This is a genomic window from Shewanella avicenniae (genome assembly GCF_017354945.1).
GTDB classification, from domain to species: domain Bacteria; phylum Pseudomonadota; class Gammaproteobacteria; order Enterobacterales; family Shewanellaceae; genus Shewanella; species Shewanella avicenniae.
Map to the genome: position 1 here is coordinate 576,714 of NZ_CP071503.1, position 57,671 is coordinate 634,384.

Sequence of the window (57,671 nt, forward strand, 5' to 3'; positions counted from 1 at the left end):
ATTAATTTTAAATTAATATTTATACTTTTGTTTTTCGCTGGAATATTATTTTTCTCGCTTAATTAGTTATTTTTAATAATGACGTAGAGCCAGGGTAACTACCGATTTTTAAAAAATCATCGCCAATATTGATTAAATAATGTGTGCTCTGGTTGATGGGGCAAGATTATGTTGAGCAGAAAGTTTCATTCTTTCATTCATCGTATTAATACAAAAAAGCCAGCTTAGCTGGCTTTTTTTATCTGGGGTGGTGCGTTTCAAATCACATTGAGTGGCTACCTAACCCGCTAGCTCACAATTTGCCTAGCTACCGAATGGCATGCGGCATGACGCTAGTTGTATTTCGCCAGTAGCTGCCGATTTTCATCGACCAGTTTTTTCTGCTGGGTTTGCAGCTCAATGTAATCTGAATTTGCGGGTTCAGCCAAGTGCATCTCCTCTAACTGATGGATACGCATTGCTAAGCTTTTAATGTGCTTGCTGTTGGCTTGGATTTTCATCTCAACGTCTGGAGGGATCATGATGGGCTCCATTATTTGCGGATTAATCGTCATATTAAGTTTAGTCAAAATGTGCCCGTTTGGAGCGCATTTCCGCATGAGGATTTTGGGCGGCGTGCGGTGTTTTACTGAGGCCAACTGGGCGGAATAACTTGCTTTTACTGCCAGCTTAACTTGCTGTTGTCACATGAATTGTTATCAGATTGATGATGGCCGCAGGATGCAATAAAGGCCATTTTTCGAATTAGCTGGGCTAATCGCAGTCATGGTGTTCGCGAAATGTGCTTTTGACAATAGACGCGTCGCGCATCACGCTTTGATTCTACGCTTGCAAGGTTGGTGCAAGGTTTATTCGTTATAAGACTGTTGTTCGAGCATGAAACAAAAATGAAACAACTGATTAAAAATTAGTAAAAAGCTTCGAATCAACAAATTTTATAAGAATGGTCGGGAGGAACACTTAGGTGAGCACCAACAAATTCAAATTGTCATTAGTGGCATTAGCGGTACTGGGGATCAATGCTCCAGCTGCCTTTGCTGCCGAAAAAGACGCCAACATTGAAGTTCAAGCGCCTCAAGCCCCTACAGCTGCGGCGGCGAATGATCAAAAGGCAAACGCGCCTAAGGTTAAACCCGATGAACATATCGTCGTGACTGGTTCACGCTTGCAATATGGTAACGTGGTTTCTAAGCCGACGATCATCACTGAACAAGATATTAAAGAGCGCGGTGTGAGCAGCGTTGAAGAGCTGATCCGCACACTGCCTCAAAACTTGGCCACCATTGGTGGTATGGCTAACAGCCGTGTTAGAGGTCCACTGGGTGTGGCTGATGGTAGCCCATCAAACATGTCATCGATTGGTGCGCTGGGTGTCTCTGCGGCGAACTTAGGTGGTATGGGCGCAGGCCGTACATTGATTCTGGTTAATGGTCGCCGTATGGCGGGTGCTGCCGGTATTCAAGATGGCTTCGTTAACCTGAACGGTATTCCATTGAGCGCGATCGAGCGCGTTGAAATCACTACTGACGGTGCATCTGCGGTATACGGTGCTGATGCAATGGGCGGCGTAATCAACTTCATTCTGAAGAGTGGCTACACCGGCACCACAGTGACCGTGCAACACGAAGATTCAAACAACGGCGCTGATAACTCTCGCTTTAGCGTTTACAGTGGCTATGGCTGGAACTCTGGTACCGTGTCTATGACGCTGGATTACAGCAAACGTAAGCCGGTTATCAACGCTAAAACTGGTTACGTGACTAACGACTACTCTGCTTACTACGATGGCGATGAGAACTTTGACCGTCGTTCGTTTAGCAATGGCGGGCAACCCGGCATCATCAATAACTCTACCAGTTATTATGACTGGGACTTAGACGCCTATATCAACACTATCAGTGCTTACACCATTCGCGATGGCTATGCTGGTGGCCGCCCAACTATGGACGACATGGTGGAAGTGGGTCGTGAAGCGATCCGTGACTTTGTGCCTCGCGTCGGTGGTCCAGACACTGAGTCTAAGAGCGTTACGCTGAACTTTGAACAAGAGTTGACTGATAAGCTGAAAGTCTACGGCACTGGTTTGTTCACTCGCAACGAATCCTCACAAGATGTGATTGAAAGCGATGGCATTTCACTCACTATGGCGCCAGGGCAATACTACAACCCATTCCCTGAATACTATTTCAGTTCATGGGATCCGGGCGTTACTGCTTACTACTACCCAGAAGACGAGTTAGCCTCAGGTCAAATGCCATACGGTCACAGTCAAAACCGCAGTGACACTTGGAGCTTGAATGCTGGGGTAAGTTATGAATTCAACAAAGATACTAAGTTGGAATTCATCTACACCACCTCACGTGCAACCACTAAAGGTGCAACCTACGACTACGATTCAATCGTATCGATGATTTCTGATTCGGCATCGCCAAATGGTTTCCGTTGCTATAACTTCCAACTGGATTATGGCCGTTACGCAGGAGCCGAGCAGGCGTTTTATCAAGACCTGTTTGATCGCCAATGTGCGGCATTAACCAGCAATGACCCTAACATCGCTTTCAACCCATGGAAGTCAACTGCAGATGGTTCTGGCAGCGGTTTAGATCCGTTCTACTATCGTCATAACAGTGAATCTCGTGGTTCACGCTTGGAAAACTATGAGCTGCGTTTGAATGGCGCACTGATGGAACTGCCAGCGGGTAAAGTGTATTACGCCGTTGGTGGTGAGTATAACGACGATGGCATTGATAGTAACGAAGTTAAAGTAATGACTGGTGAAGCGGTTCACCGCACCCGTAATGGTTTCTTTGCTGAAGCCAGCGTGCCGGTGTTTGGTCATAAGCTGAACTTCCCTGGGATGAACGCGTTAACCCTGAGCTTAGCGGCGCGCCGCGATAGCTACTCTACCGAAGGTGCCTTGGGCACTATTGATGGCGTACCTGTCGAGCAGGGTGGCGAGATCCTTTACGGTAAAAACACTTTCACCCGTTGGACTCCAAGCTATGGTTTCAAATGGGAACCGATCAGTGACGTGACTGTACGTGCCAAATGGACTGAAGGCTTTAAAGCGCCGCCATACACTGCGATGTTTAACGTGACGGGTACAAGTTCATATACCGCTTATCTGACCAACGATCCTTATTACGATTGCCGTGCAAACGCAGATTGTGACTTCGACTGGGGCAGTTCTTATGGCTACTACGCACCAAGAACCACTGCACCAAATGAGAAGCTGAAGCCACAAACCTCGAAGCAAGCCTCGTACACAGTGTCTTGGTTGCCAAGTGGCGTATTGTCTGGTTTGACGGTTGATGTCACCTACAACAACACCAAGATCGACAACGAATACGCTGATCTGGATGATCTGAACCATTACGCACCGTTTGAACAAACCGTTGCGCTGGAAGATTTTTATCCACGTGATGAAAACGGCAAGATTACCGCTGTACGTAACATGACCTTCAACATGTCAGGTTCAGAGTACTCGTCACTGCTGTATGAAGTAGGTTACTACCTGTACACCGACTTCGGTTCATTCAAGCCACACCTGACTTTCATCCGTAACCTGAAGTCAGAAACCAAGCTGTTTGCTGACAGTGATCCAATGTCTGACGTGGGTCACCTGGGTGGCGTTGATCGCTACAAGATGACCGGTTCATTGCAGTACACCTACAATAATTTCAGCGCTACACTGTGGGCTTACTATCTGCCGTCGTATATCAACGACTACGAAGTACAGCTGTCAGCGGGTCAAGAAATTAACCCAGAGAAGAACAAAGATGTCGGCTCGATGACGACGTTTGATTTGACTATGTCTTATCAACTTAGCAACAGCCTGCGCGTGAACTTCGCTGGTCGTAACATCTTTGATAGAGCGCCTTCATTTGTGGTTGTTGAACAACTACCGTACGATGTAGCACGCTATAATGTGGCTGGGCGTACGCTGTCACTGGAACTGCAATACGAGTTCTAAACTGACGGTAGTCTATGCGTAATAAAACGCCTCGAACATGGTTTCGGGGCGTTTCTATTGTGAGCCCTTACTTTCACACCAGGAGATTAATATGCGTTTGTTGCTCATAGAAGATGACATCAACATTGCTGAAACGCTGGTGGCCTACCTCGAAAAACAGGGATTTGTCGTAGATTTAGCGCCAACCTTGGCGATAGCCAAAACTGCCATTTTAGAAAACACCTTTGATTTAGTGCTGCTCGACCGTCTGCTGCCTGATGGCGAAGGAATGTCGATGCTGGCCTTTTTTAATGAACACAATCGACCGCAACGGGTCATTTTGCTGACAGCCTTAGGCGATGTGGATGATCGGGTGCGCGGCTTAGAAGCCGGCGCCCACGACTATATTGCCAAACCATTTGAGCCGCGTGAGTTGCTGGCGCGCATTCGCAACGCCTTGCGCCAACCGATGAAAGCACAACGCGACATCAAAACCTTTGGTTGCTTGCAGTATGACGTTGAAAGCCGTGCCTTTAGCATTGAAGGCGAAGCACTGAACTTGCGCCGCACTGAAGCCTTGGTATTAGAAGCGTTAATGGCGCGCCCCGGCAGTCTAGTCACTCGCGAAACACTGGAATCGCGGGTTTATGGCTTTGATAAATTTGTCACCTCCAACTCATTAGAGTCGCAAGTGAGTCGGCTGCGCAAGAACTTAGCGGAACACACTGACAGCATCAAAATTCAAACGGTGCGCGGTATGGGATACAGCTTGGTTAACGGTGATTAATCGAGTCAGGTTGCGGCAAGCAAAGCAGCGCATGATGAACACAATCTGACGTAACAGAATCTGACGTAACAGAATCGGAATATGCAAACCAATACTCTCGTCTCCGCCCAAACCGCAGCAGCGGAATTTAAACAAGTTTTTGAAGCGGTGCGTGCCGAAGTCGGCCGCATGATTGTCGGCCAACACGATGTGGTGGAAGGCGTGTTAACGGCGTTGATGGCCGGTGGGCATATTCTGTTAGAGGGCGTACCGGGGCTGGGTAAAACCATGCTGGTCAGTGCTCTCAGTAGGGCCGTGAATGTGGAATTTAGCCGCATTCAGTTTACCCCAGACATGATGCCCGCCGATATTGTCGGTACTTCCGTGCTGACAGAAAGCGCCAGCGGTGGTCATGAGCTCAGTTTTCAGCAGGGGCCGATTGTGTCTAACTTGGTGTTGGCGGATGAGATCAACCGCGCCACTCCAAAAACCCAGTCTGCACTGCTGGAAGTGATGCAGGAAAAACAACTGACCGTGGGGCGCATGACCTTAAAAATGCCCGAGCCATTTTGTGTGATGGCCACGCAAAACCCGGTCGATCAGGAAGGCACTTATCCACTGCCAGAAGCGCAGCTGGATCGATTCCTGTTTAAGCTAGTGGTAGGCTACCCAACCGAGCAGGATTACCACACCATTATCGACCGTACCACCAGTGGTGAGCAGATCCAGATTAACCCGGTCACCGACGGCGCCACTTTGTGCCGATTGCGTGCTATTGTACGCGAAGTGCCTGTGCCACATGCCGCTAAAAGCTATGCGATTCGTTTGGTGATGGCGACGCAGCCCCACAGCGACTATGCCACCGATAACGTCAACCGCTATGTCAGCCTTGGGGCTTCACCGCGGGGGATTCAAAGCTTGATGCTCGCCGCCAAAGTGCAAGCATTGTTGCATGGTCGGTTTGCGGTCAGCTGTGATGATATTCGCCGAGTTGCCTTGCCAGTATTGCGTCACCGCATCGTGACCAATTTTCAAGCGCAAGCAGCCAAGATTGATACGGCCAGTATCATTGCTGAGTTGTTAGCTTCTGTGTCACTGCCGAATGAGGCATAACTGTTGTTGCCGCACCGTCATCGATGCCAGTGTGGTCAGTACTTCACTCTTCAAGGATGAGCACCATTGAGTCATATGATGCGCTTTAAAACCCTGCTGAATTTGCACCGTTCTATCTTTGGGCAGATGTTGATTCTGTCGGTGTTGTTTATTCTCGGCAGTATCTACTACTTCGCTATTCAGCCGGTTGTGAACATAGATTTTTCCAAGAGCACACCGCAAGACTATACGGTTGAAAAAGTACGCCAGCAGTTACGGGGTTTTATTGATCAGCAGCTCAATGGCGGCAATGCCACAGAAATACAGTTCCCGGAAGAATTCAGCGTATTTTTTCAGCAAAATCCGCAGTTTCACTATTATTTGCGGGTTAACGGCCACAACTACAGCAACGGCGATTCGTTGTTCTATTACACGCTAAAATTGGATCAAGTCGATCAGGCCAACCAACCGTTAACCGACACGCCGTTGTGCAGTTACTACATGCAACAGCTCAATGAGCCAAGCGGTGCAGGCTTTATTCAATACAGCTTCTGCAACAAACAAAGTTTTTACCTCGAATTCACCGGCATTAATGTGCCGGTGTTTGAAGAGCAAACAACCGTGTGGGATTACTATCAGCGCATGGTGTGGAGCGGTAGCCGCAGCGTGTTGATTAACTCGCTAGGGGTGTTTGTCATCACCGCGCTGATCCTGTTTTTCAACTTCCGCTTAATGCGTAAATTGGCCAACGTTGCTTATTCGTTTGACCCGAAAAAACTCGACCAAAAGCTGCCAGAAAAAGGCATGCCCGCAGAAGTGTTACCGCTAGTGCAAGCGGTGAATGAGATGATTGCACGGGTCGATGCTACCCAGCAGCAACATAATTTCTTTCTCTCTACTGCCGCGCATGAGATGCGCACCCCGCTGACCGTGTTGCGTACTCGGCTAGAGTTGCTGGATGACGGCGAAATCAAAGACAAGCTCATTGATGATGTACGCCGTTTGATCAGCCTAGTGAACCAACTGCTGCGTTTAATGCGGATTGGCGGGCCGAAGTCGCTCGAACAAGAGATTGATGTGGTGCAATGCTGCCAGCGGGTGCTACGCGAACGGGGCAGCTACGCCCAAGAATCCGGCGTGACGTTAACCTTTAGCAGCGATTTAGATGCCTTGGTGCTGCTGGGAGATGAAGGTTTACTTGAAGTCGCCATCGCCAATCTGGTGGACAATGCGGTGTCATTTTCTGTGCCTGACAGCCAAGTGCTCTTGCACCTCAATAGTCAGGGTGAACTGACGGTGCGTGATTTTGGCCCCGGCATTCCCACAGACAAGCTAAAGGCACTGTTTGAGCCGTTTGCTAAATTTCCGCCAAACCGCAACGGTCATGGCTTAGGTTTGGCGATTGTGAAAGCCATTACCCAACTGCATCAGGCGGATGTCACTGCGAAAAATGCCGAGGGTGGCGGCGCCGAATTTACTATCCAGTTTCACGCGCCACGCACCTAAGCTACATACGAGTGACGCTAGTTGAGGCTGAGACCCTGTAAGGTTAGCGGCTTACACAACGGCGTTAGTGGCTTAAACAACCGCTTATAGCAGCGAGTGCGCCAACACTTCGTCGGGGTCTTCCTGTTTGCGCACTTGCGGTGCCAAGCCTTGCGACAGCGCCACCTTGTAGTTGGGCAGCATCCTCACTGCCATGGTTAAATCGGGGCGAATAACAATATCACCATCGCTGATATCAACCCCCGCCGCCTCACACCAGGCGATTAATTCCCTTTTTCGTCCTGCCAAAATCAGGGTAATATTTTTCTTTTTCAGCAGCTTATGTAGCTCGTCAATCATCGCCATTACGTTCAAATCAAAGTGGCTAAAGCAGCTCACCGCATCGACAATCACCGTTTCCACCGGCATGGTTTGCGTGGCAATTGCCGAGAGCAAGCGCCGCTTAAAATAGACTGCATTGAAGTAGGTTAGCGGCGAGTTGAAGCGGTAGATCAGAATGCCGTCAATCGGCTTCACCTTGTCGCTCTTGCCTAAACTGCGCAAAATCCCTTTTTGATTAATACCAAGGATTTGGTCGTCGGGGCGCATCACCACTTTTAAAAACTGGAACAGGCCCAGTAACACAGCCAACGTAATGCCGGGGATCACCCCAATAAACAGCACCGCAAACAGCGTGATGAGTGCCAGCGTAAAGGCGCCGTTGTCGCGTTTGCGCAGCCGCCATAGTGCTTTGATATCAATCAGCGATGCGGAAGCAATCACCAACACCACGCCCAATGCCGATGCCGGAATATAGGCCAGTGGTGCAGTAGCAAACAGAATGATGAGCAATATTACCAAGGCGCTGATCACCGACACTAACTGGGTTTTACCGCCGTTGGCATCGTTTACCGCAGTGCGGGAATCGGCACCACTGACGGCAAAGCCTTGCGATGCAGCGGCTGCTATATTGGCGAATCCCAGCGCGCGAAATTCGGCATCGGCATCAATGTCATAGCCATTTTTGGCGGCAAAGCTACGGGCCGTGAGCATCATGCTGATGAAACTCACCATCGCCAAGTTGAGCGCGGGCATCACCAACTCCCGCGTCAGCCCCAAATCAAACACGGGTGACTGAAACTCAGGCAGGCCACTGCTGACGCTGCCGACAACTGCCACGCCATCATCGCCCAAATCGAGCGCCCAACTGACATAAGTCGCCACCGTAATGGCAATCATCGCTGCAGGCCACTGCGGCCGCATCAGCTTGGTGAGAATAAAAAACATCAAGGTGAGGATGGCAATGGCAAGGGTTAACCAATGGGTTTGCGCCAGATATTGCGGCGTATGCAGTAAGCGCTCCAGCAGGTAAGGCTCTTGATAACGAAAGCCCAAAATTTTGGAAAACTGGCCGACGATAATGGTAATCGCCACCCCGTTTAGCAGCCCTAACAGAATTGGTTTTGATAAAAACTCCGCCAACACACCGATGCTAAAACGCGAGGCTAGCAAGCACCAGAGTCCGGTCATAAAGGTCATGGTCATGATCAATTGCCAGTGGCGTTGCGGATCGCCTGCTGCCAATGGCGTGACCACAGCGGCCAGCACCGCACAGGTGGCGGCGTCTGGGCCGACAATCAGTTGTCTAGAGGAGCCAAATAGGGCGTACACCAGCATCGGCAACACACAGGAATACAAGCCGACCACCGCACTGACGCCGGTGAGCTGGGCATAGGCTATGGCCACAGGGAGGGCGACTGCCGTGACCGATAAGGCGGCGCGCAGATCGTCTTTAAACCATTCCTTTTGATAATGCAGCAGTTGGCTTAACCCCGGCAGCCAGTCGCACAGGCGGATAAACAGCGAAGATTGAGCGATTGTCGCCAACATGCGGGGCATTCTCGGCAAAAAGGGGATAGTTAATTTATGGCATTATTTGCGCTAAAGTGCGAGTCAGATTTGGCTAAGCGCTTTATTTTTAGACGAAAAAAAAGCCTGAAGCAAAGCGCTTCAGGCTATAAAATCCACCGTCCATTGGCGGCAAGGAAGAAGAAAAATCACTCACCTCAACTGAGTTCAGGCTGGGAACCTGACCCCATGAGTTTGTTAACGCAGTTTGTTACCGTAAACGTCCCATACTTCCACTGGCCCCAGTTTCAGGGCGCGGATGTCGGTTTCAATCTTGCTCAAGTCACCCACAATCACCCAAGTGAGGGCGTCTGGTTTATAGCTGGCTTTTGCCAATTCGCGACTTTGTGCCAGTGTCACCTCAGTTAAACGCGCTGCTGCACCTTCAATACGTTGATATGGCAGGTGATACAGATCAGCGTTAATCATGGTTTTCATAAAGGCACCGTTGTTGGTAAAGCCTTGTGGAATAGAAAACACAGTTGCGGATTTATCACGTTCTAGTTCAGCTTCGGTTTGCGGCTTAGTGCTGATGTATTCGCTGATTTCGCGCTTAATTTCGCTCATCGCCGCGGCGGTTTTATCGGTTTGCACTGTGCCGCTGGCCGTAAACACGCGTTCGCCTTCAGGCTCGTTTTTAATGCTGGCGCCAAAGCCGTACGCCCAACCTTTGTCTTCACGCAGGTTCATGTTCAAACGGCTGTTAAAGCCTTGACCTAGCGCGGCATCCATCAACATCTGCGTCGCGGCTTGGTCTTTGTCAAACGCCGCCACGGTATGGCCGACTGAAATGCTGCTTTGAACGGCGCCCGGTGCATCCACCAGAATGATTTTGCCCACTTGGCCTTGCGCAGCGGTGATCGCTGGCAGTGGCGTCGGCTTAACTTTGTCCCAATCACCAAAGTATTTGTTCGCCAGCTTGGTAGCTTCGGCGAGGGTCACATCACCCACTAAATAAAGGGTGGCGTTGTTGGGGCCAATCTCGTTGTCGTGGAATTTCTTGATGGTGTCACGATTGATCTGCTTAGCTTGCTCGCGGCTGACAATCTGGCCAAAGGGATGCTCTGCGCCCCAAATCGCCTTGTTGTAAACTTCGGCTGCGGAACGCATCGGCTCCAGCTCATAGCTGTCATAAGAAGAGTCGATATTGTCGATCACTTTATTCAGTTCAGCTTGCGGATAGGTGGGGTGACGGATCACTTCCGCCGCCAGCGCAAAGGCATCATCAAGGGTCGATGACAAGCTATTCCAGCTTACACCACTGCCTTGATTGCCAGCGCCACCGACAATCCCTACGCCTAAGCTGTCGGCCTTTTTGGCCAACTCGCCCATGTCATATTCTTGGGTACCAGTGGTCAGCATGCCAAAGGCTTGCGCTGCAGTGCCCGGCGCATAGAACTGATCCACTAAAGAACCGGTATCAAACTGCATGCTGATATCCACCAAGGGCAGATTATGCCGCTCAGCAACGACCACTTTCATGCCGTTGGCTAACACCGCTTGGTGAATCGGCGGCATGGTGATTTTGCCGTTAAATTCGCCCACCGCTGGCATTTTGCTGCGGTCAACGCTGGCGGTCATGGCGCTGGTGCTTGGCTCCGGCAGCAGGCGCGCTTCGTAATATGGTTTATCGAGCCAACGCTTGGCGACCTTACGCACTTCGTCGCTATCGGCGCCACTGATCCATTTGCGTTGTTGATTCACAAACAACGGGTCGTTGTGATGTACCATGCCTTGGATCAGCTGAGAGCCAATCGCTTCATTGCTCTCCATAGAGCGCAGCAAGGAGATTTCGCCGCCTAAATTAATCGCCGCAAGCTGATCCTCTTCTGGGCCTTTTTTGAAGAAGGTCTGCAGGGTTTGGTCGATGATCTGTTCTACCTGCTCAGGATCGGCATTGGGCTTCAAGGTTACATCGAGCGAGAAGATACTGTTGACATCGTTGGCGCTGACATTGGCTGACACCGCCACCGCTAACTGCTTTTCATCTACCAGCACATCGTACAGCGGAGTGTTTTTACCGCCCGCTAACGTGCGGCTCACCAGCTCCATCAGGGTCGTATCTTTGGCGCTGCTGTTCGGCAGTGGCCAAACGCGGCTCAGGCTGATATTGGCGACTTTGTCGTAAATCACGTCGCGTTGAATATGATCTAAGCTCGGGATCCACTGGTCGATCTTGTCCATCGGTTTACCCGCTGGCACATCGCTGAAATAGTGGCTGACTTTCGCTTTGGCGCTTTCAACGTCGATATCACCGGACAGCACCAACACCGCATTGGTCGCGCCATAGGCGTCGTTAAACCATTGCTTTACGTCATCCAGTGAGGCGTTTTCCAGATCTTCCATTGAGCCAATGGTGGTGTGATCGTAGGGATGACCTTTAGGGTAGAAATTCTTCAAAAAGCGTTCGTAGATACCTGCACCTGGACTTAATTGGCCTTGGCGCTTTTCATTTTTGACGACTGCGCGTTGTTCATCCAATAAATCTTGGGTGATGCTGGGGCCGAGATAGCCCATGCGATCAGATTCCATCCACAGTGCCAAATCAATCGCGTTGCTTGGCACTGTTTGATAGTAGTTGGTACGATCTTGGTCGGTGGTGCCATTCATGCCCACCGCGCCCGCTTTATCAAATGGCAGGAAGTATTCAACGTCGCGATGAATCGTCTGTTGGAACATCAAATGTTCAAACAGGTGCGCAAAACCGGTTTTACCTTCAGGTTCATTTTTCGAGCCGACCTTGTACCAAACGCCTACGTAAATATTCGGCACACTGTGGTCAGTATGCACAATGGTGGTTAAGCCGTTGGGCAGGGTGAAGGTTTGGTAGTCAATGTTAATTTTGGCAAGGGCATGTTGTGGGATTTCACTTGCTGGCACAATAGCGCTCGGCAGCAGTAACATGCCGCTAAATAAGGCAGAAACAACAGTTTTATTAAAGTTTTTCAATGAGTTTCTCCAAGGTTGAGTATTTCATCGCCAATCTATTAAGTCATAGTTTCCTTACACCAGCCTTGCAGCCATTTTTTGTCTGTTGTGAAAAAGTTATTGGCACCCTATGGCTGCAAGGTTGGTGCAAGTTTTCTAGTGTCAAATGGAACATGGAAAGAGTTCACCACGGTAAAGCCGTGGGCAAAGTGAGAGCGGTGGAGTAATGACACAAGCAGGTCAACAGCAGATTAAACAGCAACTGGATGAGCTCGCTCAACGCGGCCAAGCCAGCCTGTTCGCCGTTGCAAGAGCCGCAGCACGGCACGAGGCGTTGCGCCGCAGTCTGTGGTGCTTTGCGCCCATCGTGGTTATCGCCTGTTTGTGGCAGTGGCTCGGCGCTACGCAACCTTTGATAAGCCGCCTGAGTTTTTGGGCTGTATTGCTGCTGTTGCCCACGTTGGTGTTTGTGGGGCTATATTGGCTGCAACTGCGCACCGTGAAACCTGCTCGCGCTACAGCATTAGCAATGTATGACAAGCTGCTGAACGATGATGACCGGCTGCAAACTGCCGATGAGTTCTGTCAGCATCAAGCGCCGGGGCCATTCCAATTGGCGGCGATTTTAGACAGCGCGAATGCCATCAATCAAGCGTTAACGTGTGATGCGCCTCAACCTGAGCACACGCTAACGCCATTTTCAGTGTTCACTCGCGCGCAACTGCCAGTGACCACTGTACTGTTGTTGCTGTTGTGGTGGCAACCTTTCGGTCACTCAACTGCAACTGTGGTGCTAGCCAATGCAAATGGCGCGACTCAGCAAACCGATATTGCCACAGCAACCGTATTGGCCACGGCGCCAGCCAAGCAAGGGACTGATGCTAACGCCGCCATACATACCAACGAACTAAATTCAGCTGCAGATGCGGCTAGCAACATGCCAGACAGCGCACTAGACAGCGCCGCCAAGCGTGCTAACAACGCCGATGCTGCAACCAACAATCCTGCGGCCGCTGCTGCAAGTAGCAAGACTCCAGCAACCGCCAGCACCCATAAAGTCGGTGCTAACCAAACCAGTAGCACCGAAGCGGCTAACTCTGCCAATCAAGCGGCTGCCACTGGCGCGGATGCGAAAACTGATAACAGCGCCAAAGCTGATCAAAGTAACAACCAAGCGATGGCGGCGCTAAACCCACCGCAAACAGCTGTGCCGTTGCAGGATAATAGCGAGCGTCAAAACGCCAATGCCCAAGAGGGCGCCATGAGCGACAGCACGCCCAACCAAGATCAACAAAACGGCAAGCCACAAAACGGCAACGCACAAGCGGGGCAGCAAGGGCAGCTGGCGGGTAAGAAACAAGCGCCAAAGAGCAAGAATAATCAAGGTCAGCAGCAATCCGGCGACCAAGCCAATCCAAACAGTCAAAACAGTGGTAATCACAGTGATGATGGTTTGAAAAAATCACGCGGAATTAACAGCTTAATGTTGTCAGTACCGATGGAAGATCAGTTTGTTGGCACCCCCGGTCCCGGCGCTGAAAAACGCACCATGAAACAAAAGCAGCCTGATGAACAGCCGAATAGCGCTATGCCCGCCGCCGAACGTGGCCGCGCCAATGGCGCGCAAGCAGCGCAACCCGCACGACTAATGCAGCCGTGGGAATTGCAACTGCTTGGCAAGTTTTATCAGCAACTGCACACCGAACAACAAAACAGCGACAAGGCCCAATGAAGGCAGGAGCAATGATGGATATTCGTCAAGCCGACACTCAGCAACAGATCCAGTTTTTCTGCGACAATTTTCGCGCTATTCATCATGAAGTGAGCCGCATGATGGTTGGCCAACAAGCGGTGATCGAAGGCGTGTTAACCGCGCTGTGTGCCGGTGGTCATGTGTTGTTAGAAGGCGTTCCCGGACTGGGCAAAACCATGTTGGTCAGTTCGATCAGCCGTGCGGTGAACTTGCCGTTTTCGCGGATTCAGTTCACCCCCGATATGATGCCCGCCGACATTCAAGGCACCTCAGTTCTAATGGAAACCGAAACCGGTGGCCATGAGCTGACGTTTCAGCCGGGGCCGATCATCTCCAACTTGGTGTTGGCGGATGAGATTAACCGCGCCACCCCCAAAACGCAGTCTGCCTTGCTGGAAGTGATGCAAGAGAAGCAAGTGACTGTAGGGCGTCGCACCATCAAATTAGATGAACCCTTCTGCGTGATGGCAACCCAAAACCCGGTGGATCAAGAGGGTACTTACCCGTTGCCGGAAGCACAATTAGACCGCTTTCTGTTTAAGCTGGTGGTGGGCTATCCGACTGAGCAGGACTACCACACCATTATCGATCGCACTACCAGTGGCGAGACCATAGAGTTAAAAGCGGTGGCCAGCGGCGACGTGTTGAATCAGATGCGCCAAATCGTGCGCAGTGTGCCCGTGACTGAAGCGGCAAAAACCTTTGCTATTCGCTTGGTGATGGGCACTCAGCCGATGAGCCAATATGCGCCTGCTGAAGTGAACGAGTGCGTGGCGCTTGGGTCATCACCGCGGGGGATTCAAAGCTTGATGTTGGCCGGTAAAGTACAGGCTTTGTTGGCCGGTCGCGGCGAAGTGATTGAACAAGATATTCGTGCAGTGGCGAGTGCGGTATTACGTCACCGTTTAGTGATGAACTTTAAGGCCCAAGCGAGCGGCATTGATGCTGACAGCTTGATTGCCAAAGTGCTGCAAGGGTTGAACTAATGGCAACGACCAAGGGAGCGCCCCTGTTCGACCCGAGCTTTGTGGAGCAGGTGCAACAATTCAGTTTGCGTGTGGCACAAGCGGGCAAGGGCGGTCGCTTGGCCGAGCAGAAAACCCCAGCGCGAGGCCAAGGGTTAGAGTTTGCTGACTTTAAACCTTATGTGGCCGGCGACGACCTGCGCGCGATCGACTGGAACATCTATCGCCGTTTAGGCCGCGTCTTCGTGCGAGTGTTTGAAGAGCAACAAGATCTGCCGGTCTATCTGCTGTTGGATCTGTCAGCTAGCATGTTCTTGGAGCAACCAGCGCGGATTACGGCCGCTAAGCAAGCGGCACTCGCCTTGGGCGCCATTGCCCTAAATCAACATGATGCGGTAACCCTGCTGCCCTTTTCTGAAAAATTGCAGATGCAGCACAAAGGGATGTCGGGCAAACATCAACTGCTGCGTTTGGCACAGTTGATTAGCGAAGGCGACCAGCAAAGCAAAACCTCGTTGGCCGATGTGCTGCAAGAGTTTGCCAGCTTTCCGCTGCGCCAAGGCTTGGTTGTTGTGATATCTGACTTTTTTGATAACCAAGGGATAGCGCCTGTGGTTGATGCTCTGGGGCAGCTGCGTCATAAGCTGTTACTGGTGCAATTAACCCAACCGTGGGACAGTGACCCCAGTTTACAGACGCAAATGAGCGGCGATGTGCGGCTGCAAGACTGCGAAACGGCAGAGTATGCCGATCTGCAGATCACCCCAGAACTGCTGGCCAACTATCAAGCTGCTTATCAAGCTTTTAATGACCAACTGACGCAACTGGCCGGAGGGCGCGGCGCGGGGTTATTACGCTTAGATGCCAGCAGCCCAGTATTGCCGCAACTGGCAACCCTGTTTGGTCAAGGAGGTTTGCTGCTATGAGTTTTAGCAACCTGCCATTTGTCGCAGTGATCGCTGGTGCGATGCTGCTCGCCATCGCCCTGTTTGCGCTGCAATTTTTACGACCACGTACCAAAGTCGTCACCGTAGCCACCGCGCAGTTTTGGCAGCAAGCGGCGCAGCAAGCGCCTGCGCGAGTATTGTGGCAAAAATTCCATTACTGGTTAGCGTTACTGCTCTCAATCGCCATCGCCTTGCTGTTGTGGGGTGCCTTGAGCGGCATGCATCGCAGCCAAACCCAGCAACCCGTATTGGCGCTCTATTTTATTGATAACTCAGTGGCGATGCAGGCCAACACCCGATTGCGCGATGCCAAAAAACAGCTGCTGCAAGATGTCGCCATTAGCCAAGCCGAGCAACGCCAAGTGTGGGTCGGTGATGCCAGCGCCATGTTGCTGCTGGATCAGCAAGACAACAACGCACTGCTCGGGCCAAAACTGGTGTCCGTTGCAGCTAGCGCCCATCAAAGCGTGTTCCAACAATGGCTCAGTTTGATGCTGCAACAGCATCCTACTGAAGCGATTAAACTCTACTATTACGGCGCGCCATTTTGGGGTAAGCAACTGGCTGAGCTGCCTAGCCAGGTCACCTTGCATCCGCGTTATCTGGCGCCAGCGTTAAGCCATAACTTAGCGATTGTGTCACTCGGCCAAGCGCCTGCGCAGTCGGGTTTATGGGGCAAAGTGGATGTCAGCTTTGGTTTGTATGCCTCAGATGAACGACCACTCAGCGCCAACATGGTGCAGTTCTCGCTCGACGGCTACTGGCTGCAACCGACCGATATTCGTGCCTTGGGCGATGGCAAATTTATGATCCGCGATCTGGATGTCGCCAGCGCGCCGCAGCAGTTACAACTGACCTTGGCCAGTGATGATGAATTTAGCGCAGACAATACCGCCACCTTGACCTTAGCGTCGATGCCGGTCATCAAGCTGCAATTAGCATCGAATACGCCGGCATGGCTGCACACTCTGGTTCGCCTCGACCGTGGCGTGACGCTGGTGGATGCCGATGCCGATGTTGCTGTGTGTCTCAGTGCTGACAACTGCCCAAGCGCTAAGGCGCAACTGCTGCTCGATGAAAGCGATAATCTGGCGCGCTTTGTTGTCGCTCGTGAACAAGATGAACAAGATAAGCAAGCCGAGCAATGGCAGGCAGCGTTGGCCGAGCAGTGGCAGCAAAACGGCTGGCAAACCTTGGCTGAACAGCAGCAGTTTCCGCCGTTGCGCAGTGGCCGTGTGACGATGAGCGTTGCACGCCAAGTGCATTTTAGCGCGGCTGGCCTTAATCAACTGCTGGAGCAGCAGAGTGCTGACTTGCCCAAACTGATCAGCCAAGCCTTACGATGGCTAGCCAACCAGCAGCAATTTACCCCGTATCTGTCGGTGGCAGAGCCGTGGCCGCAAACTACGGCAGCTGCAGCAAATGCGCTGAGTCCCACGCCATTAGTGGCCGGTATTCAGACCAATGCTAGCGGGAAAATTGCCTACGCCTCGATGCTTGCGCCCAGTTTATCTATGAGTGTTTCTGCGAGTGTTACTGAGCCCGTGGCAGCTGCGCAGGACAGTCTGGCGTCATCAGTGAGCGCTTTATCTATGTTGTCTTGGGGCATTTTGCTGGCAGCGGTTCTACTGCTGTTGGAATGGGCACTGTTGCAACGCGGCCGCTTGCCTTAAGGAGATACGGCGTGAGTTTAACGATATTGCATCCGTGGGGTGCGTTATTACTGTTGGCATTGCCGCTGATTTGGTGGCTGGGGCGCAGCGTGTCGCGCCAGCAACGACTGCTGCGTTGTGGTCTTTTTGCCTTGCTCGCCTTGGCTCTGATGCAGCCGGTACTCTTGCATCAAACCGCACAGCAAGTGCGGGTGGTGGTGATCGATCAATCCGCCAGTTTAACGGCGGCGGCCAAGCAACAAGCGCAGCAACTATTACAACAGCGACTGCAACAACAGCAGTCGTCTGCTGAGCAGTTAGCTGTGGTGCAGCTGGGCGGTGAGCCCTTGTCGCAACAGCTGTTGCAGCCACTGACACCACAAGCGCTAACCTATCTCGACAGCCAAAGTTCTTCACTGGGCAACGCAATTCACCATGCGCTGAGCTTAATTCCCGCTGGGCAAGCAGCGCGTATCGAACTGATCAGCGATGGCATGGCCACCGACAATCATTGGTCACAGCTGTTAGCCGAATTGGCGCTGCGGCAGGTGAGTTTAGATTGGATTGCCATCCCCGCAGCAACGGCCGCGCCGTTTATTGCCGAGGTGCAGGCCGCTGAAGTACGCATTGGCCAGATCCCAACCTTAACCGTGGCCATTGAAGGCCGCAGTGAGCAGTCACTGACGCTGCAAGCATGGGCAAATGGCGAACTGGTTACTGCGCAAACCGTGGCCGCAGCGCCGTTGAATGGCGCACAGCGCAGCAGTGTTAGCCTCAGTTTGCCTGCAGCCAGTCAAGCCTTTAGCCAATTGACGTTGAAACTAGTCAGCGCCCAAGCAGATTCAAATGCGCCAAGTAATACGCTCGATGAACGTGAGTGGTTACTTGCGGCACAGCCTGCTTATTCAGTGTTATACGCCAGCAGTGATGCATCTGCTGCGGCTAAGTTACAGCAACTGCTGGGTGATGCCTTTAATGTCGAAGCGGCTAATTTACCGCTGGCCAGCGACATCGATTTCAGCCGTTATCACACTGTGATGCTGGATAACTTAGCCAGCGAACAATTGCCAGAATTGACCCAAAAACGCCTGCAAGATGCGGTGCAGCAGGGCGTCGGTTTAGTGTACAGCGGCGCCGATAATGCCTTTGCCAGTCCAGAGTTTGCCAAGCAACCCATCGCCGAGTTACTGCCGGTAGAGTTACAACAGCAAGAGCAACAACGCGAACCGAGTGTGGCGTTAGCAATTGTGATCGACAGCTCCGGTTCGATGAAAGGTCGGCCGATGGAGCTAGCCAAGCAGGTGGCACGCTTAGCGGTGAAAAAGCTCAAACCGCAAGATCAGGTGGGGATTGTTGAGTTCTATGGTACCCGTCAGTGGGCGGTGCCGATGCAACCGGTGGAAAACCCCAAAGAGATTGAGCGTGCCATTGGCCGTATGCAAGCGCAGGGCGGCAGCGAGTTGTTTCCCGCAATTCAAGAAGCCTATTTTGGACTGAAAAACAGCCAGAGCCGTTATCGTCATATTTTGTTGATCACCGATGCCGCAGTGGAAGAGGAAAACTACCAGCGTTTGCTGCGGTTTATCGCCCAAGATCAGATCAACGTTTCTGCGGTGATGGTCGGTGACAGCCAAGGTGGCGAGCAGCGCATGGCGGAGCTGGCTAACTGGGGCCGTGGCCGTTTTTACGCCATCCATGATGAATTTAAGATGGTGGAACTGAACTTCCATCGTCCCTCAAGCGAGCCGCAACCTGTTTATCAAACGGGGCGTTATACGGTGCAAGCTACCGATGGCGTGACGCTGCCAATACCGCTGCAAGGTTTTGCCAAGGTGCAGGCCAAAGCCGCCGCCAAGGTGAGCTACCAATTGGCCGACAACAAAGCGCCGGTGCTGAGTCATTGGCGAGTCGGCGCCGGCAATGTGACCGCGTTGATGTTCAGCCCGCTCGGCAGCAGTACTCAAAATTGGCAGCAGTGGCCAGAGTATGGCCAATGGTTGGGTCAGCAAATTGCCGCTAGTGCCGATCCATTCGCGACGATGCAGTTGCTCAGTCAACGTCAGGGCGATGAACTGCGGTTGCAATTAATCTTGAGTGAGCCAGCTATAACCGCGCCAAGCCTGTCGTGGAAAGCGGCTAACGCCAGTGAATGGCAAGCAATAGCGCTTACGCAACGTTCGCCAAACCAGTACAGCGCGCTGCTGTCGGTGGCTAACGCCCAAGCGCTGCAGCTGCAAGCTCAACTGCGTGGACAACCGCTGCGCGCCGTAGCACAAGCCAGTAGCGATCAAGTGAGTGAACTCAAAGTGCCACAAGGGTTTGCGCAATTGCTGCCGCAAGCCGTGACCACACTGAATGGCAGCATCTATCGCGCCGATGAGCTGTTAGAAAACCCCAATCGTGCCGCTCATACAGCTGAGCTGCGGCCACAATTGACCGCCACCAGTCTGTATCCGTTGTGTTTACTGTTGGCATTGTTGCTGTACTTTGTTGAGATTATTTATCGTCGTTGGCCTACTCGTGGCGCAGGTGCATTAGGAAAATGAGCATGAGATTTCGATTAAAACCCCTATTGCTTGCGCTCACGCTTGGCGGGTATTACGTGCCATCGCTGCAGGCTGCCAACACCAGTGAACTGGCACAGCAACTCAGCAGTGCGTCGCCAAGTCTGCAACAGATTAACCAAGCGTATGCCAACGCCTTAGTGGCTGGCACGCGCGTCGATGAACTGTTGACCTCGCTGCAACAATCCGCCGCCAAGGCCACAACGGCGGCAGTGAAAGCCGATGCCTACTTGAGCATGGCCGTGATCCAATGGCATCAGGGCGATTTAACCGCTGCGGCTAAACTGCTGCAACAGTCAGTGGCCACTGCAGCCAATCCACGTAATCTTGCGCTTGCGGCCGATTTGGCTGATGCCCAAGGCGATAAAACCAAGGCGTTAGCGCACTACCAACAACTGCTGACGCTAAGTGACAATAGTTCCAGCAAACAAACGGTTGCTGCCAAAATAGCGCTGCTTGATGGCAGCAATGTCGCACTGGTGCGCTTTGCTGATGCTTACCCGCAGCAGCGCTTCGCGGTGGCCTCCATTTTGGCACTGAAACATCAGCCGCAGCAGGCCAGCGAACTGGCGCTCAAGCAAACCAACCTTAGCGTGGCGGAACTGCTTACCTTGGCTGATTGGCAGCTCGCAGCGGGGCAATATCGCGCTGCCGCTAAATCTTCCTGGACTGCCTATCAACAAGCCGATGGCGACGCCGATCGCCACTATGGTTTGTCGCTGTTTATTGAAGCTTACCGCGATGCGGGTGACTTAACTGCCGCAGCTGCAAGCTTAGCCAACGCCAAGCAAGCGCCGTTAGTGGCCGATGTACGCTTGGATTTGCTGTTGGAGCTGGGGCGCTATGATGATGCCTTGACCTTGATCGACACGGTTGATGCCCAGCGCACCAATGCCGCATTGCAAAGCCGTCGCAGCGCGATTTTAGCCTTAGCCAATCGCCCGCAGGCGTTGCTGCAAGAGTACCAACAGCAGATTGCCAAGCAGCCACATGAACTGGCGGCTTATAACGGTCTCGCGGCGCAATACGTCAACCAAGGCAACACACAGCAAGCGGTGGCGGTGTATCAGCAGTTCGCCCGCAGTAACGCAAAAAACTTGCCGCTATTGCTGCAAGCCGCCAAGCGGATGATCGCCATGGGGCTGACCGATGACGCGGTAAACTTGATGCAGCAGTACGCCGCTAACGCCAATGCGCAAACCAGCCTGCAGCAGTTTTTGTTTGAAACCTATCTCAACAAAGGCGACAACGACGCCGCAGCAAAGGTGTTGGCGACACTTGACCAACAACTGCCCAAAGACAGCATGCAGCGCCTGACGCTGGCCGAAAACTATGAACGTTTACTGCAACCCCAGCAGGCATTGACGTGTTTGGTGGCGCTTGAACAACTGCGTGGCAATTTAGGCTATGACCAAGCGCTGCACATCGCTGCATTGGCTGACAGTGTCGGTGACAAAGCGCAAGCGCTAAGCCGTTGGCAGCAGTTGTGGTTACAAGCCAAATTACCCGCTCGACGTAACTTTTTAGAAAACCGCATCGTTGAGGCGGCCACTCAACTTGGCAAGCTGGACAGTATGGCGGCTGAGTTGGCGAGTAAGGTGCAAGCAGGCAGCGCCAGCCAAGCGCAACTTAACTTGTTGGTGAGCCTCTATTTGGCGCAACATCAAGCCGATAATGCCATTGCCGCGGTTGAGCAGTTTGCCAAGCAACAGCAGCTAAATGATATCGCTCGGCTGCAACAGCTGGCGGCGATATACGGTCATGAGCAAAACTACCCAGAATTAAACCGCATTTGGCGCCAGTTGGCCGATTTAGACAGTGCCAACGCGGGGCAATATTGGCAGCAAATTACTCTCAATAGCCTGCGCAACAATGTGTTTGAACAACAAGCGCCCCAAGCGGGAATGACACCACTGCAGCAACGTGCGCAGCAGGTGGATGAACTATTGGCGCAACTGAACCAACACGGCGAGCAGGTGGATCATCAGTTTGCTGCAGGCTTGTACGCAATGGCGGGCTTAACCGCGCAAGCGATTGCAGCGTATCAGCAAGCATTGGCGCAGCAGCCGGACAACAGCGATAACTTATTGCAGCTGGTGGAGCTACTGAAACAACAGCAGCAGTTTGTGCAGGCGGCCAGCTTACTGCAATTGCAGTTGTTGAACGCCGCCAACCCGGATGGCAAATTTGCTGCGGTGGATGGCATATTGAATCTGTTTACAGGGGGCGAATCAGGCTTGCCCGAACAGGCTCAACTTTACGGTGAGCAAGTGCTGCAATGGCTGCAACGCCGCCTGTTTGAACAACTGTTGACTGATGTCGAGCCAAGTCGGGTACTGTTGTCGTTAGCTGATTTGGGGCAACAACAAGCTGACTTTAGCCTGAGTGAATTTGCCAGTCGGCAACTGCTGGCGGTCAATTCCAGCCAACGGGCAGCGGTACTGCGTTCCTTGATCAGCCAATACACCACCTCGACCGATCCGTTTGCCAATACTGGCCCTGCCATTGGTGACAACAGTAAGAAGCTGCAATTTGGTCGTCGATTGCTGGCACTGCAACAAGAGTTTCCGCCATCACTTTACATCGATTTGGGCAAAGCCCTGTTAGCCGATGGTGATGTACTGGGCGCTGAACGGGCGTTTTCGATGATGATCGACATTCCCGGCATTGTGAATGTGAAGCAGCAAAAGGGTGAGGCTTATGCCAACGCTGGTTACGATCAACAGGCGTTGACCTACTATCAACAGGCGTTAGTGACCGAACAAAACAATCTGGAATTGCTGCTGAATACCGCGATTTTGCAGCAGCAGTTAGGCGAGCGTCAGGTCGCGAGTTACTGGTATTGGCAGGGGCTAAACAGCTTGCTGCAGAGCCGTGCATTGACCTCCGATGGTCGTCCAGATCCGATTTTCTCTGATTTTCATCGCTACTTTGATGCCTTGTCGGAAGGCTTAATGCTGACCTGGCCAAGCGATGCCAGCAAAGCGCAGCAGCTAAAGCAATCGTTACTACAGCTATTTGCCGACACCTTGTCGCAAAGTGCGGTGCCGATGACCGCGGCCAACTATGCCACCTTTCCGCGCTTACAAGCGGTCAGCGAACTGGTGCATGCGGTAGCGGCGTTTAATGGCGATGATGCACTGGCGCAAGCGATCGATACTCAGTTAAGTGCGCGGTTTGGCACCGATAACGCGTTGTTGCAATACCAACAAAATTACTTCCGCTACCGTGGTTTACAAAAAAGTAGTGGCCTGCAAACCAGTAGCCGTCAGCCAAACGCGGCAAGTTCACCACTGCAACAATTGGCGGCAGAAGCTGATGCCAGCGATAACTTCCCGCTGCAATTGCTGTTGGCGCTGGAGCACCAAGATTGGCCGCAGCTGCGTCGATTGGTTGAGCTCGTTATCGCTGCCAATGTCAGCCAAAACCCAACCATGCAGCAACAGATGCTGAAATCGCAGTACTATTTTGTGCTGCAACAGGCGTTTGACCGAATGCCGCTGCCGCAGTTTGTTAGCGAATTCTGGCCACTGTTGCTGCAGGTTGATAATGCCGAATTGGTGTGCTTCCAACTGCTGCGCTATCAACCGAGTATGTATAACGCAATTCAGCAGCAGTTGGGTAAACCCATTCTAAGCAATCAGCGCGTGGTGCAGATGTTGCTGGCTAACAGCAATGCGCCATTGCCGTATGGATTAAACGCCAACGGCAGTGATACTGAATTTAACCAACTGTTAATTAAACAGTTATCAACCGCTGAGTTGATCGATCTCTATGGTCAACTGCAACAGCTATATGAACAGCAGCGTCGCCAATTGCCGTTGCAACCTAAATTGCTGGAAGCCTTATTGCGCCGGTCGCTCAGCGCTGAACAGCAAACTGCGCTGCAACCGCTGTTGCTGCAAGGCGCGCTCTATTCTCCTATCGGTCAAAGCCCGGCTGCCGCAATTGTGGCCGCGATGCTGCAGCTCGATAGCGCCAAAACCAATCAGCCATTGCTGCTGAATGTTGCTAACGCCATTGTGCAACAACGGCCGGATTGCCAACTGTTGCTGCCGTTTCTGCAACAGTATTTTAGCGGCGATTTGACTGCGGCCTACGCCAGCTTGATGCAGATGCGCCAACAGCTTGGCCGTGGTTTGGGCTATGACTTTACCCAACCAATTGTGCAGCAATATCTGCAACCGCAGCGACAACAAGCCATCACTCAGTTTATGGCGCAAACCGCGGTGAGCAGCGATGCGGCCGACGCCTTTTATCAAACCATCGTGGTGGCTGAGAGCAATCCGCAGCTGCAACAGCGCTATTTACAGCAGCTGCAAACGTTGCAGCCAAGCAATCCGCTATACCTCAGCGAATTGTTGAAAAGTTACTGGCAGCAATCCGACTACGCGGCGTTTTGTCAGTTACTGCAGACATGGTTAACCGCGCAGCCAAGTGACGATAGCCAACTGCTGCTCAGCTTTGCCCAAGCGGTTGCTGCGCCTAATCAAGCCGTTGCCAGCGCCATTAGCGCCAATGTTGATGACGTAGTTGCGTGGCTTAATAAAGCCGGGCAAAACGCGGTGGGCTTAACCAGTTTGTACGCCAGTGTGCTGCAGCAGTTTGCGGCTACTTATCCGCAACTCGCGCTGGTTCAGCAGCTGCAACAACGTCAAGGTGCCGAGCAGATGATGGCGCCAAGCCAGGCCAGCAGCGCCAATTTACAGCGGTTAGCCAAGCTGTATCAGCAAGATCCACAAGCGGCCGTGGCTGTATTGGGCACCATGTGGCGCAATGCCATGGCGGGACGCAAACAGTTTGGTAGCGTCAATCTGAGCCGTGATGATCTGCTGCAATATCGCTATGACCTCGACGGTAATGTGCTATCAACGGCGCCAGCGACCAACCCTGCTGAGTTGTTGCAAGCGACGCCAGCAACGGCAGATTTACTGTCGGTGATGGCCGCATTGCCTGCGGCAACCGAGATGTTTGATGCTTGGCTGCGGGCATTGCCAGATGAACAGCGGCAAACTCAACAGCGTTTGTATCAATTGATCGTCAGCGGTTGGCAGCAACAATCGCTATTGAACAGCAAGGTCGCCGAATTGTGGCAACAAGCGAACCAAGGCGCACTGAGTGCGCATCAGCTCCAGCTGTTGCTGGCGGCATTGCAGCAAACCGATACGCCGTTAACTGCGGCACAACTGCAATTGCTCACGCAAGCCAGTGGCAATATCGTCATCATGCCTGCAACCGAGCGTATGGACTTCGCTCGTATTTTGGCGAGATCTAGTGATAACAGTGCGGCTGGCGAGATGCTGCAAGCGGCAGTATGGCAGTTGAACTATCCGGCGATGACCCAAGCTAATCGCATGGCAGCGATGCAACCCACAGCGCCTTGCATGCAAGACATTATTCAGTTGTTGGCTGCATGGCCGAATCGCACTGCAGCGATCCAAACGTTGCCACGCGTGCTCGCTACCATGATTGCCGGTAAGCCGCTCAAACCCGCGCCGCAGCAGTTGTGGCAAAGCTTTGTTGCCAGTGCGATCGCACAAGTGGCTGGTCAACAGGGGGCTGAGCTATTGCAGCAACAGTTCCCTGAGATTATCGCCGCGGCGGCCAATGCCGATGCGCCGCTAAGCTTGGTGTTAACGGTGTCGCAGGTGTATTTAGCCGCAGGTCAAACTGAACAAGCACAACCCTTGTTACAACGAGTGCTGAGTTATCAAGCACCCGCCGAGCAGGGCTGGTCTAATTATGATCGTGACAAGGCGCAGTTAGCTGTCACCCTGTTTGGCAACGTGCGTGGGCGTGTCGACGACACAGTGCTGACGCCGTGGCTGCAGCAGTATGCCGCGCAAGTGGATGCGCGTCAGTTAAGCGAGATGCTGCTGGCGATTGCTGGCCGTACTCAGGCTAACAAATCAGAGCTCAATGCTGACCTTTGGAGCAGCTTGCTGATTGTCACCGCACAGCAGTTAGCACTGGCGCCAAGCTCAGCGGCATCATCCGACTCCGCGGCTGCGTTACTGCAGCAAGGCATGGCGGCGTTGCCTGCACAAGCGCAACAAGCAAAGCAGCTGCTACAGCAAGCAGTCGTCAAGCTGTCACAACCGCGTTGATCTTGTCAGTTAGCGGTAAGCAATTGTTGGTAGCGTAAAATCATGACGATTTTTATGTGAGCCACACTATGCTTACCGCCCTGATGACCGCTTTATCTCTCACCACCGCCGCTGCTGCTGCGGTAACGGCTGCGCCGCCAGCGCCTGTTGCTCCTGTTGCTCCTGTTTCAATGGCGGCTGCAGCTATCGCCGAGCAAGCACCTGCTGCCGCGCAACTGCGTTATGAAAACCGTGGTCGGCCGGTGATTGAAACCCAAGTCAATGGTAAAGGCCCTTACTTTATGGTGGTCGATACCGGTGCCGAATCGAGCCTGATTGTGCCAGCGCTGGGCGATATTCTTGGCGTACAGCCGATGGATAGTGGCCTAGTGATCCGCGGTGCAACTGGTAAAATGCAAGCCAAGATGTACCCTATTGATGAGTTCAGCAGCGCCATCTTCCATGAACAGCAGATTGGTTTACTTGAATTACCTAATCCGGGTTCAACCCCTGCGGCAGGCATTGTCGGGATGGATCTTTTTGCCGATAAAGCCTTAGTGTTTGATATCGCTAATGGTCAACTGCGTACTGAAACCTCTGGCGCAGTGAAAGGCCATTACGCCACGGTAAAGGCGATTGATAACCAAAGTTTACTGATCAGCGTGATGGTGAGTTTAAATGGGGTGGAGATCCCGGCGCTGATTGATACCGGCGCAGCGGCCACTATTGGCAACTATGCCGCCATGCAAGCGCTCGGTTGGCAAACGGATTCGCCAGAATTACAAGATGATGGCGCGATTCGTGGCTCTACCGCCCATACCAGCGCCATTAAAAAAGCGGCGATTAGCACCTTTGCTTTTGGGCCACTGAAAATGCGTGATGTACCGGTGCGCTTTACCACCCAAGATGATGGCCAAGCCGCACGTATTACCCTCGGCAGTGATTTGCTGAATAACTTCATCGGTTTCGCGCTGGACTTTCCAAAACGCGAGTTGCTGATCATGCTGCCAGACGCGCCTGGAATAGCGGCGCAATAGTCCCTGTCTTGCCTTAACGGATAGCGTTGTACCGCTGCTGCAGGTGGTACAGCGCAACGCCTACATCCTGAACCACGGTGCAACATCTTCTCAGCTAGCATCACAGAAATCGCCAATAAATCCGTGATTAACGTGGTGCAAAATGACCATCTTCGCTGACATTTTGTGTGATCTAGATCTAGTTAAATTACAAATTGTGAAACTTAATTTAGACTTAAATTAATTTACTTGAAAAACGTATACGATATACGGAGGATCTAGGGCGTAACTAAGTGGTAAGGCGTAAAAAATCGTATTTAATTTAAGTGGGTTAACCCATTATCAGCGCAAGGAAGAGCATGATGAAGATAAAATATGATGTAAACCTACTCATCCCTAGAAAACTAGGCATGATTCAAATTCGTAAGAAAATTTCTCAATTTGGGGTTACTGGCCGATTGCCGCTAAGTTCAGCCCAATATTAACTAAAAATGTTGTCCGATTGAATGCAGGTAAGTCCACCTGTGAGGTCGTCACACCTTGCGTTCAGTATAAAAATAACCAGTTGTTGGTGCGTAATTACCTTTAGCGCACCCATTTTAGGACTATGACGCACATGGAAAATATTTCGATTGCAGCAAAGCTAGGAATCGGCTTTGGTATTCTCATTGTTTGTAGCTTAGTTTTGTCACTTACTGGGTGGACGGGCCTTGATAATGTGATTGATGGGGGAAAGAAGCTTTACGCGATTCAGCATGTTAATAAAGTTATTTCAGACACCAAAGCCGCACGCGAAAACTACCTGCGCAGCATGAGCGCCGATCACAAACAACAGCTTGCCGATAACATTCAAGAAATCATCACCGCGCTAAACACCCAAAAACTAAAATACCAATCAGAAGCAGCGATCATTAAGATTGAGCAAGCCTTGAGTGCTATGAATAGCTATCAAGGTGTATTCCAACGGCTCGCAGCTGTGGTGGATAACAAAGCGAGTAAGTCAGCCTCGGCATTGCAAATGGCGGATGATGCGATTCGCTTACAAGCACAGTTAGTGAATCAGTTGGACGCCAGCGCTGACCCAGCAAGCCATTGGCAAACTATGGCTGAGTTGAATGCGATCAGCGTGCAGTTGGAGCAATTGAAGAATATTGCCAATCATTGGTTGCTGGGGGGTGCGAAAGATCCACAGATCTACTCGCAGGTTCAATCCAAATTAGCCAACGCAATGACTGACTTGGCAGCTGTGAGTCAGCGCGATGCCAGCGTCAACAGCCGCAGCACAGTGGAAGCATTGAATCAGTTGCAATCAGTTTACCAACAACTGGTGCAGATTGATGTCAGCGTAGTGCAGCTCACTGATGAGTTTGCCAGCGTTGCCGTAACGGTACGTAACAGCATTGATGCCTTAGAGCAGTTCCAAACCGAACGCCAACGCGGTTTCAGTAGTCAGGCACAAATGATGTTAATTATCGTGTCTGTCATTGCGATCCTGGTGGGTATAGTGTTGACACAACGTATTACCGCGCTGATCGCTAAACCATTGCATGAAACCGCTGAGTTGGCGTTAAAAATCGCGAAAGGCGATTTGAGCCAGCACTTTACTAACATTACTCGTAAAGATGAAGTGGGTGTGTTGCAGAGCGCTATGGCTGAAATGAACACCGCCTTGAAAGAGTTATGCGGCAACGTATCTTCTGGAATTTCTGAGTTAGCGGCGGCGGCAACTCAGCTGTCGGCGGTGACCGAACAAAACCGCGTAGGGATGCGTCAGCAGCATGTTGAAATCGAACAAGTCGCTGCAGCCATGAACGAGATGACTACCACAGTGCATGATGTGGCCAGCAACGCGGAACAGGCGTCTGAGGCTACAACCTCGGCAGAACAAGTGACCAAAGACGGCTCCCTCTGTGTGGAATCGGCCATGCAAGGGGTGCAAGAGCTGAGTCGGGTGATTGACCAAACTTCTGCGGCGATGGAAGCGCTGGCGCAACAAAGTGACAGCATCGGCGGCGTTTTGGAAGTGATTAAAACCGTGGCTGAACAAACTAACTTGCTGGCACTGAACGCGGCCATTGAGGCGGCGCGCGCCGGTGAGGCAGGGCGAGGTTTTGCCGTAGTGGCAGACGAAGTGCGTAACTTGGCGCAACGTACTCAACAATCGACTTCTGAAATTGAAACTATGATTCAGAAGTTACAAGATGAAGCACATAACTCTCTGAGGTTGATGGGCACCAGTCGAGAGATTGCCATGGCAAATGCCGATGCAGCAGGAAGTGTCGGTGCTTTGTTTGAGCGTATCGCCAGTGCTGTGTCTCACATTCAATCGATGAACCAGCAGATTGCCACTGCCGCCGAAGAGCAAAGCGTGGTTGCGGAAGAGATCAACCGCCGCGTGGTGCAGGTGAATGACATTGCCGATGAAACTGCGTTAGCGTCTAACGAAACCGCTGAAGCCACTGAACGCTTGGCGGCTTTAGGCACGCAACTAAAAGGTGCCATAGCCCGATTTATCGTGGCTTGTTAGTCGTCGGTAACAGAGGGGAAATTCTGCATGTATGAATCCACGCCTCTCGAACTTGAACCGTTTGAGAGGCGCAAAAATCGCATTCAACACCGTGTCAACCAAATGTTGTTTGGTAATGACTTTGATTATGACACTGTGTTTGAGCAGCTGACGGCGCGATTTGCCCCGCTGGCGCTGGATGATGTCCATGTGCGATTCTTCAAAATACTCGAGCTTGAGCAAACACAGGATGCGGAACTCGCCGCCGTGTTTGCTTTTGCGAAAACCAAAGCCTATGACGGCCAGTTTTGGCCGTTGTGTCCTGAGATTGAGCTAACCCATGCCTACTTTGCCCTTTATGAGTTAGAAGAGTTGTGTGGTTTGCTGCGGATCAGCGGTAACGACATTCTGCAGCGTTTAAGTAGCCAATCGCTGGGCATTTATTTCAACTGTACCTCGGCCAAGCTCAGTTACCGCTTGAGCGATTTCTTGCGCATGTCGCGTTTAAATCTGGCCAATAAGGTGATTAGTCACGCTCGCGAAGCGATTGTGATTACTGATCCCAGTGGTGTCATTATTCGGGTCAACGAGTCGTTTACCCGCATCACCGGTTACAGCGCTGAAGAGGCAATTGGTCAAACGCCGCGCGTACTCAAATCTGGCGTGCAATCCGACAGTTTTTATCAAGAGTTGTGGCAACAGTTGCTGGATAAAGGCTATTGGTTTGGTGAGTTCGTTAACAAAACCAAAAGCGGCAAAATCTACAATCAGCGTGGTTCGATTTCGGCAATTCATAACGACGAAGGCGAGCTGAAATATTTCGCGGCAATGATGGAAGATGTGACCGAGCTAAAACGCTCTGAAGCCACTCTCAACAGGCTCAGCTATTTCGATGCACTCACCGGTTTGCCCAATCGGGTCAAGCTCAAGCGTGACTACAGCGAATACCTCGCCACAGAAAGCGGCACACCTGCCGAAGTTGCAGTGCTGGTGATTGACCTTGATGATTTTAAGCATGTTAACGATGCCATGGGGCATGGCTTTGGCGATGAGCTGCTAAAAGCCGTCGCCGAGCGGATCCGTGATGTGGTTGACACGACGGGCACGGTTTATCGCTTTGGCGGTGACGAATTTGTGGTGCTTACGAAATATCACCCGAACCGTACGTTAGAGCTGGTGGAAAACCTGATTGAACGGATGAAAGCCCAGTATGAAGTGCGTTTTAGCCCAATTTTAATCAGCTGCTGTATTGGTATTGCGATTTCTGGGCGCGATGGCGACACCCTTGATCAACTGATGAGTCGCGCCGATCTGGCGATGTATTCCGCGAAAGAGGGCGGGCACTCGCGCTTTGCGTTTTGCTCCGATGAGCTGCATCAATCGGCGTTCAATAATCTCTATATCCGTGGCGAACTGAAATCGGCCCTAGCCTCAGAGCAGATGCGACTGGTATATCAACCCAAGCGCTGTATTGCCGCTGAATCTGTGGTGGGCTGCGAAGCGTTAGTGCGTTGGCAACATCCGCTAGAAGGCGACATTAGCCCGGTGCAATTTATTCCGATAGCCGAGCGTTCAGGGATGATTGTGGAGATCGATTATTGGGTGCTGCACGCCGCGATCAAACAGCTGGCCTGTTGGCGCAACAATGGCTTACAGGTCGTGCCGGTGGCAATTAACGTGTCGTTGCCGACCTTTGCTCACGATGGTTTTGTGGAAGATCTACAATCCCTGCTGCAGCGATATGATGTGCCCGGCGAGATGATTGAGTTGGAAATCACCGAGCGGGTGGCATTGCGGCAGGTGCGCAGCGCTTCAGCGGTAATGCACAACATTATCGCGCTGGGGATTAAGATCTCGATGGATGATTTTGGCACGGGGTATTCGAGCCTGTCGTATCTGAATCAACTGCCGATTTCGACGTTGAAAATCGACCGCGCCTTTGTCAGCGATATCGAACAAGATCCGCTGAAACAGGGGATTACTGGTGCTATTGTGGCGATGGCCAAAGCGATGAAACTCAAAACGGTGGCAGAAGGCGTGGAGACCGAAGCTGAATTCAACTATTTAGCACAGTTAGGCTGCGATCAACTGCAAGGTTATTACTATGCCAAGCCATTGTCTGCGCAAGCATTTGTCGAGTGGTTGGCGGAAGATACGCTTGCGGTTTAAGCGACTGAATAGCGGAGCTCATTCAATACAAAAAGCCCAAACATTGCGTTTGGGCTTTTTGCTGTTAGCGTTTTAGCAATTCAGCTAAGCGCTGGTCGACTAAGTGCGGAAATTCAAACAAGCGCTGGTGCTTAACTAAAACACACCTTGGCCCAGCGGGCGAGGCCAGCGGTGACTGAGCCAAAGTCGTTGCCACTCACTAACGGCACATTGGGCAACACTTCCGCCACCGCTTGGCGCAGCACCGGTGAACGCGCTGAGCCGCCGGTCATAAACACCACATCGGGCGTGGTGCCACCTTGGGTTATGGCTTCTTGTACCAGCTTGGTGATCTGCTGCTTGGGTACTTCTAACGCTTGCACCATATCGTCAAACTGCATGGCAAATTGCAGCAGTTCGTTTTCAAGCGTCATGCTGCTGTGATAATCCGGCGTTTGCGACAGCGCAATTTTGGCCTCTTCGGCGCGGCGCACTAGGCTGTAACCGAGGGTATCGTAGTAGACTTCCAGCAAGCGTTTGACCTTCTCGGGTTCAGTCGCTTCTTTCAGCAGCAGCTTCAATTCTGCCAAATTGCGTTGGCCATAAAACTCGTTTTGCGCCGAGAGATCGTTGATTGCCAGCGGGTTCCACAGCTGCTTCATCGGCATCTCTAAGCCAGAGTCGAGGCGACTGCCCAAGCCAAAATGCGGCATCAACTGGCGAAAAGCCAAGTGAATATCCAGATCGTTACCGCCGACCCGTTGGCCACTGTGTGCCAGCAAACTGGCGCTGCGATCCTTGGCGTCACGCCAGCTTGGCCCCATGCGTAGCAGTGAGCAGTCGGTAGTCCCGCCGCCAATATCCACCACTAACACGGTTTGCTCTTCGCTTAGGCTGGCTTCATATTCCAGCCCTGCGGCCACCGGTTCAAACTGAAACTGCACCTGTTTGAAACCCGCGCGATGGGCCGCGCGGCGCAAAATCGCTTCCGCCTGTTGATTCGAGTCTTCACCGCCGCTGCCTTGAAAGTTAATTGGCCGCCCAATCACCGCATCGCTAATGCTTTGTTGGCAGGCCTGCTCGGCGCGCTGTTTGATGTTAGCCATCATCACGCACACCAAATCTTCAAAAAAGCGCAGCTGCATCTCGTGCAAGCCCATCGCCCCAAGGAACGACTTAGGCGATTTAACGTAATACAGATCTTGCGGATGGGCTAAGTACAGCTCTAATGCCGCTTGGCCAAACAATAGGTCAGCTTGTTGCAGCTCGATGCCTTCTTCGCGGTTGGCCGCCATTGCCCGGCGCAGCAGTTGTTGCCCTGCGGCATCAGCCGGTTCAATTTGGCAGAAGCGAAACAGATATTCAGACACCGAATCGCGTGTTGGCGCAGCAAGGGTGGAGGGCAGGTAGAATTGGTCGTTTTCCAGCACCAGCAATTGCGGCTCGCCGCTGAGCATATGCGCTACCGAACAGTTAGATGTGCCGTAATCAAAACCAATATACATAAATGTGCCTGCGCCTAACTCAAAAAGAAAAGCCGCATAAGCTAACGTAAAACGCGCGAATCAGCAAATCAGATTCCACGACCACTTAGCTGAGATGTTGCGCTGAGATACACCTACGCCAGCGGCAATGTTAAACTAGCCGCCATTAGTTGAAATGCGACTGCAAAAGGTGATGCTGTGAACCCGATTATCGCGCTGTTAAAAGAACACAATATTAGCAACGAGCAGATTGGCGAGTTGTTTCAAACCCTGACCCAAAACCCTCTGGCGGCAATGGCGATTATTGGCCAGCTCGGCCTGCCCCCAGAAAAGCTGCAACAGCTGATGGGGCAGGTGATGCAAAACCCGGCGCTGCTGAAACAAGCGGTAGAAGAGCTGGGGCTGGATTTCTCCAAAGTAGAAGCCGCCAAAGAACAGTTGAAAAAGTAACTTGTCACTGACGTGATTAAAAAAGGCCATTACGCACATGCGAATGGCCTTTTTGTTTTAGTAAAAATCTATTAACATCATCAAGTTGTGACGGTATAGATATGCAAGTTACTTATAAACCTATTGCACATAACTAAAGGACTGGTGAGCAGATGAAAGCGGTTAAAGGATTAATGCTGTTAGCGTACATCGCAATTGTAGTGGGTTGTTACCTTCACTTTTTTGCCCCCACAGAGCGAACCGAGCTTGAAAAACTGGTTGTCCAAGTATCAGAAGAGCACGGTTATAGCGTGAACTATGTCTCCGTTGAAGTTTGTTACGGTATTGCGCCACTGAGCTTTTGTACCAAGATGCGTTGATATCCAATGCGCTTAGTTTACCGCATAGCGTATGCGGCTTAAGTGTACCGCTTCGCTTGGCAGTGAAGCATGCTAAAACTCATTTGCAACCTTAGCGTTTTGCTATCAGCTGAACCACTGCGCCAGTGCCGGTGTGTTTGTCGCCTTCGATAATATCGCGTTCGATTTCGGCGAGTTGCAGAATGTTAGCCTCAGCAAATTCGGCAGCGATGGCATCAGGCTCCATTAACAGGTCGAGCATTTTCGGGCCGCCGGTGCCAAAAGCCAGTTGCCTTGGCGTGTAGCCTTCCAGTAAAAATACCCCGTTCGGCTTTAACCCTTGCAGCGCGCGTTGGTGCACTTGTTGTCTGAGGCTGGACGGTAAATGGCAGAATACCGACACAATGGCATCCCACTGTTCAGTACCAAATTCAAACTCTGCCAGATCCGCATGAATATACTCAACGGCTACCCCTTGGCTAGCGGCCAGTTTGGCGGCCTTTTCTAAACCCACTTTTGACAGATCGACCGCGGTCACCTGATAGCCTTGTTTGGCAAGAAACACCGAGTTGCGGCCTTCACCATCGGCCAAACACAGCACTTTGCCTTTGGGCAGTTGCTGCACGTTTTCAGCTAAAAACTGATTCGGTTCAGTACCATAGACATAGCGGTCGCTGTTAAAAATCTCATCCCACATAAATCGGTTGTCCTGTTAAGCGTAAGCGGCAATAGCGTGCTGTAGATATATCATAAATTTTTTCTAATATAACATGCAGCGTCATATTTGTGCTGACTTGGTCAAGCAATGGATTTTTACGCGACATAACGCCATATCACTGTAAAATGTGCGCCTTATACGCGCTGCGCCGCAAGTTAGGCTTCCAAAATTTAGGCTGCAAAACCATGAAAAAGCTCTCTAACGTACAACTCAAACAACAAGCCATTGTGCACGCGGTGGCCGATGCCCTTGAAGCGCAAGCCCGCGAAGAAATCCCCGGCATGGTGCAATGTTGGTTTGATTTGGAATATCACCACTTTCCCGGTTCGCTGTTGCTACGGTTTCAGTTTGCGGATGAGCAAGCGTTAGCCGCCGCCGAAGCTGAGTTGCCCAAGTGGCAGAAGCGCCTTAGCGCGGCGTTGCTGAAAAAGGGTATTGTGCTTAAGGATATGCGGAAGAATTTGATTTTTACCCTAGCGGGGCCTGAGGATTAGGCTGTTTGGATGCGCGAAACAGTTTTCGCGCTTTTTTGTTGGTGTTGCTTGCAGCTGCGGTGTTTTGTCTGCTGATTGACGAGTTGTTTGCGAACTCTTCGCGCTAAATCGCTTGCAGCGGGCTTTGATTTTATGGCTTGCAGCCATTGCAAGCTGCGCTTGCTAACGTCGTGGAACTACTCGTTCCACACCAGAGGACAAGGGGGCTAGACGGCTTCGCCCCCTTATCAATCCCCCTGCCGCCCCACGGCGCGAAACGCTCCGGCGCTTCTGGTTTGCCATCTTCGCAAATCGCTCTGATTCGTCATCCATGACTCACCATCGCTTCTCGATATCCATATCTCGATTGCTCGATGTCTGCCCAACGCACCTACACCGCGCCGAAAGGGAATCGGCGTTGCCTGTTAGCTACTTAATTTGGCATAAACTCATAAATTTTTTAAATAAGATCTGACTCAGAGGCAATATCTTTGACACTATTTTTTGGCCCATTGACAATTATCTCACCTGCATTCAAACCATCTGCAACCTTTTTACTTGTTTTCGCCAATTTTACTTCTCTTTCTTTTTCCAGTTTTGCAATAAGTTTAGTCAGTCCGGGAATATTCTTTAATTTATCTAAAGATTCAGAAAGTTTAATGCTTTTATCTAAAGCATCCATTACTGGATGGTCAGTAGTTTTATAATCAGAAATCAATTTACCTGGGTTTTCAGTATTTACTTGCAGCAAGTTAAACAAGAGTTTGGCTCTTAACTCCTCAGATAGTCCCACGTCATCAATCTCTTTTATTTGACCTGAAAGTCCTTCAAATGTCTTACTTAAAACACCTTTGTGAGTGTATTCTTCAATAAGTCTTTTTGAAAGATTAGATTTTTTATTTGCCGAATAAGCTATCCATAAAACAGGTAAGTAGAGAGGTAATATTGATAATAGCAATTTTGGAGTGTCAGATATTACAGAAATTAAATCTTTACCCAAAGCTGCAAGTAGATAGATATCGACTCCAAATGGAATCAAAGAAATTAACACTAAAGTAGCAATAGCTCTTCCAAAATTTTCTTTATGTCCGGAAAGTTCTGATGTCTCAAGAGTGATCTTTGCATCATAAGCACTACTTAAACCAGCAGTAAGAGCATTAGGTAACAGTTTGTTTATTCTTGAGTAAATATCATCATAACCACTTGAATAAGTATTGAACATTTCTTCTATTGATTTTGAGGTATCTTCTTTTATCTTTTGAATTTCTTCAACAGATAATTTTTTGTGGTTATCCCATTCCTGCTTTAATTCGGAGTAATTTTGACTTAACTCATCATAAGCAGGGCCGGAGCATACTTTGATTAGTTGCTAACCAAAGAACACTTTTTTACGGTAATCATCGCTCCACCCAGCTTGTTTTAGTTTGTTTCGCTGGCTCGGTGAGCCGCAATCACACTGCCGCAGCATATTCATTACGAAACGTCTGAACAGTGCAATGTTTTCGACTGCACCTTCTAGTGCTATCCGCGACTCATCTTCTTTAAATACAACATCTAGCACGTAATGTTGACTGTTCTCAATCCGCCAGTGCTGACGAATGTAGTGCCCAAGCAGTTTGTGGCGTGGGGACAGCGAACTCACATAGTAACTGGTATCTATCGTTGTGTTCCGCCCCTCTGTACGATGTCGCTCTACAGCAATGATACTCCTGATGGTTGGCCACTTTTGTGCAAGCTCCTCTGGCAATTTCGCCTTGAGCTGAAACACATATCGTTCTTCCTTGCGGCCATGAGCCTCTTGTCTAACTTCGGTGACAACTTGCTCTTTTTTAGCATCAAAAACAGTCTGAAATTGAGACTGAACAGCGTTCCAAAGCTTGGGCTGGTTCTTCTTGACTTGAACCACAACATGCGCCTTTTTCTCACTGATTTTTTCCAACGTTTCACGCTGACAATGCAAGGCATCTAGGGTAATCACTGCACCATTAAGATTTAGGACATCGAGCATCTGACGAACGACACTGATTTCACCCTTCTTGTTTTCTGTTGGCTGCTGGCTAAGGACCAGTCCGTTTTCAGTATCGTAGGCAGTGACCAGTTGCAACGCAGTCTTTGAATCATTGCGGTAAGCGCCTCTGAGCACTTTGCCATCGAAGGCAATGATGGGCTTGCCAGTATGTGTCCGCTGCTCATTTACCCAATTCAACAGCGCTTCAAGCAGCGACTCCACAACCACAGTGCGCAAGATACGAGCGATGGTGTGCCGCCGAGGAATGCCATGATTAAATGGGCGAAATTTTTGTAGCCAGGGAAGTTTACTATCACCATAGGTTTCAATGTCTTGCCAGCCTTCAGCACCCGACATAATAGCGCTTAAGACAAGGAACATGACGTCCACAAGGTTATGCCTTTGGTTGATGTCAGAGCGTGTTTCTTCAACAACCGTCAAGTGTTCAAGTAAGTTCATCAGGGCTACTACTTGCGAAATGGGCAGCTATTAGATCACAGCATGGTGCCACACTCAACACTAGCTACAAAAGTACGATCCCGCCCTGCATCATAAGTACCTTCTAATTCATCCTTCATTCCAGATATATTCAACATTTCCTTCATTATCTTCATTGGAGTAGCCAATTATTTCATCTCTAAGGTCTTTTATCTTTGAATGGAAGCTAGTTATATTTCGTAAAATACCTTGTGATTTAGAATGAAACTCAGCTATTTCACTAGCTTGTAAGTTGGAATTTTCAACATCCTGCCGAACTTCTTCTGCCTTTTCAAAAAGGATGTTTAAATTTTCTAGAAATGATTCTAGCTCTTCTTCTTTTTCTTTTGACTTGCTCAGGCTTGAAAGTAATTCTTCATAATTTGATTCTACTTCAGATTTAGTATTCTTTATCAAATTTAAAGCGTCTGTTATTTCTGAATTACTTTGTTCTATATACTCAAATTTACTTTTTATGTCATTGCTAATCTCTTCAACTTCTTCTTTTATTTTTTTTACAATTGTACGAAAACTAGTTGCTGATCTGGCGGCGGTTTGAGCTTGACTTTGACTTTCTGATGGCGATTGAGTTTTGTCATCTAACAGCTGAATTTTATTATTTATTTCTTCAAGTTGTGATTGAATTCCATGGATTGATTTTTCAACAGGAACAAATCTTGCCCAAATTTTTTCAATTTCACTCGCATTGGTCTTTTCTATACCATATCCCATAATCTTTTCCCTATTTGGAATACTAAGCAATACAACATATTACACTTTTATAGCATCTACATCTTACGATTAAAATTGCTTACGAACTGATTTTTGGATGGTTGTTCCGAAATTTAACTAATTCGTCTACATCAATCACCATTAGTGCATGCGTCAATGGTGATTCAGAGATATAGAAGTTATCAATAGTATCTATCTTGTCAGCTGAAACCTGAAACGTTCAGGCGACACTGATTCCCCTTGGCGCGGCGAAGGTGCGTTGGGTAGGCATCGAATAATCTAGGCTTTCGCCATTTAATAGGTAAGAACAACACTGATTTGGCGGGAGTACTCCGATATTCCTCAGCACAGACGAACCAGTGACCGTCCGGGACGCCGAGGATCGAGCGCCCATGGATGGGTTCACAGCGTGTCACTGGATCGTCTGTGCATAAGCCCGCTGCAGGCGATTTAGCACGATAGAGCTTATCGGCAACAATCGTATTGTCAGGTGAAACTTGAAACGTTCAGGCAACACCTTTATGGCTGCAAGCCATAAACAAAAAGATCAAAACGAGGTTTTGACTAACCTCCCGAACCCTAGATATAAAGAATGCTCAAACCACTTGGAGCATTCGATGCAAATCACTATCGACCCGTTGACCTCTGCCGACATCATCGGCTTGCTGCAACAACACTTGGATGACATGTACGCCACATCTCCCGCCGAAAGCGTGCATGCGTTGGATTTGGACAAACTGCGTCAGCCGGAGATTACCTTTTGGAGTGCCAGAAAAGACGATGAACTGCTGGGGTGTTTAGCGCTGAAAGTGCTCGATGGTGACCACGCGGAATTGAAATCGATGCGCACCGCGCCTGCAGCGCGTGGCAAGGGTGTAGCGTCGGCTTTGCTACAACATGCGTTGCTACACGCACGTGCGCAGGGGCTCCGCCAAGTGAGTTTAGAAACTGGCACTATGGCTTACTTCGCCGCCGCCCGCAGCCTCTACCGCAAATTCGGTTTTAGTGACTGCCCACCGTTCGCTGATTACCAACTCGACCCCAACAGCGCCTTTATGACGCTGCACCTATAAGCGCTTGTTGCTGAATAGTCACAGCTTTAATTCAATTTTTTGATCGGACTTGGTGACACAACGGTCAAGCAGAGCCAACTCCCTTTGGCTCTGCAGCGGTGCGAGTAGCACCCGCGAAGCCTTATTTATTAATTTGGGCTTTGGCTTTCAACGATGCCACATACTCAGCAAAGCGCTTTTGTTGTACATAGCCGTTGAGCTGTGGTGCCATCTGCTCAAGGGTTGGGTGACGTTTGTCTTCCAGCTTAATCACATGCCAACCGAACTGGGTGTGTACCGGCGCTGAAATCTCGCCTTTTTTCATTGTGCTCAGGGCTTTATTAAATTCGGCCACCATAGTGTCGGGTTTGAACCAACCGAGATCACCCCCATTTTTCGCTGATGGGCCGGTTGATTTGGCAATAGCGACTTGGGCAAAATCAGCGCCTTTTTGTAGTTCAGCGATGATCGCTTTGGCTTCTTCTTCGGTTTTTACCAGAATATGACGCGCTTTCAGCTCTTGGTTGAACTCGATGATTTTAGGTTCTAACTCTTTGTAGGCTTGTTCGATATCGGCACTGGTTACTGGGTGTGTTGCTTGGTAGGCAAGGTTGGCTTGGCTTGCCAACACATCGTCGCTGCGCAGTTGGATTTCATTGATCACTGCTGGCTGTTTATCTAAGCCTTGGCGCTTGGCATCTTGCACCACCAGTTGTTGGTTGATGAGGTCGTTAATCGCGTCTGTGCGGCTGATACTTTTTTGTTGCTGCTCAGAGATGGCTTTGACGTAGGCATCCACAATCGCGTTAGTAATGGGTGCGCCATTCACCGTGGCGGCCACATTATTGGCGGCGGTGTCAGCGGCGCTACACAGTGGGCTAACGCTGGCAAGGGTGAGGCCTAAGAGTGAAGCAAGCAGTAACGAGGCACGGTTAAGTTTTGGAGTCATAGTAAACAACGGCTTAATGTTAATGGAAGAATTAGCGCCGATTGTAGCAACAGCCCATGACGGTTAATTTTACCCACATTGGCTTTTTTGCATTCGCTGACAAAATTTTTTACTGCGTGAATTCACTGCAAAGACCGAATAATCCTTAACATCACCCTCTCAGGCAACCGCAATTCCACCTCGGCGCAGTGAAGGAGAGACATACTTGAAGCACCTTTGTGCATTCAAATTACACATCAAATCCTGCAGGTGTACTCTGACATTCCCAGCACATGCGGACTTGTGGCCGTCGCCAGCAAGGATGCTGGCGTCGAGCTTACACGGATGTACTTGCAGCGTGCCACAAGGATGCGTGTGCATAAGCCCGCTGCAAGCGATTAACCACATTAAAACTATCAGGCACCATCAGTGCCACATGGAATAAACCAACTCCCAAACACCACCAGAGCGAAGCTCAGAATGACATCCGTCATCCACCAACCATCCCCCAACAACCAAAGCAAATTACAACAATTTGCTAACAAACAAACTTGTTTCAAACACGACAAACACACAGTTGTTTGTTCGAGTGTCATCCCCATTGTTCGCCATGTGACAAGTAAAATATTCAATAAAAACATGTTGATATCATGTTTGGCTGACCTTGGCGCAGTTTTCGCACTTAATCACTCGAATTGTTTATTCAAAACATCCTGAGGAGGGAAACATTATGGCAATTCGTCAATGTGCGATTTACGGCAAAGGGGGTATTGGTAAATCTACCACTACTCAGAACCTAGTAGCGGCACTGGCCGAAGCAGGTAAGAAAGTGATGATCATCGGCTGTGACCCAAAAGCTGACTCAACCCGTTTGATCCTGCACTCAAAAGCGCAAAACACCATCATGGAAACTGCGGCTGAAGCCGGTTCAGTAGAAGATATCGAACTGGAAGATGTATTGAAAATCGGTTACGGCGATGTACGTTGCGTTGAGTCAGGTGGTCCAGAGCCAGGTGTGGGTTGTGCAGGCCGTGGTGTTATCACTGCGATCAACTTCTTGGAAGAAGAAGGCGCTTATGAAGAAGACCTCGACTTCGTATTCTACGACGTATTGGGTGACGTGGTGTGTGGTGGTTTTGCGATGCCAATTCGTGAAAACAAAGCTCAAGAAATCTACATCGTTTGCTCTGGCGAAATGATGGCGATGTACGCGGCAAACAACATCTCTAAAGGTATTTGTAAGTATGCGGCATCAGGCAGCGTACGTTTGGCAGGCCTTATCTGTAACTCACGTAACACTGACCGTGAAGATGAGTTGATCATGGCGCTGGCAGCCAAAATCGGCACCCAAATGATTCACTTCGTACCGCGTGACAACATCGTACAACGCGCTGAAATCCGTCGTATGACAGTTATCGAATACGATCCAACCTGTAAGCAAGCTGATGAATATCGTGCATTGGCACAGAAAATCATCAACAACAAAATGTTTGTGGTACCAGAGCCTTGCACCATGGATGAGCTGGAAGACCTGTTAATGGAATTCGGCATCATGGAAGTGGAAGACCAAACAATCATCGGCAAAACCGCGGCTGAGCTGGCTTAATCGCGCAGGTGATTTCTTTTTCAAGCATATATCCAAGAGGAACATGCGATGGAGATGAATAAAGAACAAGCCCAGGCCTTGATTGATGAGGTGCTGGAAGTCTATCCAGAGGCAGCCCGCAAAGATCGCGCTAAGCATATGGCGGTAAACGATCCTGCAAACGCTGGCAGCAAATGCATTACCTCTAACCGTAAATCGCAACCTGGGGTAATGACCGTACGTGGTTGTGCCTATGCAGGTTCTAAAGGTGTGGTGTGGGGCCCAGTGAAAGATATGATTCATATCTCTCATGGTCCAGTGGGCTGTGGTCAGTACTCTCGTGCTGGTCGCCGTAACTACTACACTGGCGTGACGGGTGTGAATGCGTTCGGTACGCTGAACATTACTACTGACTACCAAGAACGCGACATCGTGTTCGGTGGCGATAAAAAGCTGGCCGCTGCCATTGATGAGCTGGAGCAACTGTTCCCGCTGAGCAAAGGTCTGTCAGTGCAATCTGAATGTCCTGTCGGTTTGATCGGTGACGACATTGAAGCGGTTGCGCGCCAAAAAGGCGAAGAAATTGGCAAAACCATCGTGCCAGTGCGTTGTGAAGGTTTCCGCGGTGTGTCTCAGTCGCTGGGTCACCACATTGCGAACGATACCATTCGCGATCACGTGTTGGCGCCAAACGAAGGCAAAGAGTTTGAAAGCACAGATTATGACGTTGCCATTATTGGTGACTACAACATCGGTGGTGACGCTTGGTCTTCTCGTATCATCCTTGAAGACATGGGGCTCCGCGTTGTGGCGCAATGGTCTGGCGATGGTACTTTGGCTGAGATGGAAAACACCCCTAAGGTCAAACTGAACCTGGTGCACTGTTATCGTTCCATGAACTACATCGTACGTTACATGGAAGAAAAGAACGGCATACCTTGGATCGAATACAACCTTTTTGGCCCAACCAAAATTGAAGAATCAATGCGCAAGATCGCTGCATTCTTTGATGAAAAAATCCAAGCGCAAACTGAAGAAGTGATCGCTCGCTATCGTGCGCAGTGGGAACAGGTTGTTGCCAAATACCGTCCACGTCTGCAAGGCAAATCAGTGATGTTGTATGTCGGCGGTCTGCGTCCACGTCACATCATCGGTGCTTACGAAGACTTAGGCATGGAGATCTGTGGTGCCGGTTATGAGTTCGCCCATAACGACGACTACGTGAAAACCACCCCTGAAATGAAAGAAGCCACACTGCTGTTTGATGACGCCAGCGCTTACGAACTCGAAGAGTTTGTGAAGAAGCTGAAGCCAGATTTGATTGGTTCAGGCGTGAAAGAAAAGTATGTGTTCCAAAAAATGGGCTTCCCATTCCGCCAAATGCACAGCTGGGATTACTCAGGCCCTTATCACGGTGTTGATGGTTTCGCCATCTTTGCCCGCGACATGGATCTGACCCTGAACAACCCATGCTGGAAAAACATGCAGGCCCCTTGGGCGAAAGCGGAACAAGCAGCGGATCTGGCCAAAACTGCGTAATTGCAGTGTGAAGCAGTATCGATTGATAACCCGAGCCGGAGTTCACAGATTAGTGGCACGGTAGGAGAATAGTCATGACGCAAAAAGTTGAAGATATCAAAACTGGTTATGCGTTATTTAAGCAACCAGAATATCAGGAGCTGTTCGCTGGCAAACACGCGACTTTTGAAGAAGCCGTTGAAGAAGCCAAAGTCAAAGAAGTCTTTGACTGGACAACCACCAAAGAATACCAAGAGATTAACTTTAATCGTAAGCACGTCACCATTGACCCTGCGAAAGCCTGTCAGCCATTAGGGGCTGTACTGTGCGCGCTGGGCTTTGAAAAGACCTTGCCTTATGTGCACGGTTCACAAGGTTGCGTGGCTTACTTCAGAACCTATTTTAACCGTCATTTCAAAGAGCCTGTTGCTTGCGTATCAGACTCAATGACTGAAGATGCAGCGGTATTTGGCGGCCAGAAAAACATGTTTGCTGGTCTGCAAAACGCTTATGCACTCTACAAGCCTGAAATGATTGCCGTTTCAACCACTTGTATGGCAGAAGTTATCGGCGACGACTTGAACGCCTTTATCGGTAACGCCAAAAAAGAAGGTTACTTGCCAGAAACTGTGCCAACGCCGTTTGCGCACACCCCAAGTTTCGTGGGCAGCCATGTGACCGGTTGGGACAACATGTTTGAAGGTATTCTGCGCTATTTCACTCTGAACGAGATGGAAGGCAAGGTAGTGGGTAGCAATGGCAAGATTAACCTCGTGCCTGGCTTTGAAACTTACCTTGGCAACTATCGCGTGATCCAGCGAATGCTCAAAGAAATGGATGTTGACTATTCCTTCCTGTGTGATCCATCTGAAGTGTTGGATACACCGGCAGACGGTGAATATCGGATGTATGCAGGTGGCACCAGCATCGCTGAGGTGAAAGATGCACCGAACGCGATTGCGACCCTGATGCTGCAACCGGATCAACTGACCAAGTCTACCAAGTTCGTCAAAGACGTTTGGAACCAAGACGTACCCGCACTCAATATCCCAATGGGCTTAGAGTGGACTGACGACTTTGTGATGAAAGTGTCTGAACTGACGGGTAAGCCAATCCCTGCCTCTATCACCAAAGAGCGCGGTCGTTTAGTCGACATGATGACTGACTCGCACACTTGGTTGCATGGGGTGACTATCTCTATCTACGGCGACCCAGATTACCTGATGGGTATGTGCAAGCTGCTGACTGAATTCGGCTGCGAAATCAAGCATGTACTGTGTCATAACGGTAGCAAGCGCTGGCGCAAAAAGTTGGAAGCACAATTGGCAGAAACACCTTACGGTGCCAATGCTCAAGTGTTTGTGGGTAACGACTTGTGGCACTTCCGTTCACTGATGTTTACCGATAAGCCTGATCTGATGATCGGTAACTCATACGGTAAGTTCATTGAGCGTGACACCAAGGCGAAAGGGCCAGAGTTTGAAGTACCTTTGGTACGCATTGGCTTCCCAATCTTTGACCGTCACCACCTGCATCGCAGCGCCACCATGGGCTACGAGGGTGCTATGTACGTGCTCACCACAGTGGTGAACGAAGTACTGGCCAAGCTGGACCGTGAGACATCGGACTTAGGCAAAACTGACTTTGCGTTTGACCTAGTTCGCTAAGCCGTAAGCCAGCAGTCTTCGGACTGCTGGCTTGTGCTTTATGCCACAGACCCAAAAAGAGGAATCACCATGGCAAACGTAATGATTCAGTACAACGAGCAGGGGCAATTTTGTCTCTATCTGCCCAAGAAAGATCTGGAAGAGGCCATTACCCATTTTGAGTTTGATGAGGATAATCGCTGGGGTGGTGAAGTCCATCTGGCGGATGGGGCGATCTACTACATCGACCCAATGCCATCTCGGCCAAAATTGCCCATAACCGTGCGCGCGAAGCGGTTACAGGCGGCTTAAGGAGGAAGGGCAATGGCACGATTTATTTCTGATGAAGCAGCTCTGCGAGTGGCGATGGCCAGCCGTAATCTGCCTGATATCGAGTTAGTTTCACTGCTGGGGTTGCTGGTGCAACATCTGGGTGAACCTTTGACTGAAGATAAGTTAGCGGGGTTATCACCTAAGGCGTTTCGGTTGATGATCAATTCACTCTCTGACGTGCCGACCCGCAAAGAGGTTAACGAAGCCTTGGCGACCTTAACCAACAGTGATGTGGCCTCGGTGGCCGCACCAGAAATTATCGACGTACCGCCATTGCTCGGCCCCAAGTTGACCGTAGCCGTGACCTCCAATCAGGGCGAAATGATCAACGGCCATTATGGCTCGTGCTTGCGGGTGTTGGTCTATGAAGTCAACGCCAGCGAACATCAGCTGGTGGATATTCGCCAAGTGGATGCTGGGCTTTCCGGTGAAGCCCGCGCCGAACATATGCTGACCTTGCTTAAAGGCTGTCAGATGCTGTTCACCCTGTCGATTGGTGGCCCAGCCGCTGCGCGCGTCACCCGCGCCAATATCCATCCGGTGAAAAAGCCGGTGCCAGAAGAAGCCGAGATCGCGCTGAAAAGCCTGAGTTCGGTGATCGCGGGCAACCCGCCACCGTGGATCCGTAAATTGCTTGGCCTCACTGAGTTGATGCCAACACTGGCCATGGAGGAGGAATAATGTCGACCGCCGCTCAACAACGCATCTCCGCCATTGGCGACCGAATCGCGGCTCACTCAGTCATTAACGAACAGGTGTTGATTGAAATGCGCAGTGAGTTCCCCACACTGAAATTTACCCTCTGTTTTGAAGATGACTTGGGTGAGCGCGAGCCTTATATCAGCTACCCGAGCTTTGATTTGCATTTAATGCAACTTCGCCCCGGCAGCTGTGCAGGCTTAACCTTTTCACCCGATGACTGCTCAGGCATCGTGGTGGCATTGCATTTGGATTGAGCATCTTGATTGAGCCAATTGTTTGAAGATAGTTGCTATCCGATAACCTTGTTTTCGGCTTTGTCGCAAATACGACAAAGCCGCTTTTTTTATGTCGGTTGTTAAACTGACAATCTATCAAAAACAACAAGTTAACTCTTGGCTTCCAATTTGCACCTTACTCATTACCGCGTCACGAACAGGCCAAAAAGGTCTGGGTGAACCAACCGACGTAAGGAGCAAGTGCCATGAAACCCTCTGAGATCCGCTTACTTCAGGATGAACCTGCCTGTGAACATAACAAAGGCAGTAAAAGCGGCTGCGCGCGGCCCAAGCCTGGCGCGACGGCTGGCGGCTGTTGTTTCGATGGCGCGCAGATCAGTTTGTTGCCGATTGCCGATGTCGGCCATATCGTCCACGGCCCAATTGCTTGTGCGGGCAACAGCTGGAATAACCGCGGCACCCGCGCCGTCGGCTCGAACCTATTTCGCCTCGGTTTTACCACAGATTTAAACGAGCAAGATGTGATTATGGGGCGCGCCGAGAAGCGCTTGCTGCATGCCATCAAGCAGTTGATTGAAGAACATAATCCACCGGCAGTGTTTGTTTACATGACCTGTGTGCCCGCGTTGGAAGGCAATGACATTGAAGCGATTTGCAAACTGGCGGCCGAGCGCTGGCACAAGCCAGTGATCCCCGTCGATGCCGCCGGTTTTTATGGCAACAAAAACCTCGGTAACCGTATCGCGGGCAGCGTGATGGTTAAGCATGTGGTCGGCACCGCTGAGCCACCTGCAAAGCCGCTGATGCAGCACGACCCATCGCGCAAAGTGCACGACATTGTATTGATTGGTGAATACAACATCGCCGGCGAGTTTTGGCATGTGTCTCCGCTGTTTGAAGAGGTGGGCTTGCGGGTGCTGTGCTGCATGGCGGGCGATACCCAGTTTCATCAAATTCAAACCATGCACCGCGCCGATGCGGCGATGGTGGTGTGTTCACGGGCGCAGATTAACGTGGCGCGTTTATTAGAAGAGCAGTGGGGCGTGCCGTGGTTTGAAGGCAGTTTTTACGGCATTGAAGACACTTCTGCGGCGCTGCGTGGCTTTGCCAAACTGCTCAATGACGACAAGCTGACAGCACATGTTGAGCAAGTGATTGCCCGTGAAGAAAGCCGTGTGCGTGAGGCGCTAAAACCGTTTCGTACAGAACTCGCTGGCAAACGGGCACTGCTCTATACCGGCGGGGTGAAGTCATGGTCAGTGGTGTCAGCGCTGGGCGAACTCGGCATTGAAGTGGTTGCCACTGGCACCAAAAAATCCACCCAATCTGACAAACAACGCATCATCGACATCATGGGCGAAAACGCTTTGATGCTGGATGAAGGCGGCGCGCGACAACTGATCAGCACCTGTCGTCAGCACAATGCCGACTTGATGATTGCTGGTGGCCGCAACATGTACACCGCCCTGAAAGCCAAGCTGCCGTTTTTGGACATCAACCAAGAACGCCACCACGCCTACGCTGGATATCAAGGGATGATCACCCTCGCCGAAGAGCTAGTGCGCACGCTGAATAGCCCGATTTGGAGCGCGGTCAGAAGTGCCTCGCCGTGGGACGCTAGCGCCGATAACTCTGCGGCACTCACCTCATTAACGCCAGATCTGAGTACGGATTTGGCGGCGACAGATTTCAAGGCATAAGGAGCACCGCATGGCGATCATTTCTAAACAAAACACGCCGCTGGTGACCCAGCCGCTGAAAACCAGCCCCGCGACCGGCGCGACCTTGGCCAGTCTCGGCATCAACCGTTGTATTCCGCTATTGCACGGCTCGCAGGGCTGTGGCGCCTTTGCCAAAGTGTATTTGATCCAGCATCTGCGCGAGCCGATTCCGCTGCAAAACACCGCCATTGACCAAGTGGCGGCGGTGATGGGCGGTGATGAAAACCTGTTTGAAGCCTTAAAAACCCTTTGCAGCAAAGAAGCGCCGGAGATTATCGCGGTGATGACCTCTGGCTTGACCGAAATGCAGGGCACGGACACTTACCGCGTGATTGCCGATTTTAAACTGCATCACCCAGAATTTGCCGCTACGCGCATTATCAACATGGCCACGCCCGACTTTAACGGCTGCATGCAAACTGGCTTTGCCGCCTGTGTTGATGCCTTGGTGCGTCAGCTAGTGCAGCCGCCATCAGGCAGACAACGGGCACGCAAACAGCTCAATGTGCTCTGTTCCGTGGGCATGACCAGCGCCGACATTGAAACGCTGAAACGCTATCTCGATGCCTTTGAACTGGATGCGGTGATGGTACCGGATCTGTCGCTGTCGCTCGATGGTCATCTGGGGGATGACGATTTCTCGCCCACCTCAACCGGCGGCACCTCTGTGCTGGAAATAGAACAGATGGCGGACAGCGCCGCCACCTTAGTGCTGGGCGGCTCGCTGATGAACACCGCCAACTGGCTCAAGCAACGGTTTGATATTCCAGTAGTGAGCTGCGACATGGGCATGGGTATCAAAGCGATGGACAGCTTAGTGATGCAACTGGCCAAACTCAGCGGTAAGCCGGTTCCCAGTTGGATCAGCCGGGCGCGGCGCCGTTTGCAAGATGCCATGCTCGACTGCCATTTTGTGCTGAGTAATGAGTCAGTCGGCATCGCCTTGGAGCCTGATCTCGCCATCGGTTATTCCACCTTGCTCAGCGAAATGGGCATCAAGCAACCGCGTATTGTCACCACGGTGGATATGGCTGGACTGGCCGATTTGGATGCAGCGGAAGTGATCATCGGCGATATCGCTCGGCTTGGCCAAGTGGCGCCGCAACTCAAGTTGGTGATCAGTAACAGTCACGCCGCGGCCTTGTTTGAACCCGAAACCCCTGTGCTGCGCGCCGGTTATCCGTGCCACGACCAGTTCGGCAATATGGATCTGCGCCAGTTTGGTTATGAAGGCAGCCGTGAGCGTTTATTCGCGCTGGCTAACCTTGTGTTGCATCACCATCAAGATGAAGTGACACCCCATATCAGCAGCTATCGCTTTGGTGCCGAGCAGGTTACCCCGGCGGCCACGGCTAAGGAGCGCGCATGAGCACTTTTCACGGCTACTCAGAACGCAAATTACACATAGAACCGCAGCCGCGCGAAGGCGAATTTCCGCTAAAAGTCGCCTTTGCTACCGGCAATCGTCGCCAAGTGGAACAACATTTTGGCAGTGCCCGCGGCATGTTGATTTATGGCGTGGATAAAAATGAATGGCGCATTTTGGAGGCGATTGAATACGCCGAAGGCGAACAACGTGCCCACGACCGTTTACCTGCGCGGATTAACGATCTAGCAGGTTGCGCCGCGGTGTTTTGCAACGCCTGCGGGGCGTCGGCGATTCGGCAACTGCTAGAGCGCGGCATTCATCCGGTCAAAGTGGCTGAAGGCGTTGAAATTCACTCTTTGCTGCAAGAGTTACAACAAGAGTTACAGGGCAAACCGATGGGTTGGCTGGCGCGTTCACTCAAGCAAGTGCAGCGCGCGCCAAGAGGTGAGGCCGAACGTTTACAGGCTTTGATGGATGAAGAGTGGTGAACAAACTGCGATAAACATCAATTTAACACTTTGTATTTAATGAATTTTAATAACACAGCTACAGCATAATAAGGGAGCAAAAAAATGAGTAATGTCGTGGGTTATACCCGTGGGGGCGCAGAGTGGGAGCCGCAGTATATCGAGGCAATTAACCAAGATAGCTGCATCGGCTGTGGCCGCTGCTTTAAAGTCTGTTCACGTAATGTGTTTGATTTGGTTGAAAAAGAAGATGCCGATGAAGACGATCTTTACGATGAAGAAGTGATGATGGTAATGGCAATCGCCGATGGCGACGATTGCATCGGTTGCCAAGCTTGTTCAAAGGTGTGCCCGAAAGGGTGTCATAGCTTTGCGGCAAAAGCTGCTTGATGCCGCTTTTGGGTGGTGACGTCGCCAGTTGCCTTTAGGTATCGAGTTTTATCTGTGACCACTGGCGTTGTTTGCTATTAATTGCCTGCCGCAGGCTTATGCACACGCATCCTTGTGGCACGCTGCAAGTACATCCGTGTAAGCTCGACGCCAGCATCCATGCTGGCGACGTCCACAAGTCCGCATGTGCTTGGAATTTCGGAGTACATCTGCCATATCCTGAGTTCATTTAGAATCTTGGTGATGTTGTTGCATGACTAACATCTGGTCAAGGTTAATGATTTTGCTGTGATTTCTGTAGGTACTATTACAAATCTAAAAGTAGCTAAGTGTTAGACGTTTAACGCTGAGTACGCAGGTTACACCGATTCCCCCTTGGCGCGGCGCAGGTGCGTTGGGCAGTCATCGAGCAATCGAGTCATGGACGACGAGAAGCGATGGTGAGGTATGGATTCCGAATCAGAGCGATTTGCGAGAATGACAAACCAGAAGCGCCGGAGCGTTTCGCGACGTGGGGCAGTTAGGGGATTGATAAGGGGGCGAGGCTGTCCAGCCCCCTTGTCCTCAGGTGTGGAGCGAGTAGCTCCACGATTTTCCAAACGAAGTTTGATATGGCGCAGCCATAGAGCTCGCCCGCTGCAGCAGGCGAACACCATCACTCCATTTATCTCGGTGCGATAAATCCAATAAGCGACGGTGAAGACCGTCGCAATCCTCAAGTATTATCCCCGAGCATGTTGAAAAAACAGATCTATCGCTTCGAGTTGCTCAAGGTTGGCTACTGCGCCAACGGTTGGCGCTGGGGTGAAGTGCAACACTTGTGGGGCGGCGTTATCCCATGCTGGCCAAACAGGTAAGCCTGCACCATTGGGATTACCGGTTTTAGCGAAGTTCACCCAATAGCTCGACATGGTATCGGCAAGTTGTTGGTCTTCTGCTGTCCATGCCCGTGGTGGCATTAGCAGATCAAACACGAACGCCATTTCTGCCGCGTGGGTCGGGCCGAGATCTGGCATGTTCGGGAACGCCGGTGGCGTGTGATTGAAGTAGTAGCTATAGACCGCGCCAGTGCCGGTTTTACTTTGCAGTTTGGCCCAAGTCCAGCTGTGCCACGCAAAGGCGAGATCGCGGAATAGGTGTTGTTGGGCGGTTAAGGCTTCTGCGTCATTACTGGCAGGATAGGCGTTAAAGCCGATGTCACTATCAGCGCCAAACTGCGCTTGCAGCAGTTGTTGGAATTGTGCCAGCGTGGTTTGTTGAACGAACAATGAACCTTCGGCGGCGTTGCTGCCGATCAGAATCGGGGTGTCATTTTGTTGGCTGTTTTCATACAAAGTGACAGGATCGTCTGCAATCACGTAGCCATCAAACGCCGGCCAAGAGGATTCCAGTACCAATTCGCTCACGCGTGGGAAGTTGGCCAACAGCTTCTCGGCAGGGAGGGCGCGCAGTTCGGCCAATGATAACCCGGCAGTTGCGCTAAATTGACTGCCCATCGCTTCAGCTGCGGGTAGCGGTTTAACGCTTTGGCCGATGTTGCCGTTTGCGACCGCATTACCAAATGAGGCGCCACTTTCAGCAATCGCTTTGTGGAATAAGCCACGCGCCAGCGGTGACGCCGCCAGTAAGCTCACGGAAATAGCACCAGCAGATTCGCCCATAATGGTGACGTTGTCAGCTAAACCGCCAAAGTGATGAATGTTCTGTTGTACCCACTTGAGTGCGGCGATTTGATCCAGCAGGCCATAGTTGCCTGAGCTACCTTGTGTGCTTTCGGCCGACAAATCAGGATGAGCAAAAAAGCCTAATGGCCCTAAACGATAGGCGATACTGACAAATACCACCCCTTTTTTTGCCAGATTCTCGCCATTGAAAATTGGCTGTGCGGTCGAGCCAAATGAGTAGCCACCGCCATGGATCCACACAATCACAGGCAGTTCTTTATTGTCGTCAGTGGCCGGTGACCATACATTCAGATACAAGCAATCTTCATCGCGGCGTTGCCCCGGCACATCGGTAAAGGCGCTGGAAAGTTGTGGGCAGGCTGGCGCGAATTCCACTGCTTGCTTGATGCCTTGCCATGCTTCGGCAGCGGCGGGTGCTTGCCAGCGGAGTTCACCGATAGGCGGCGCTGCATAAGGGATACCTTTGAATATTGCTAAACCTTCTTGCTGGATTCCAGCGACTTGCCCAAGTTGCGTATTGGCGACGGGTTGTTGAGCTTGATTAAGGGAGAACAGCGACATAATAGGCACCCTCTAGGCATTGGATTAAGGCCGAAATATAGCGCTCTTTGCACGCTATGTATCAGATGATGAAGCGGTTTTAATGGGTTAAACAATTTTTTGAAAACTAAGAATTTTGAAAACTAAGAGGGCTAGGCTATTTGCCCTCTTAGCTCCGAGTAGGCGTCGTTGACTACCGCATGCTTATGCCAGTAGTTACTTCACCATTGCTAACGCGCCGTGGGTGGTCGTCGAGACCACAATCTCGTTATCCACATGTACCGTCAGTGGTTTGATTTTGCTGACATCAGACGATGGCGCCACGTATAACTGATAATCACCGGCTTCAACCACCCACGCATCGCGGCTTGGGTCAAAGCTGGCTAACAGTTCTGGTGTCACCGTCAGCTGTACCTTTTCACTTTTGCCTGCGGGCAACAGCTGGGTTTTGCTAAAGGCTTTCAGCTCATACGCCGGTTTAGTGAGTTTGGTTTGTGGCGCGGCGACATACAGCTCAACTACCTCTTTACCGGCCACTTTGCCGCTGTTGCTGATGTTGGCGCTCACGCTTAACTTGCCCGCAGCCCCCTGTTGATTCAAGCTGTTATGACTGACTTTGATATCGCCGTAGCTAAACTGGGTGTAGGACAAACCAAAGCCAAACGGGTAGGCGACTGGCTGCTGTTTGGTGCTGTAATAGCGGTAACCCACCAACAAGCCATCATCATAGTGGACGATGTTCATGTCGGGGTTGTGCTTATCCGGCTTACCGGGGAAGCTTGCCGCAGACGGCACATCTTGGTAGCGCACAGGGATGGTTTGCGCCAGCTTGCCACTTGGGTTGACCTTGCCAGACAGAATATCGGCCACCGCATAACCCGTTTGTTGGCCGCCCATGTAGGCCAGTAAAATACTATCGACTTTATCTTGCCACTCGTGAGTATCGACCAAGCCGTTGATATTGAGTACTACGGTGGCGGTTTTACCTTGAGCGTGGAACGCGGTTGATACGGCATCAATCAACGCTAACTCTGCTTCACTCAGCAAGTAATCGCCACGGGTTTGTGTGCGGTCTTCGCCTTCACCCGCTTGGCGCCCAAGGGTAATAACCGCCGCATCATCGGTTTTTGCCGCCGCAGCAATCAGTTGTTGTAACTCAGTGTTACCCGCCAGTGTTGGCTCTTCTGCCATTGGGAACGCGCTCAACAAGCCTTGTTGGTCGTGTTTATTTTGCTGCCAATAGCTTTGATAGTAGGCGCTGACTTGTGAATTCACTTTAAACGGCTCGGCCAAGCCTTCGGCGATGGTGATGGCGTGAGCAGAGTTGACTTCGCCACTACCGGTACCGCCTTTGAGAGTGTTGATTTGTACCGTACCGAACGAGGCCAACTTGCTACCACTGGCATATGGCAGTGCTTGCTGGCTGTTTTTCAACAGTACCATGCCTTCCGCGGCGGCTTGGCGCGCCAGTTTGCCGTGGGCGACGAGATCGGGATCGTTGTGATATGGCAACTGCTTGAACGAAGGTGTTTTTTGAATCTGGGTCAAAATCGCCAGTGCGCTGCGGTCAATATCGGCATCGGTCAGCTCACCACGCTGATAAGAGGCTTTTAAATCCTGTTTTAAACCGCCCGGCTCTATCAAATCGTTGCCCGCTTTAATTTGCATTGCGGCAGAGTCATGGTCGGCATCGGTAATATAACGTCTAAAATCGGTGGCTAACCCATACACATTGCTGGCAAACCAGTCAGACATCACTAAGCCATTAAAGCCCCATTCGTGGCGCAGTACGTCAGTGAGTAAGTCCTTACGTTGGCCAGTGTATTGGCCGTTAAGCAGATTGTAGGAGCTCATGACTGCCCAAGGTTGGGCTTCGGTCACCGCGATTTGAAAGCCGCGCAGATAGATTTCGCGCAGCACCCGTGGCTCAACAATTGAGTCACTGAAAAAACGGTTGGTTTCAGCGTTGTTGGCGGCAAAGTGTTTGATGGTGGCGCCGACACCGTTGGATTGCACCCCGCGTACAATGGCTGCGGCCATTTTACCGGCGATGACTGGGTCTTCAGAGTAGTATTCAAAGTTACGCCCAAGCAGCGGATTACGCTGAATGTTCATGCCGGGCGCCAACAGAAAATCGACCCCATAACGTTTCACTTCATCGCCTTCCGCTTTGCCAACCGCTTCAACTAATGCGGTATCCCAGCTCGACGCCAGCAGTGAACCAATCGGCCAGCTGGTGGCATAAAAGGTTTGCTCGGTGCCTTCGCGGGTGGGTTTGATACGCAGCCCTGCAGGGCCATCGGCCAGCTTGATGGCGGGAATATCAACCGCATCGTTCTTCACCCCGTTGATGTAACCAGCCACGCCTTCAACGGCGAGCTTTGGGTCAAGGTTTATGGCTGGGTTACCGGCATAGGTGGTCAGATCCATGCCGGGGCCCGCGAGCAAATCCAGTTTTTCATCAAGCGATAGTTGCGCCAGCAAAGCTTTGGCTTGTTGGCGATAGGCGTTTTCAGCCTGTTGATAATGCTTGCTTTGAGGTTGTGTTGTAGGGGTAGAGTCAGTTTCCATACAAAAACCTGTTTGGCTTGCCATACCCAGCGCGACCGCAGCGCAGGTAAGGCTCTTCTTAAATTGAGACAAGTTATACTCCATTTGCTGATGGGATCAGCGACAACGTTAATGAAGTCGGCAAGGTAATTATTATGGTAATTGCCGAAATGCGAATGGTGTTGCGACATCGTCAATATCAACGATTGATGATGTAGTGCCACTGTAGCACGTTATGTTGGCGATCAGGCTAATCCAATAAACAGTTACAAATTCCTACGGTAACAATCGCCACTTTGTTTGAAAGCTCGGTGTTTACTGCTGCATTGGGGCATAAATTGGCGGAGTTAGCGGCGATAACGTGGGATTGAGTGATACCGTAATTCAAATTCAACTTGCTGAAAATCTAGAGTTTTTGTCCTAATTTTTGTCGACGCACTTCACGTCATCCTTATATTCGCTATTTCGTTCACATAATTTTAATAAAACCACCCTTGTTACATTAGCCATTGGTCTATAAGTGACCAATTTCGCGGTTTGACTTTGGAAAAAGGCGCCTAATGCGACCAAACTTGAGGTGGCAGTTCAAGTACGCATCTAAGTGGTTGATGTGAGATGGCATTGTATGGGTTGGCCGTTTAAACGGTAGAGGATTAGGGGTTACCGAACTAAGGGCGAGCTATATGCCATGTTGCCACAGTGTTTGTGCCGTGGGGGCACAAATTCACTCATTTATGGGCAATTTCTATGTTCTAAAGCCAATTGGGGTTGGCGTTGGGGGATATATGGTATTAGGTAAAGTTCTGGTTGCAGTTTCACCATTAGTTTTAGCAATGGCGCTTACCGGTTGTGGTAACCAAGTACAAAGTAAATTCTCAGCAGTGGATATCTGCAGAGCCAGTATGGCAACTGCGTTGCAACAAGATATTAATACAATTGATGTGGTCGATAAGAGCGGTAAATTGGTTTATGTGTCTTACACCAATCGTGACGATTGGAGTCGTGATATCTATCGTTGCAAATTGGAAGGTAACCACGTGTTGTGGGCACCTAACAAGGGCGAGTGGCAAAATCAAAACGCTGGCCAAATCTCATTTGCGGCTAATTTCAACGAGCTGACCATTACTGAAAATAGAAAAGAAGGCGAACTGAGTAATCACTACAAATTGTCAGAACTGCGTGGTTCGTAAGCGTAATGGTGTGATGATGCATCGACGGTAGTAAATACCTCGCAGCAACCACATCAACGCAATGTCATCAAAAGGTGTGCCTTAATCGGCGCACCTTTTGTTTTACTGCTTGCTCAATTTGCTTGCGACTTTTACTCCGCATCAGCTTCCCGCCGTCAGGTGACAAATTGGCGTTATTTTGCGTATAATTTAAGCTGTTTCGGGAGGGTATATGACATCGACCGCTATGGCACGAAAAGCTGAAAACAAGCCAAAATTTAAGCCAAAGATGGAAAATTATAAAACCAGTCTTGGTTATGAAGGATTAGCGCTAAAGAACACCGATGAAAATCTTTCCATCGAGGAGCTGAAGCGGAAATATGCAAGATAAGTACGGCGTGACTCAGGACAAATATTGTTACCCTGGTACAGATGTACTGATCAACCTGCTGCATATTCGCAATGCTGAGCGTTTGGCTGAAGCTGAAGCTGCATTCAGTGCCGAGCGCTATCGTTGCTACGATGCGCCCGCGCTCACCATCCATGATTTTACCTTCCATCATCTACGCGAACTGCATCGTTATCTGTTTCAAGATATCTATCTGTGGGCGGGCGAGATCCGCGACGTTGATATCGCCAAAGGCAGTACCCGTTTTTGTCACTGTGACCGCATCTTGCCAGAAGCTGAAAAGCTGTTCGCGCAGATCTCGTCACTTGCCACCTTAAGTTACTCATCTACCTTGTTTGAAGCGGTGGCGGATATCTACTGCGAGATCAATCTATTGCATCCATTTCGTGAAGGGAATGGCCGTGCGCAGCGGTTCTTTTTCGAAGAGATGTTGTTTTGTTTAGGCTTTGATGTGCACTGGCCGCACATCAGCAAAACGCAATGGGTTGAAGCTAATATCGCTGGTGTCCATCTGGATCTCGGCCCTTTGATTGAGATTTTTGAGCAAAGTATTACGCCGCTGAAATAACCCCATTAGGGCGCTGTATTATCTGCCTACACCCCAATCTCTTTTCTTCGCTGTTGCAGCTGTTTTTCTATCGGATCAGGCTGCGGCTAAACCTGTCATTGTGGCCACTAATCTTTACGGTTTTTGTACTTTTTGTAACAAAACTTATGCTGACAAACCGCATTTTATTGGTGGCCAAATCTTGAACGGATTTTGACCAATCCTATGCGAAGTTTGTTCTATTTTTGGTTTAATTAAAGATACTTAATTTATTGTAAAGAATGATTATTATCTAAATACATGTTCAATTACTGAAATATTGTTTCCGATTATTGAATAATTCAATGCTGTTTTAGCAGAAAATGAATAATGTGAT

At 50.7% G+C, this 57,671-nt stretch carries 42 protein-coding genes; 31 read left to right on the forward strand and 11 right to left on the reverse strand.

Annotation, left to right across the window (positions count from 1 at the left end):
- Positions 1 to 332: 332 nt before the first annotated feature.
- Entirely contained in the window at positions 333 to 521 is a 189-nt protein-coding gene (locus JYB87_RS02485; protein ID WP_207355337.1) for a hypothetical protein, read from the reverse strand.
- 443 nt (positions 522 to 964) lie between these two features.
- Here JYB87_RS02485 and JYB87_RS02490 point away from each other — a divergent pair, with 443 nt between their 5' ends.
- From JYB87_RS02490 to JYB87_RS02505, 4 genes are all read left to right on the forward strand, one after another.
- On the forward strand, positions 965 to 3,973 hold the full coding sequence (locus JYB87_RS02490; protein WP_207355338.1) for a TonB-dependent receptor domain-containing protein: 3,009 nt from the start codon (positions 965 to 967) through the stop codon (positions 3,971 to 3,973).
- A 91-nt stretch (positions 3,974 to 4,064) separates the two neighbouring features.
- Complete coding sequence (locus JYB87_RS02495; RefSeq protein WP_207355339.1) at positions 4,065 to 4,739, forward strand: response regulator transcription factor; 675 nt, start codon at positions 4,065 to 4,067, stop codon at positions 4,737 to 4,739.
- An 81-nt stretch (positions 4,740 to 4,820) separates the two neighbouring features.
- Complete coding sequence (locus tag JYB87_RS02500) at positions 4,821 to 5,831, forward strand: AAA family ATPase (protein WP_207355340.1); 1,011 nt, start codon at positions 4,821 to 4,823, stop codon at positions 5,829 to 5,831.
- A 75-nt stretch (positions 5,832 to 5,906) separates the two neighbouring features.
- Positions 5,907 to 7,316, forward strand: a complete 1,410-nt coding sequence (locus tag JYB87_RS02505; protein WP_228729984.1) for a sensor histidine kinase — start codon at positions 5,907 to 5,909, stop codon at positions 7,314 to 7,316.
- A gap of 84 nt (positions 7,317 to 7,400) precedes the next feature.
- Here JYB87_RS02505 and JYB87_RS02510 read toward each other — a convergent pair whose 3' ends face one another.
- Both JYB87_RS02510 and JYB87_RS02515 read right to left on the reverse strand, forming a co-directional pair.
- Complete coding sequence (locus tag JYB87_RS02510; RefSeq protein ID WP_207355342.1) at positions 7,401 to 9,185, reverse strand: SulP family inorganic anion transporter; 1,785 nt, start codon at positions 9,183 to 9,185, stop codon at positions 7,401 to 7,403.
- 216 nt (positions 9,186 to 9,401) lie between these two features.
- Entirely contained in the window at positions 9,402 to 12,152 is a 2,751-nt protein-coding gene (locus JYB87_RS02515) for a M16 family metallopeptidase (protein WP_207355343.1), read from the reverse strand.
- On the opposite strand from JYB87_RS02515, the gene JYB87_RS02520 reads away from it, so the two are divergent.
- From JYB87_RS02520 to JYB87_RS02565, 10 genes are all read left to right on the forward strand, one after another.
- Positions 12,152 to 12,358, forward strand: coding sequence for a hypothetical protein (locus JYB87_RS02520; RefSeq protein ID WP_207355344.1), 207 nt, complete (start codon positions 12,152 to 12,154; stop codon positions 12,356 to 12,358). The genes JYB87_RS02515 and JYB87_RS02520 overlap by 1 nt on opposite strands.
- Positions 12,358 to 13,863: a hypothetical protein gene (locus JYB87_RS02525; protein ID WP_207355345.1), complete on the forward strand. Its 1,506-nt coding sequence runs from the start codon at positions 12,358 to 12,360 to the stop codon at positions 13,861 to 13,863. Before JYB87_RS02520 ends, JYB87_RS02525 begins: the two co-directional genes overlap by 1 nt.
- Before the next feature lie 14 nt (positions 13,864 to 13,877).
- Complete coding sequence (locus JYB87_RS02530; protein ID WP_207355346.1) at positions 13,878 to 14,870, forward strand: AAA family ATPase; 993 nt, start codon at positions 13,878 to 13,880, stop codon at positions 14,868 to 14,870.
- Positions 14,870 to 15,775, forward strand: a complete 906-nt coding sequence (locus tag JYB87_RS02535) for a DUF58 domain-containing protein (RefSeq protein WP_207355347.1) — start codon at positions 14,870 to 14,872, stop codon at positions 15,773 to 15,775. The genes JYB87_RS02530 and JYB87_RS02535 overlap by 1 nt, the downstream gene beginning before the upstream one ends.
- Positions 15,772 to 17,469 (forward strand): BatA domain-containing protein, encoded by a 1,698-nt coding sequence (locus JYB87_RS02540; protein ID WP_207355348.1) that lies wholly within the window; start codon positions 15,772 to 15,774, stop codon positions 17,467 to 17,469. The genes JYB87_RS02535 and JYB87_RS02540 overlap by 4 nt, the downstream gene beginning before the upstream one ends.
- Positions 17,470 to 17,480: 11 nt before the next feature.
- Positions 17,481 to 19,994: a vWA domain-containing protein gene (locus JYB87_RS02545; protein WP_207355349.1), complete on the forward strand. Its 2,514-nt coding sequence runs from the start codon at positions 17,481 to 17,483 to the stop codon at positions 19,992 to 19,994.
- 2 nt (positions 19,995 to 19,996) lie between these two features.
- Complete coding sequence (locus tag JYB87_RS02550; protein WP_207355350.1) at positions 19,997 to 26,119, forward strand: tetratricopeptide repeat protein; 6,123 nt, start codon at positions 19,997 to 19,999, stop codon at positions 26,117 to 26,119.
- 68 nt (positions 26,120 to 26,187) lie between these two features.
- Positions 26,188 to 27,135, forward strand: coding sequence for a pepsin/retropepsin-like aspartic protease family protein (locus tag JYB87_RS02555; protein ID WP_207355351.1), 948 nt, complete (start codon positions 26,188 to 26,190; stop codon positions 27,133 to 27,135).
- 595 nt (positions 27,136 to 27,730) lie between these two features.
- Complete coding sequence (locus JYB87_RS02560; protein WP_207355352.1) at positions 27,731 to 29,641, forward strand: HAMP domain-containing methyl-accepting chemotaxis protein; 1,911 nt, start codon at positions 27,731 to 27,733, stop codon at positions 29,639 to 29,641.
- Between the two features lie 27 nt (positions 29,642 to 29,668).
- Positions 29,669 to 31,789: a putative bifunctional diguanylate cyclase/phosphodiesterase gene (locus JYB87_RS02565; RefSeq protein ID WP_207355353.1), complete on the forward strand. Its 2,121-nt coding sequence runs from the start codon at positions 29,669 to 29,671 to the stop codon at positions 31,787 to 31,789.
- Between the two features lie 131 nt (positions 31,790 to 31,920).
- Here JYB87_RS02565 and yegD read toward each other — a convergent pair whose 3' ends face one another.
- Positions 31,921 to 33,273, reverse strand: coding sequence for a molecular chaperone (yegD, locus tag JYB87_RS02570; RefSeq protein ID WP_207355354.1), 1,353 nt, complete (start codon positions 33,271 to 33,273; stop codon positions 31,921 to 31,923).
- Positions 33,274 to 33,450: 177 nt separating this feature from the next.
- Here yegD and JYB87_RS02575 point away from each other — a divergent pair, with 177 nt between their 5' ends.
- Positions 33,451 to 33,702, forward strand: coding sequence for a DUF2999 family protein (locus tag JYB87_RS02575; protein WP_207355355.1), 252 nt, complete (start codon positions 33,451 to 33,453; stop codon positions 33,700 to 33,702).
- 152 nt (positions 33,703 to 33,854) lie between these two features.
- On the forward strand, positions 33,855 to 34,061 hold the full coding sequence (locus JYB87_RS02580) for a hypothetical protein (RefSeq protein ID WP_207355356.1): 207 nt from the start codon (positions 33,855 to 33,857) through the stop codon (positions 34,059 to 34,061).
- A gap of 91 nt (positions 34,062 to 34,152) precedes the next feature.
- Here the strand turns inward: JYB87_RS02580 and JYB87_RS02585 are convergent, their stop codons facing one another.
- Entirely contained in the window at positions 34,153 to 34,737 is a 585-nt protein-coding gene (locus tag JYB87_RS02585; protein ID WP_207355357.1) for a class I SAM-dependent methyltransferase, read from the reverse strand.
- Positions 34,738 to 34,943: 206 nt separating this feature from the next.
- Between JYB87_RS02585 and JYB87_RS02590 the strand changes: the two genes are divergently transcribed.
- Positions 34,944 to 35,252, forward strand: coding sequence for a hypothetical protein (locus JYB87_RS02590; RefSeq protein ID WP_207355358.1), 309 nt, complete (start codon positions 34,944 to 34,946; stop codon positions 35,250 to 35,252).
- Positions 35,253 to 35,691: 439 nt separating this feature from the next.
- On the opposite strand, the gene JYB87_RS02595 is transcribed toward JYB87_RS02590, so the two are convergent.
- The 3 genes from JYB87_RS02595 to JYB87_RS02605 form a co-directional block, all read right to left on the reverse strand.
- Positions 35,692 to 36,453 carry a hypothetical protein gene (locus tag JYB87_RS02595; protein WP_207355359.1) on the reverse strand — a complete coding sequence of 254 codons (762 nt, stop codon included), beginning with the start codon at positions 36,451 to 36,453 and terminating at the stop codon, positions 35,692 to 35,694.
- 147 nt (positions 36,454 to 36,600) lie between these two features.
- Entirely contained in the window at positions 36,601 to 37,698 is a 1,098-nt protein-coding gene (locus JYB87_RS02600) for an ISAs1 family transposase (RefSeq protein ID WP_207355058.1), read from the reverse strand.
- A gap of 108 nt (positions 37,699 to 37,806) precedes the next feature.
- Complete coding sequence (locus JYB87_RS02605; protein WP_207355360.1) at positions 37,807 to 38,448, reverse strand: hypothetical protein; 642 nt, start codon at positions 38,446 to 38,448, stop codon at positions 37,807 to 37,809.
- A gap of 617 nt (positions 38,449 to 39,065) precedes the next feature.
- Between JYB87_RS02605 and JYB87_RS02610 the strand changes: the two genes are divergently transcribed.
- On the forward strand, positions 39,066 to 39,521 hold the full coding sequence (locus JYB87_RS02610; protein ID WP_207355361.1) for a GNAT family N-acetyltransferase: 456 nt from the start codon (positions 39,066 to 39,068) through the stop codon (positions 39,519 to 39,521).
- A gap of 121 nt (positions 39,522 to 39,642) precedes the next feature.
- Here JYB87_RS02610 and JYB87_RS02615 read toward each other — a convergent pair whose 3' ends face one another.
- Positions 39,643 to 40,449, reverse strand: a complete 807-nt coding sequence (locus JYB87_RS02615) for a peptidylprolyl isomerase (RefSeq protein ID WP_207355362.1) — start codon at positions 40,447 to 40,449, stop codon at positions 39,643 to 39,645.
- A 709-nt stretch (positions 40,450 to 41,158) separates the two neighbouring features.
- On the opposite strand from JYB87_RS02615, the gene nifH reads away from it, so the two are divergent.
- The 10 genes from nifH to fdxB all read left to right on the forward strand — a co-directional run bounded on the left by nifH (position 41,159) and on the right by fdxB (position 50,395).
- Positions 41,159 to 42,034 carry a nitrogenase iron protein gene (gene nifH, locus JYB87_RS02620; protein ID WP_207355363.1) on the forward strand — a complete coding sequence of 292 codons (876 nt, stop codon included), beginning with the start codon at positions 41,159 to 41,161 and terminating at the stop codon, positions 42,032 to 42,034.
- Between the two features lie 48 nt (positions 42,035 to 42,082).
- Positions 42,083 to 43,552 carry a nitrogenase molybdenum-iron protein alpha chain gene (gene nifD / locus JYB87_RS02625; RefSeq protein ID WP_207355364.1) on the forward strand — a complete coding sequence of 490 codons (1,470 nt, stop codon included), beginning with the start codon at positions 42,083 to 42,085 and terminating at the stop codon, positions 43,550 to 43,552.
- Between the two features lie 74 nt (positions 43,553 to 43,626).
- The gene (gene nifK / locus JYB87_RS02630) at positions 43,627 to 45,198 is read left to right on the forward strand and encodes a nitrogenase molybdenum-iron protein subunit beta (RefSeq protein WP_207355365.1); all 1,572 of its coding nucleotides are present in this window, start codon (positions 43,627 to 43,629) and stop codon (positions 45,196 to 45,198) included.
- Positions 45,199 to 45,267: 69 nt separating this feature from the next.
- Positions 45,268 to 45,489 (forward strand): putative nitrogen fixation protein NifT, encoded by a 222-nt coding sequence (gene nifT / locus JYB87_RS02635; protein ID WP_207355366.1) that lies wholly within the window; start codon positions 45,268 to 45,270, stop codon positions 45,487 to 45,489.
- Between the two features lie 12 nt (positions 45,490 to 45,501).
- A complete protein-coding gene (locus JYB87_RS02640) occupies positions 45,502 to 46,191 on the forward strand; it encodes a NifB/NifX family molybdenum-iron cluster-binding protein (RefSeq protein ID WP_207355367.1) in 690 nt (229 codons plus the stop codon).
- Complete coding sequence (locus tag JYB87_RS02645) at positions 46,191 to 46,466, forward strand: hypothetical protein (protein WP_207355368.1); 276 nt, start codon at positions 46,191 to 46,193, stop codon at positions 46,464 to 46,466. Before JYB87_RS02640 ends, JYB87_RS02645 begins: the two co-directional genes overlap by 1 nt.
- A gap of 227 nt (positions 46,467 to 46,693) precedes the next feature.
- Complete coding sequence (gene nifE, locus JYB87_RS02650; protein WP_207355369.1) at positions 46,694 to 48,148, forward strand: nitrogenase iron-molybdenum cofactor biosynthesis protein NifE; 1,455 nt, start codon at positions 46,694 to 46,696, stop codon at positions 48,146 to 48,148.
- A 10-nt stretch (positions 48,149 to 48,158) separates the two neighbouring features.
- The gene (gene nifN, locus JYB87_RS02655) at positions 48,159 to 49,538 is read left to right on the forward strand and encodes a nitrogenase iron-molybdenum cofactor biosynthesis protein NifN (protein WP_207355370.1); all 1,380 of its coding nucleotides are present in this window, start codon (positions 48,159 to 48,161) and stop codon (positions 49,536 to 49,538) included.
- The gene (locus JYB87_RS02660; protein ID WP_207355371.1) at positions 49,535 to 50,026 is read left to right on the forward strand and encodes a NifB/NifX family molybdenum-iron cluster-binding protein; all 492 of its coding nucleotides are present in this window, start codon (positions 49,535 to 49,537) and stop codon (positions 50,024 to 50,026) included. Before nifN ends, JYB87_RS02660 begins: the two co-directional genes overlap by 4 nt.
- Before the next feature lie 84 nt (positions 50,027 to 50,110).
- Positions 50,111 to 50,395: a ferredoxin III, nif-specific gene (gene fdxB, locus JYB87_RS02665; protein WP_207355372.1), complete on the forward strand. Its 285-nt coding sequence runs from the start codon at positions 50,111 to 50,113 to the stop codon at positions 50,393 to 50,395.
- A gap of 722 nt (positions 50,396 to 51,117) precedes the next feature.
- Here the strand turns inward: fdxB and JYB87_RS02670 are convergent.
- Both JYB87_RS02670 and JYB87_RS02675 read right to left on the reverse strand, forming a co-directional pair.
- Positions 51,118 to 52,641: a carboxylesterase/lipase family protein gene (locus tag JYB87_RS02670; RefSeq protein WP_207355373.1), complete on the reverse strand. Its 1,524-nt coding sequence runs from the start codon at positions 52,639 to 52,641 to the stop codon at positions 51,118 to 51,120.
- A 195-nt stretch (positions 52,642 to 52,836) separates the two neighbouring features.
- Complete coding sequence (locus JYB87_RS02675; RefSeq protein ID WP_207355374.1) at positions 52,837 to 55,263, reverse strand: glycoside hydrolase family 3 C-terminal domain-containing protein; 2,427 nt, start codon at positions 55,261 to 55,263, stop codon at positions 52,837 to 52,839.
- Positions 55,264 to 55,853: 590 nt separating this feature from the next.
- Between JYB87_RS02675 and JYB87_RS02680 the strand changes: the two genes are divergently transcribed.
- The 3 genes from JYB87_RS02680 (at position 55,854) to JYB87_RS02690 (ending at position 57,316) form a co-directional block, all read left to right on the forward strand.
- Complete coding sequence (locus JYB87_RS02680; protein ID WP_207355375.1) at positions 55,854 to 56,360, forward strand: hypothetical protein; 507 nt, start codon at positions 55,854 to 55,856, stop codon at positions 56,358 to 56,360.
- 211 nt (positions 56,361 to 56,571) lie between these two features.
- Entirely contained in the window at positions 56,572 to 56,730 is a 159-nt protein-coding gene (locus JYB87_RS02685; protein WP_207355376.1) for a hypothetical protein, read from the forward strand.
- Positions 56,720 to 57,316, forward strand: a complete 597-nt coding sequence (locus JYB87_RS02690) for a Fic/DOC family protein (RefSeq protein ID WP_207355377.1) — start codon at positions 56,720 to 56,722, stop codon at positions 57,314 to 57,316. The genes JYB87_RS02685 and JYB87_RS02690 overlap by 11 nt, the downstream gene beginning before the upstream one ends.
- Positions 57,317 to 57,671: the final 355 nt, after the last annotated feature.

Bases quoted from the DNA above. Each gene is read 5' to 3' on its own strand.
- JYB87_RS02550 (WP_207355350.1), top strand. From the start codon at position 19,997: ATGAGATTTCGATTAAAACCCCTATTGCTTGCGCTCACGCTTGGCGGG.
- JYB87_RS02520 (WP_207355344.1), top strand. From the start codon at position 12,152: ATGAGTTTCTCCAAGGTTGAGTATTTCATCGCCAATCTATTAAGTCAT.
- JYB87_RS02585 (WP_207355357.1), bottom strand. From the start codon at position 34,737: ATGTGGGATGAGATTTTTAACAGCGACCGCTATGTCTATGGTACTGAA.
- JYB87_RS02500 (WP_207355340.1), top strand. From the start codon at position 4,821: ATGCAAACCAATACTCTCGTCTCCGCCCAAACCGCAGCAGCGGAATTT.
- JYB87_RS02670 (WP_207355373.1), bottom strand. From the start codon at position 52,641: ATGTCGCTGTTCTCCCTTAATCAAGCTCAACAACCCGTCGCCAATACG.
- JYB87_RS02565 (WP_207355353.1), top strand. From the start codon at position 29,669: ATGTATGAATCCACGCCTCTCGAACTTGAACCGTTTGAGAGGCGCAAA.
- JYB87_RS02555 (WP_207355351.1), top strand. From the start codon at position 26,188: ATGCTTACCGCCCTGATGACCGCTTTATCTCTCACCACCGCCGCTGCT.
- JYB87_RS02495 (WP_207355339.1), top strand. From the start codon at position 4,065: ATGCGTTTGTTGCTCATAGAAGATGACATCAACATTGCTGAAACGCTG.
- JYB87_RS02560 (WP_207355352.1), top strand. From the start codon at position 27,731: ATGGAAAATATTTCGATTGCAGCAAAGCTAGGAATCGGCTTTGGTATT.
- JYB87_RS02525 (WP_207355345.1), top strand. From the start codon at position 12,358: ATGACACAAGCAGGTCAACAGCAGATTAAACAGCAACTGGATGAGCTC.
- JYB87_RS02590 (WP_207355358.1), top strand. From the start codon at position 34,944: ATGAAAAAGCTCTCTAACGTACAACTCAAACAACAAGCCATTGTGCAC.
- nifE (WP_207355369.1), top strand. From the start codon at position 46,694: ATGAAACCCTCTGAGATCCGCTTACTTCAGGATGAACCTGCCTGTGAA.
- nifT (WP_207355366.1), top strand. From the start codon at position 45,268: ATGGCAAACGTAATGATTCAGTACAACGAGCAGGGGCAATTTTGTCTC.
- nifD (WP_207355364.1), top strand. From the start codon at position 42,083: ATGGAGATGAATAAAGAACAAGCCCAGGCCTTGATTGATGAGGTGCTG.
- JYB87_RS02605 (WP_207355360.1), bottom strand. From the start codon at position 38,448: ATGGGATATGGTATAGAAAAGACCAATGCGAGTGAAATTGAAAAAATT.
- nifN (WP_207355370.1), top strand. From the start codon at position 48,159: ATGGCGATCATTTCTAAACAAAACACGCCGCTGGTGACCCAGCCGCTG.
- yegD (WP_207355354.1), bottom strand. From the start codon at position 33,273: ATGTATATTGGTTTTGATTACGGCACATCTAACTGTTCGGTAGCGCAT.
- fdxB (WP_207355372.1), top strand. From the start codon at position 50,111: ATGAGTAATGTCGTGGGTTATACCCGTGGGGGCGCAGAGTGGGAGCCG.
- JYB87_RS02510 (WP_207355342.1), bottom strand. From the start codon at position 9,185: ATGTTGGCGACAATCGCTCAATCTTCGCTGTTTATCCGCCTGTGCGAC.
- JYB87_RS02640 (WP_207355367.1), top strand. From the start codon at position 45,502: ATGGCACGATTTATTTCTGATGAAGCAGCTCTGCGAGTGGCGATGGCC.
- nifH (WP_207355363.1), top strand. From the start codon at position 41,159: ATGGCAATTCGTCAATGTGCGATTTACGGCAAAGGGGGTATTGGTAAA.
- JYB87_RS02530 (WP_207355346.1), top strand. From the start codon at position 13,878: ATGGATATTCGTCAAGCCGACACTCAGCAACAGATCCAGTTTTTCTGC.
- JYB87_RS02600 (WP_207355058.1), bottom strand. From the start codon at position 37,698: ATGAACTTACTTGAACACTTGACGGTTGTTGAAGAAACACGCTCTGAC.
- JYB87_RS02535 (WP_207355347.1), top strand. From the start codon at position 14,870: ATGGCAACGACCAAGGGAGCGCCCCTGTTCGACCCGAGCTTTGTGGAG.
- JYB87_RS02485 (WP_207355337.1), bottom strand. From the start codon at position 521: ATGATCCCTCCAGACGTTGAGATGAAAATCCAAGCCAACAGCAAGCAC.
- JYB87_RS02680 (WP_207355375.1), top strand. From the start codon at position 55,854: ATGCCATGTTGCCACAGTGTTTGTGCCGTGGGGGCACAAATTCACTCA.
- JYB87_RS02690 (WP_207355377.1), top strand. From the start codon at position 56,720: ATGCAAGATAAGTACGGCGTGACTCAGGACAAATATTGTTACCCTGGT.
- JYB87_RS02580 (WP_207355356.1), top strand. From the start codon at position 33,855: ATGAAAGCGGTTAAAGGATTAATGCTGTTAGCGTACATCGCAATTGTA.
- JYB87_RS02505 (WP_228729984.1), top strand. From the start codon at position 5,907: ATGATGCGCTTTAAAACCCTGCTGAATTTGCACCGTTCTATCTTTGGG.
- JYB87_RS02610 (WP_207355361.1), top strand. From the start codon at position 39,066: ATGCAAATCACTATCGACCCGTTGACCTCTGCCGACATCATCGGCTTG.
- nifK (WP_207355365.1), top strand. From the start codon at position 43,627: ATGACGCAAAAAGTTGAAGATATCAAAACTGGTTATGCGTTATTTAAG.
- JYB87_RS02660 (WP_207355371.1), top strand. From the start codon at position 49,535: ATGAGCACTTTTCACGGCTACTCAGAACGCAAATTACACATAGAACCG.
- JYB87_RS02540 (WP_207355348.1), top strand. From the start codon at position 15,772: ATGAGTTTTAGCAACCTGCCATTTGTCGCAGTGATCGCTGGTGCGATG.
- JYB87_RS02615 (WP_207355362.1), bottom strand. From the start codon at position 40,449: ATGACTCCAAAACTTAACCGTGCCTCGTTACTGCTTGCTTCACTCTTA.
- JYB87_RS02685 (WP_207355376.1), top strand. From the start codon at position 56,572: ATGACATCGACCGCTATGGCACGAAAAGCTGAAAACAAGCCAAAATTT.
- JYB87_RS02645 (WP_207355368.1), top strand. From the start codon at position 46,191: ATGTCGACCGCCGCTCAACAACGCATCTCCGCCATTGGCGACCGAATC.
- JYB87_RS02595 (WP_207355359.1), bottom strand. From the start codon at position 36,453: ATGTTCAATACTTATTCAAGTGGTTATGATGATATTTACTCAAGAATA.